The 56791-nt window shown below is 68.1% G+C and carries 53 protein-coding genes and 1 riboswitch (1 of these 54 cut by a window edge); of the genes, 23 read left to right on the top strand and 30 right to left on the bottom strand.

Features of this window, described 5'->3' with window-relative positions; translation table 11 throughout:
• The 4 genes from ON38_RS30820 to ON38_RS30810 form a co-directional block, all read right to left on the bottom strand.
• Positions 1–66: the start of an AraC family transcriptional regulator gene (locus tag ON38_RS30820; protein ID WP_039828626.1), read on the bottom strand. Its footprint begins 885 nt before the window's first position; only the first 66 of its 951 coding nucleotides appear in the window; it begins with the start codon at positions 64–66; the stop codon falls past the left edge of the window.
• A 229-nt stretch (positions 67–295) separates the two neighbouring features.
• A complete protein-coding gene (locus ON38_RS36520) occupies positions 296–475 on the bottom strand; it encodes a hypothetical protein (protein WP_157182015.1) in 180 nt (59 codons plus the stop codon).
• 154 nt (positions 476–629) lie between these two features.
• The gene (locus ON38_RS30815; protein ID WP_039828689.1) at positions 630–1052 is read right to left on the bottom strand and encodes an Hsp20/alpha crystallin family protein; all 423 of its coding nucleotides are present in this window, start codon (positions 1050–1052) and stop codon (positions 630–632) included.
• Positions 1053–1468: 416 nt separating this feature from the next.
• Positions 1469–2191 (bottom strand): GNAT family N-acetyltransferase, encoded by a 723-nt coding sequence (locus ON38_RS30810; RefSeq protein ID WP_218000870.1) that lies wholly within the window; start codon positions 2189–2191, stop codon positions 1469–1471.
• Between the two features lie 147 nt (positions 2192–2338).
• Between ON38_RS30810 and ON38_RS30805 the strand changes: the two genes are divergently transcribed.
• The 5 genes from ON38_RS30805 to ON38_RS30785 all read left to right on the top strand — a co-directional run bounded on the left by ON38_RS30805 (position 2339) and on the right by ON38_RS30785 (position 8569).
• Positions 2339–3655 (top strand): ferredoxin reductase family protein, encoded by a 1317-nt coding sequence (locus ON38_RS30805; RefSeq protein WP_039828687.1) that lies wholly within the window; start codon positions 2339–2341, stop codon positions 3653–3655.
• A 210-nt stretch (positions 3656–3865) separates the two neighbouring features.
• Complete coding sequence (locus tag ON38_RS30800) at positions 3866–5401, top strand: ABC transporter substrate-binding protein (RefSeq protein ID WP_039828625.1); 1536 nt, start codon at positions 3866–3868, stop codon at positions 5399–5401.
• Positions 5398–6327, top strand: coding sequence for an ABC transporter permease (locus ON38_RS30795; RefSeq protein WP_039828624.1), 930 nt, complete (start codon positions 5398–5400; stop codon positions 6325–6327). Before ON38_RS30800 ends, ON38_RS30795 begins: the two co-directional genes overlap by 4 nt.
• Positions 6324–7127: an ABC transporter permease gene (locus ON38_RS30790; protein WP_039828686.1), complete on the top strand. Its 804-nt coding sequence runs from the start codon at positions 6324–6326 to the stop codon at positions 7125–7127. Before ON38_RS30795 ends, ON38_RS30790 begins: the two co-directional genes overlap by 4 nt.
• Complete coding sequence (locus ON38_RS30785) at positions 7124–8569, top strand: ABC transporter ATP-binding protein (RefSeq protein WP_051165505.1); 1446 nt, start codon at positions 7124–7126, stop codon at positions 8567–8569. Before ON38_RS30790 ends, ON38_RS30785 begins: the two co-directional genes overlap by 4 nt.
• Before the next feature lie 165 nt (positions 8570–8734).
• Here the strand turns inward: ON38_RS30785 and ON38_RS30780 are convergent, their stop codons facing one another.
• From ON38_RS30780 to ON38_RS30770, 3 genes are all read right to left on the bottom strand, one after another.
• Entirely contained in the window at positions 8735–10198 is a 1464-nt protein-coding gene (locus ON38_RS30780) for an aldehyde dehydrogenase family protein (RefSeq protein WP_039828623.1), read from the bottom strand.
• Between the two features lie 138 nt (positions 10199–10336).
• Positions 10337–11518, bottom strand: a complete 1182-nt coding sequence (locus tag ON38_RS30775; RefSeq protein WP_039828622.1) for a 4-hydroxybenzoate 3-monooxygenase — start codon at positions 11516–11518, stop codon at positions 10337–10339.
• A complete protein-coding gene (locus ON38_RS30770; RefSeq protein ID WP_083873235.1) occupies positions 11515–12756 on the bottom strand; it encodes an MFS transporter in 1242 nt (413 codons plus the stop codon). Before ON38_RS30770 ends, ON38_RS30775 begins: the two co-directional genes overlap by 4 nt.
• Before the next feature lie 124 nt (positions 12757–12880).
• On the opposite strand from ON38_RS30770, the gene ON38_RS30765 reads away from it, so the two are divergent.
• On the top strand, positions 12881–13789 hold the full coding sequence (locus ON38_RS30765; RefSeq protein ID WP_039828621.1) for a LysR family transcriptional regulator: 909 nt from the start codon (positions 12881–12883) through the stop codon (positions 13787–13789).
• 25 nt (positions 13790–13814) lie between these two features.
• Here ON38_RS30765 and ON38_RS30760 read toward each other — a convergent pair whose 3' ends face one another.
• Together ON38_RS30760 and ON38_RS30755 are read right to left on the bottom strand one after the other, a co-directional pair.
• Entirely contained in the window at positions 13815–14471 is a 657-nt protein-coding gene (locus tag ON38_RS30760) for a CoA transferase subunit B (RefSeq protein WP_039828620.1), read from the bottom strand.
• A complete protein-coding gene (locus tag ON38_RS30755) occupies positions 14468–15214 on the bottom strand; it encodes a CoA transferase subunit A (RefSeq protein WP_039828680.1) in 747 nt (248 codons plus the stop codon). Before ON38_RS30755 ends, ON38_RS30760 begins: the two co-directional genes overlap by 4 nt.
• A gap of 148 nt (positions 15215–15362) precedes the next feature.
• On the opposite strand from ON38_RS30755, the gene pcaH reads away from it, so the two are divergent.
• From pcaH to ligD, 7 genes are all read left to right on the top strand, one after another.
• Positions 15363–16085 (top strand): protocatechuate 3,4-dioxygenase subunit beta, encoded by a 723-nt coding sequence (pcaH, locus tag ON38_RS30750; protein WP_039828619.1) that lies wholly within the window; start codon positions 15363–15365, stop codon positions 16083–16085.
• A complete protein-coding gene (gene pcaG, locus ON38_RS30745) occupies positions 16078–16704 on the top strand; it encodes a protocatechuate 3,4-dioxygenase subunit alpha (protein WP_039828618.1) in 627 nt (208 codons plus the stop codon). The genes pcaH and pcaG overlap by 8 nt, the downstream gene beginning before the upstream one ends.
• Before the next feature lie 9 nt (positions 16705–16713).
• Complete coding sequence (locus ON38_RS30740) at positions 16714–18066, top strand: lyase family protein (RefSeq protein WP_039828617.1); 1353 nt, start codon at positions 16714–16716, stop codon at positions 18064–18066.
• A 42-nt stretch (positions 18067–18108) separates the two neighbouring features.
• Complete coding sequence (gene pcaDC / locus ON38_RS30735; RefSeq protein ID WP_039828616.1) at positions 18109–19341, top strand: bifunctional 3-oxoadipate enol-lactonase/4-carboxymuconolactone decarboxylase PcaDC; 1233 nt, start codon at positions 18109–18111, stop codon at positions 19339–19341.
• The gene (locus ON38_RS30730) at positions 19338–20117 is read left to right on the top strand and encodes an IclR family transcriptional regulator (protein WP_039828615.1); all 780 of its coding nucleotides are present in this window, start codon (positions 19338–19340) and stop codon (positions 20115–20117) included. Before pcaDC ends, ON38_RS30730 begins: the two co-directional genes overlap by 4 nt.
• 19 nt (positions 20118–20136) lie before the next feature.
• Positions 20137–21348: an acetyl-CoA C-acetyltransferase gene (locus ON38_RS30725; RefSeq protein ID WP_039828614.1), complete on the top strand. Its 1212-nt coding sequence runs from the start codon at positions 20137–20139 to the stop codon at positions 21346–21348.
• Positions 21349–21601: 253 nt separating this feature from the next.
• Positions 21602–22546: a non-homologous end-joining DNA ligase gene (gene ligD, locus ON38_RS30720; protein ID WP_039828679.1), complete on the top strand. Its 945-nt coding sequence runs from the start codon at positions 21602–21604 to the stop codon at positions 22544–22546.
• Between the two features lie 152 nt (positions 22547–22698).
• Here ligD and ON38_RS30715 read toward each other — a convergent pair whose 3' ends face one another.
• Complete coding sequence (locus tag ON38_RS30715; RefSeq protein WP_039828613.1) at positions 22699–23988, bottom strand: erythromycin esterase family protein; 1290 nt, start codon at positions 23986–23988, stop codon at positions 22699–22701.
• A 329-nt stretch (positions 23989–24317) separates the two neighbouring features.
• Here ON38_RS30715 and ON38_RS30710 point away from each other — a divergent pair, with 329 nt between their 5' ends.
• Both ON38_RS30710 and ON38_RS30705 read left to right on the top strand, forming a co-directional pair.
• The gene (locus ON38_RS30710) at positions 24318–25064 is read left to right on the top strand and encodes a histidine phosphatase family protein (protein WP_051165504.1); all 747 of its coding nucleotides are present in this window, start codon (positions 24318–24320) and stop codon (positions 25062–25064) included.
• 67 nt (positions 25065–25131) lie between these two features.
• A riboswitch (FMN riboswitch) is annotated at positions 25132–25297 on the top strand.
• 77 nt (positions 25298–25374) lie between these two features.
• The gene (locus ON38_RS30705) at positions 25375–25821 is read left to right on the top strand and encodes a 6,7-dimethyl-8-ribityllumazine synthase (RefSeq protein ID WP_039828612.1); all 447 of its coding nucleotides are present in this window, start codon (positions 25375–25377) and stop codon (positions 25819–25821) included.
• Positions 25822–25890: 69 nt separating this feature from the next.
• Here the strand turns inward: ON38_RS30705 and ON38_RS38120 are convergent, their stop codons facing one another.
• Both ON38_RS38120 and ON38_RS30695 read right to left on the bottom strand, forming a co-directional pair.
• Positions 25891–26304: an SDR family oxidoreductase gene (locus ON38_RS38120; RefSeq protein WP_039828611.1), complete on the bottom strand. Its 414-nt coding sequence runs from the start codon at positions 26302–26304 to the stop codon at positions 25891–25893.
• Positions 26305–26353: 49 nt separating this feature from the next.
• Positions 26354–27457, bottom strand: coding sequence for a spore photoproduct lyase family protein (locus tag ON38_RS30695; protein ID WP_051165503.1), 1104 nt, complete (start codon positions 27455–27457; stop codon positions 26354–26356).
• A gap of 161 nt (positions 27458–27618) precedes the next feature.
• On the opposite strand from ON38_RS30695, the gene ON38_RS30690 reads away from it, so the two are divergent.
• Positions 27619–28077 (top strand): SRPBCC family protein, encoded by a 459-nt coding sequence (locus tag ON38_RS30690; protein WP_039828610.1) that lies wholly within the window; start codon positions 27619–27621, stop codon positions 28075–28077.
• An 82-nt stretch (positions 28078–28159) separates the two neighbouring features.
• Here the strand turns inward: ON38_RS30690 and ON38_RS30685 are convergent, their stop codons facing one another.
• The 12 genes from ON38_RS30685 to ON38_RS30630 all read right to left on the bottom strand — a co-directional run bounded on the left by ON38_RS30685 (position 28160) and on the right by ON38_RS30630 (position 40969).
• Positions 28160–29002, bottom strand: coding sequence for a 3-hydroxyacyl-CoA dehydrogenase family protein (locus ON38_RS30685; protein ID WP_039828609.1), 843 nt, complete (start codon positions 29000–29002; stop codon positions 28160–28162).
• A complete protein-coding gene (locus tag ON38_RS30680) occupies positions 28999–30198 on the bottom strand; it encodes a thiolase family protein (protein WP_039828608.1) in 1200 nt (399 codons plus the stop codon). The genes ON38_RS30685 and ON38_RS30680 overlap by 4 nt, the downstream gene beginning before the upstream one ends.
• A 359-nt stretch (positions 30199–30557) precedes the next feature.
• Positions 30558–31688, bottom strand: coding sequence for a CaiB/BaiF CoA transferase family protein (locus ON38_RS30675; protein ID WP_039828606.1), 1131 nt, complete (start codon positions 31686–31688; stop codon positions 30558–30560).
• The gene (locus ON38_RS30670; RefSeq protein WP_039828603.1) at positions 31685–33352 is read right to left on the bottom strand and encodes an AMP-binding protein; all 1668 of its coding nucleotides are present in this window, start codon (positions 33350–33352) and stop codon (positions 31685–31687) included. The genes ON38_RS30675 and ON38_RS30670 overlap by 4 nt, the downstream gene beginning before the upstream one ends.
• The gene (locus tag ON38_RS30665; protein ID WP_039828601.1) at positions 33349–34416 is read right to left on the bottom strand and encodes an acyl-CoA dehydrogenase family protein; all 1068 of its coding nucleotides are present in this window, start codon (positions 34414–34416) and stop codon (positions 33349–33351) included. The genes ON38_RS30670 and ON38_RS30665 overlap by 4 nt, the downstream gene beginning before the upstream one ends.
• The gene (locus tag ON38_RS30660) at positions 34413–35189 is read right to left on the bottom strand and encodes an enoyl-CoA hydratase-related protein (RefSeq protein ID WP_039828600.1); all 777 of its coding nucleotides are present in this window, start codon (positions 35187–35189) and stop codon (positions 34413–34415) included. The genes ON38_RS30665 and ON38_RS30660 overlap by 4 nt, the downstream gene beginning before the upstream one ends.
• A 1-nt stretch (position 35190) precedes the next feature.
• Positions 35191–36078 (bottom strand): 3-hydroxyacyl-CoA dehydrogenase family protein, encoded by an 888-nt coding sequence (locus ON38_RS30655; RefSeq protein ID WP_039828598.1) that lies wholly within the window; start codon positions 36076–36078, stop codon positions 35191–35193.
• A 9-nt stretch (positions 36079–36087) separates the two neighbouring features.
• Positions 36088–36966 (bottom strand): 3-hydroxyacyl-CoA dehydrogenase family protein, encoded by an 879-nt coding sequence (locus ON38_RS30650; RefSeq protein ID WP_039828596.1) that lies wholly within the window; start codon positions 36964–36966, stop codon positions 36088–36090.
• Between the two features lie 16 nt (positions 36967–36982).
• Positions 36983–37735 carry an SDR family NAD(P)-dependent oxidoreductase gene (locus ON38_RS30645; protein ID WP_039828594.1) on the bottom strand — a complete coding sequence of 251 codons (753 nt, stop codon included), beginning with the start codon at positions 37733–37735 and terminating at the stop codon, positions 36983–36985.
• Positions 37732–38955 carry an acyl-CoA dehydrogenase family protein gene (locus ON38_RS30640; RefSeq protein ID WP_039828592.1) on the bottom strand — a complete coding sequence of 408 codons (1224 nt, stop codon included), beginning with the start codon at positions 38953–38955 and terminating at the stop codon, positions 37732–37734. Before ON38_RS30640 ends, ON38_RS30645 begins: the two co-directional genes overlap by 4 nt.
• Positions 38952–39743 carry an enoyl-CoA hydratase/isomerase family protein gene (locus ON38_RS30635; RefSeq protein WP_039828590.1) on the bottom strand — a complete coding sequence of 264 codons (792 nt, stop codon included), beginning with the start codon at positions 39741–39743 and terminating at the stop codon, positions 38952–38954. The genes ON38_RS30640 and ON38_RS30635 overlap by 4 nt, the downstream gene beginning before the upstream one ends.
• On the bottom strand, positions 39740–40969 hold the full coding sequence (locus ON38_RS30630) for a CaiB/BaiF CoA transferase family protein (RefSeq protein WP_039828589.1): 1230 nt from the start codon (positions 40967–40969) through the stop codon (positions 39740–39742). Before ON38_RS30630 ends, ON38_RS30635 begins: the two co-directional genes overlap by 4 nt.
• 700 nt (positions 40970–41669) lie before the next feature.
• On the opposite strand from ON38_RS30630, the gene ON38_RS30625 reads away from it, so the two are divergent.
• Entirely contained in the window at positions 41670–42479 is an 810-nt protein-coding gene (locus ON38_RS30625) for a FadR/GntR family transcriptional regulator (RefSeq protein ID WP_083873239.1), read from the top strand.
• Positions 42480–43067: 588 nt separating this feature from the next.
• Here the strand turns inward: ON38_RS30625 and ON38_RS30615 are convergent.
• Entirely contained in the window at positions 43068–45656 is a 2589-nt protein-coding gene (locus tag ON38_RS30615; protein ID WP_083873233.1) for an ATP-binding protein, read from the bottom strand.
• 111 nt (positions 45657–45767) lie between these two features.
• On the opposite strand from ON38_RS30615, the gene ON38_RS30610 reads away from it, so the two are divergent.
• Together ON38_RS30610 and ON38_RS34510 are read left to right on the top strand one after the other, a co-directional pair.
• Complete coding sequence (locus ON38_RS30610) at positions 45768–46580, top strand: methyltransferase domain-containing protein (protein ID WP_051165502.1); 813 nt, start codon at positions 45768–45770, stop codon at positions 46578–46580.
• A 755-nt stretch (positions 46581–47335) separates the two neighbouring features.
• Complete coding sequence (locus ON38_RS34510; RefSeq protein ID WP_157182014.1) at positions 47336–47881, top strand: hypothetical protein; 546 nt, start codon at positions 47336–47338, stop codon at positions 47879–47881.
• A 75-nt stretch (positions 47882–47956) separates the two neighbouring features.
• On the opposite strand, the gene ON38_RS30600 is transcribed toward ON38_RS34510, so the two are convergent.
• Entirely contained in the window at positions 47957–48643 is a 687-nt protein-coding gene (locus ON38_RS30600; protein ID WP_039828583.1) for an isochorismatase family protein, read from the bottom strand.
• 366 nt (positions 48644–49009) lie between these two features.
• Here ON38_RS30600 and ON38_RS30595 point away from each other — a divergent pair, with 366 nt between their 5' ends.
• Positions 49010–49810, top strand: a complete 801-nt coding sequence (locus tag ON38_RS30595; protein WP_051165500.1) for an SDR family NAD(P)-dependent oxidoreductase — start codon at positions 49010–49012, stop codon at positions 49808–49810.
• 33 nt (positions 49811–49843) lie between these two features.
• On the opposite strand, the gene ON38_RS30590 is transcribed toward ON38_RS30595, so the two are convergent.
• Positions 49844–51010 carry an MmgE/PrpD family protein gene (locus ON38_RS30590; protein WP_245564434.1) on the bottom strand — a complete coding sequence of 389 codons (1167 nt, stop codon included), beginning with the start codon at positions 51008–51010 and terminating at the stop codon, positions 49844–49846.
• Between the two features lie 122 nt (positions 51011–51132).
• Positions 51133–52032 (bottom strand): NAD(P)-dependent oxidoreductase, encoded by a 900-nt coding sequence (locus tag ON38_RS30585; RefSeq protein ID WP_039828581.1) that lies wholly within the window; start codon positions 52030–52032, stop codon positions 51133–51135.
• A 653-nt stretch (positions 52033–52685) separates the two neighbouring features.
• Between ON38_RS30585 and ON38_RS30580 the strand changes: the two genes are divergently transcribed.
• Positions 52686–54032: an MFS transporter gene (locus ON38_RS30580; RefSeq protein ID WP_083873232.1), complete on the top strand. Its 1347-nt coding sequence runs from the start codon at positions 52686–52688 to the stop codon at positions 54030–54032.
• 362 nt (positions 54033–54394) lie between these two features.
• Complete coding sequence (locus tag ON38_RS30575) at positions 54395–54715, top strand: hypothetical protein (protein ID WP_157182013.1); 321 nt, start codon at positions 54395–54397, stop codon at positions 54713–54715.
• A gap of 294 nt (positions 54716–55009) precedes the next feature.
• Here the strand turns inward: ON38_RS30575 and ON38_RS30570 are convergent, their stop codons facing one another.
• Together ON38_RS30570 and ON38_RS30565 are read right to left on the bottom strand one after the other, a co-directional pair.
• On the bottom strand, positions 55010–55921 hold the full coding sequence (locus tag ON38_RS30570; protein WP_039828662.1) for a D-alanyl-D-alanine carboxypeptidase family protein: 912 nt from the start codon (positions 55919–55921) through the stop codon (positions 55010–55012).
• A 108-nt stretch (positions 55922–56029) separates the two neighbouring features.
• Positions 56030–56395: a hypothetical protein gene (locus ON38_RS30565; RefSeq protein WP_157182012.1), complete on the bottom strand. Its 366-nt coding sequence runs from the start codon at positions 56393–56395 to the stop codon at positions 56030–56032.
• Positions 56396–56570: 175 nt separating this feature from the next.
• Between ON38_RS30565 and ON38_RS37235 the strand changes: the two genes are divergently transcribed.
• Positions 56571–56791: hypothetical protein (locus ON38_RS37235; protein WP_039828576.1), on the top strand; the 221-nt coding region annotated here is incomplete at its 3' end.

The raw sequence follows: 56791 nt of genomic DNA, 5'->3' as shown, positions 1-56791 counted from the left end.
GTACGCGGTGCGCAGATATGCCTCGATCTCACCGAGGTCTTCGCTGTGGAACACCGGATAGCGCACCGCCTCGGATTTCTTTCGGGGCCCTCGCCCGCCGGTGAGCGGACACCGATCGGCGCACCAGCGATACCGGGGAAGGGCGGGGAAAACGAACTCGGGTAATCAGGGGGATCGATCCGGCACAGGTCGTCCGGTCCCCCGCGGAGATCCGTTCGCGCGGGGGACCGGACGACCTGGGGGGCGTCCGCAGCGCGGACTTGCGGCGGCAGGTCCCACCTCCGGCCGGCAGCGGTCAGGCCGCCCGGCGGGATCGGGGCATCGGGACGCCGTCCATGATCTCGGTCCACCAGCTCTGGAGCGGGCTGGGGTCGGGCCATTGCACGTCGACGGTGTGCGGGGCGAGCCGGGCCGGCGCCGACTCGCCGGTGGTGGCCGTCCCGGTGGTCACGGAAGCGGCAGCAGTAGCGGTCATAGCAATGTTCCTGGCTGGTATGCGGGTGCCTTCTCGGTAGCAGGGGATGGAGCCCGGCGCGGTCACCGGCCGGGCCCCACCGTCGCAAGGAGTAGATGCGTTGCGGCGGCCGCGCCCTTTCGCACGCACCGGCACGACCGCCGCGGCCGGGCCGTCAGGCGGTGATGGCCTGACGTTCCCCGTCGTGGCGCGCGACCTCGATCTTGCGTGGTTTGGCCTTCTCCGAGACCGGGATCACCAACCGCAGTACGCCGTCGCGGTAGTCGGCCCGGATGGCCTCGGTATCGAGGTTCTCGCCGAGGAACAGCTGCCGGCTGAAGACGCCGCGGGTACGTTCGGCCGCGATCATCGACCGGTTCGAGTTCAGCTCCGGTCGTGACGCGCGCACCGTCACCACATTGCGTTCGACATCCAGGTCCAGAGAATCCGGGTCGATGCCCGGCAGGTCGAGTTCCACGAAGAACTCGTCACCTTCCCGCCAGGCGTCCATCGGCATCACTGCCGGCCGGGCAGGCGTACCGAACACCTGCTGGGTCAAGCGGTCCAGGTCGCGGAAGGGGTCGGTGCGCATCAGCATGGTCGCCACCTCCAGTTCACTCCAATCATTACCGAAGGAAACTGAGATTATCTGTGTCATCTGACAGAGATAATTTTTAGCACTCTCCACAGGAGAGTGCAAGTGGTGTCGGTAGAAAATATGACGCATAGAACAGTCGAAGCCTGCCGCCGTCCCGCCGGTGCGCGGACGATCGCCGCGCGCGCTCGACGCCTCGGGAGACGACACTGTCGACCACGGCACCGGTGCACTGCGCGGGGACCGGATCGTGCCGTCGCGCGTCGGCTGCACCACCTACGCCCTGGCCATCGGCGGCTCGGTGTTTCCGCTTGACGCGTGCGGGGCGCACAACGCGAAAGCGAGCTCGCCGATTCAGCGAGGAGCTCCCCGATCCGGCGACCACGCGCGAGCGGTCCCGAGCGTCGGGGCGAACGAAGCTAGGGGATGCGATACCCGCGGAATGTCACGGATACGCGGGTCCGGAAACCGAGGCGTTCGTAGAGGTCGATCGCGCCCGTATTCCCCTCGGCCACATGCAGGAAAGGCCGTTCCCCGCGGGCCTCGATACGGGCGGCGAGGGCACGCACCAGGTGGGCCGCATGGCCCTGCCCGCGCGCCTCGGGAGCGGTACAGACGGCGCTGATCTCGGTCCACCCCGGTGGCCGGAGCCGTTCACCGGCCATGGCCACCAGCCGGCCGTGGTGGCGGATACCGAGGTAGGTGCCGAGTTCCCGGGTGCGCGGCCGGAACGGGCCGGGCCGGGTGCGCGCGACGAGGTCGAGCATTTCGGGCACATTGTCCGCACCCAGTTCGACTGCCCCGCCATCGGACGTCGGCGCCGCCGGGTCGGCGCCGGAAAAGATCATCTGCCGGCCCGCGAGGGTGAAGACCTCTTCCCACTCCGCGGGCGGCGGGGCCGCGCAACTGAACATATCGGCGAGTTCACCCGGCCCGAGCAGCCGGGCGAGATCGCTCCAATCCCGTGGATCCGGGTCGCTACCGACCGCGGCGAAGGTCGCGACTTCGGGGAGATAGGTGACGGCTCGGCCGACCCGCCGGGCCAGATGCGCATGGTGCCCGCGCAGCGATTCACCCACCGGATCGTCCAGCACGGCGGTGTCCGGGGCCACCGCGGTACCGCATATCTCGTCGTTCGCCACCTGCCGAGTATGCCGGGGCGCTCATCACGACCGCCGGGTGCCCGGACACGCAGAGAGCCACGAGACCCGGATCGGTGCCCGGATGGGGCTAGCGTGGGTTCGCGTGCCGGCCCGGCACAGCGGAACGCCCTTCGGCAGGAGGTAGCGGTGTCTGTGGTGGTTCGGGGGATCGGATGGATTGCGCTGTACGTGGCGGTGGCGGTGGTGCCGCTGGTATTCGCGGTGATCGGTCCCATCGAGGGCGGCCGGGGATTCTGGGTGGAGTTCTCGGTGGCGCTGGGCTTCGTGGGAATGTCGATGCTCGGCGCACAGTTCGCCTTGGTCGCCCGATTCCGGGCCGTCGCGGCGCCCTTCGGCGAGGACGCGCTGGTGCAATTCCACCGCCAGATCTCCTATGTGGCACTGGCATTCGTTCTCGCCCACCCGATCCTGCTCCAGCTCGGCGGTGTCGACATCGTGGCGCTGCTGAACCTCGTCGAGGCGCCGTGGCGAGCCCGGTGCGCGGTGGCTTCCACCGTGCTGCTGCTGATCGTGGTGGCGACCTCGGTGTGGCGGCGGCGCCTGCGGATCCGCTACGAGGTGTGGCAACTGGCACACGGCGTGCTGTCGGTGGCGGTGGTGGCCCTGGCGCTCGCTCATATGCTGCTGGTGGGCTACTACCTCGACGCCGCCTGGAAGGCGTGGCTGTGGACGGTGATGACCCTGGCGCTGGTCGGGCTGCTGATGTGGGTGCGCGTCGTCGCACCGATCCGGCGACTGCGGCGACCGTGGCGCGTCGAGCAGAACACCGCCGAACGGGGCGATGCGCGGACTCTGACGCTGGCCCCCGTCGACCACGACGGCCTGCGGTTCCGGCCGGGGCAGTTCGGATGGCTGACCGTCGGCCGCTCCCCCTTCGCCGTCTCCGCGCACCCCTTCTCGTTCTCCTCCAGCGCAGCAGATCACAGCCGCGTCCGGATCACCATCAAGGCGCTCGGCGACTTCACCTCCACCATCGGCGACATCGCCGTCGGCACCCGCGCCTTCCTCGACGGGCCGCACGGCGTGTTCACACCGGATCGCCACGAAGGCCCGGGTTTCGTGCTGATCGCGGGCGGCGTCGGCATCACCCCGATGATCTCGATTCTGCGTACCATGACCGACCGCGGCGACCGTCGGCCGTTCCTCCTCGTCTACGCCGTCCGGACCATGGACGAGCAGACCTTCGACGACGAGATCCGCGCCTGCGCCCGGCGCCTGGATCTCACCGTGGTGCCGGTCCCCGAGAACCCGCCACCGGAGTGGCACGGCGAGAGCGGGTTCGTCGACCGCGGCCTGCTCCAGCGTCACCTTCCCGATCGGTACCGGCACCGGCAGTACTTCATTTGCGGACCCGCACCCATGGTCACCGCCACCGAGGACGCTCTGGCCGCCCTGGATGTACCGGCCGATCGCATCCACACCGAACGTTTCACCTTCGTCTGATCCGGAGACCGACTGTGCGACATACCTACACGACCCGTGCCGTATGGGCGATCACCGTCGTCCTGCTCGCCGCCTGCGTCTGGTTCGCGCTCGCGCTCGCCTGAGACCGCTCCGGCCGGCCGAAGCTGTTGTCCAGTCGGGGATGGCGCGATAACCTCAATCGAGTTAGCGGAGGCTAACCTTCGATAGGGCGAGCGGACGAGGTCGGGTATGGATATCAACAGGCGCCGACTGTTCCGGGCGGGTCTCGGTCTGAGTGCGATGGTGGCGATCGCCGCGTGCGGGAATGGTTCTCCGGGTTCGAGTGAAGGCGCCGATGGCCCGCCCAGACGGGGTGGGACTCTGCGTGTCGGCGCGCTCGGCACATCCTCCAAGATCGAGCGCGACCCGCACGCCACCTTGAGCAACGACAGCGATTTCTTGATCATGTCATTGCTCTACGATCCGTTGACCGTGCCCGGCGCCGACCCCAATGTGGCGCCGCGCCTCGCGACGCGATGGGAGTCCGACGCCGCCCAGCGGAACTGGACCTTCACTCTCGCCGAAGGCGCGACTTTCCACGACGGACGGCCGGTCACCTCGGCGGACGCGGTGTGGTCGCTGCGCCGGCTGCGTGAGATCGCCGGGGAGACGAAGGTGCCGGTGTCCGCGGCGTCCGATATCCGGCCCGCAGGTCCGAATTCCGTGGTGCTGACCTGCGCCGCGCCGAACAGTCAACTGCCGCTGCTGCTGCGGATGATGACCTTCGTGGTGCCCGAGGGCACCACCGATTTCACCAGGGGGGTGGGCAGCGGGCCGTTCCGGCTCGACTCCTTCGATCACGGCAATGCGCGGCTGGTGCGTAACGAGACATGGCACGGCGGCCCGCCGCTGCTCGACGCCATCGAGGTCACCCTGTTCGAGAGTCCGGAGTCGATGTCGAACGCGATCATGGCCGGTCAGATCGATCTGGCCTCCAGCGTCGGCGCGGTGGCCGGGCGCACGGCGGAACGCCGAGGTGATCTGAAGGTGGTCCGGCGGCCCGACGATGTGGCGGTGGCGATCGCGATGCGTACTTCCGATGGGCCGTTCGCCGATCCGCGGGTACGCGAAGCGCTGCGTCTCATCGTCGATCGCGACGCGATGGTGGCCCAGGTCCTGTCGGGTTACGGCACGGTCGCCAACGATGTTCTCGGTACCGCGGATCCGAGCTTCGATACCACCCTTCCGCAGCGGACCCGCGATCTCGACCGGGCGAAGACGCTGTTGACGGAGGCGAAGTTCGACACCTCGAAGACCTACGAACTGGTGACCAAACAGGAGGCCGCCGGCGAAGTCGAGTCCGCCCGGGTCTTCGCCGCCCAGGCCGGAGACGCCGGCCTGAAGATCGAGGTCGTGGTGCAGGAGGCCAACGACTTCTACGACCGGACCTGGCTGCGGGCGCCGCTCTACACGGTCAACTGGGGCACCAATGATTCGGTAATGTTCTTCGCCAGCAAGGTCATGACGTCACAAACTGCTTGGAACGAAACCCATTTCGAGGACCCCGCCTTCGACAAGGCCTACGCCCGGGCCCTGGCCGCCCCCGGCGGTACCGAGTTCCGCGAAGCGAGCCGGGAGATCCAGCAGATCCAGTACGACCGCGGCGGATACATCGTGTGGGGTATGGCCGACGGTATCGATATCGCCGCCGACTCGGTGCAGGGACTGCCCGACCTCGGCGGATACGGCCGGGTGCAGCTCGAACGCGCGTGGTTGTCGAGTTGAGGAAGGTCGCCGGCCCGGTGGCGCGCCGGGTCGCTCTGCTGGTCGTCCTGCTGGCCCTGGTCTTCGTGGTGGTCGATCTGCTGCCCGGCAATGCCGCGCGCGCCGTTCTCGGACGGGACGCGGATGCGGACCGAATCGCCGCCAAAGAACACGAGCTGGGGCTCGACCGTCCGCTGCCGGAGCGGTTCTGGTCCTGGTTCACCGGTGCGGTGACGGGCGATTTCGGTACCACCGCTCACGGACAGTCGGTGAACGAGCTACTCGCCGAGAACTTTCCGCAGACGCTGCTCCTGGCCTCGATCGCCATGCTGGTCACCGTGATGGTCGCGCTGCTGTGCGGAATGTGGTGGGCGGCGCGACCTTCCGGTCTCGCGGCCCGCGTCCTGTCACCGGGAACGGCCTTCGTCACCGCGATCCCGGAATTCGTCGTGGCGACCGTTCTGGTGCTGGTGTTCTCACTGTGGCTCGGTGTCCTGCCCTCGGTGACCTTCACCGATCGGTCGGGATATCCGGCGAGCGCGGAAATGCTGGTGCTGCCGGTCGCCGCGCTGGCGATACCGCAGGCGGCCTGGAACGCGCGCGTCGTGCGGGGCGCGGTCCTCGACGCCGCGACGGCACCCCATGTCGAAAACGCACTGTTGAACGGATTGCCGGAGCGGACGGTCCTGCTCCGGCATGTGCTTCCGTTCGCGCTCCCGGCCATCGCGGCGTCCTTCGCCACCTCTGTGGGCACCCTGTTCGGCGGCGCCCTCGTCGTGGAGACGATATTCAACTACCCGGGTGTGGGGGCGCTGATCGCCGGTTCTGTCGCCGACCGCGATACCGCCCTGGTCGCCGCGATCGTGGCGCTGACCGGCGCCACGATCATGGGCGTCCTGCTCGCGGCCGACGGCGTCCGCCTGTGGGCGAACCGGGGCCGGCGATGACGCCCGTACTCACTCGCCGCCGCGTCCTGATCGCTGTATCCCCCGCGGTCCTGATCGCCGTGGTCGCGGTGGCCGGTCCCTTCCTCGCTCCGCATCCGGTCGACCATCCCGTGGGCATCGCGTTCGAAAAGCCCGGCGGCGGTGCCTGGCTGGGCGGCGACCGCCTCGGCCGGGATGTCACCAGCCAGCTGCTGCACGGCGGCTGGGGGTTGCTGGTGCTCGCCGCGATCATCGCCGGGCTGGTCACCACCTGCGCGGCCGTCCTGGGCTCGACGGCCGCGCTCCACCCGCGGGCCGGCGCGTGGATCGAACGCGCCGCGGACCTGTGCATGCTGCTGCCGCCGGTGCTGGCGATTCTGCTGTTCATGCTGTCCTGGCCCGAATCCGGTACCGCGGGCCTCATCACCGTCGCGGTGGTGGCGGGAACCCCGTATTCGGCGCGCGTGTTCGCCGCGGCCGCGAGTGGTGTCGCCCGTGCCGGTTTCGTCGAGGCCGCCCGGGCACGCGGAGAACGACTGGGCTACCTGGTGTTGCGCGAACTGCTACCGAATCTGCGTCACACACTGCTCACTCAGCTCGGTTTACGGTTCGTGGAGGCCATCTACATCGTGAGCACGGTGTCGTTTCTGCAGCTGCCCACCTCGCTGGGCGCCGCCAACTGGGCGGTGATGGTCCGGGAGAATGCGCCGGGGATCCTGCTCAATCCGGCAGCGGTGCTGGCTCCGAGTCTGGCCATCGGCCTGCTGGCGGTGAGCGTCAACACCGCCGTGGCCGCCTTCGCCGAGGAGCGGCCGTCATGAACGGCGGCGTAGTCGTCGACGAACTGGCGATCCACGCACTGTCCGGCGCCGAACTACTGGCACCGGTAACGCTGCGGGTACCGCCGGGCACGGTGGCCGCGCTGACCGGCCCCTCCGGTACCGGCAAGACCACGCTCATGCGGGCTCTGCTCGGGCATCTGGCCCACGGCGCCACCCGCACGGGGGGTACCGTGCACGTCGCGGGTCAGGATGTCTTCGCCCTGGGTCCCGCCGAGCGGCAGTACTTCCGGCGCCGCAATATCGCGTTCGTCGATCAGGACCCCGGCGCCGCGCTCAATCCCGCCATGCGCGTGCGCACCCTGCTCGAAGAAGCCGCGGCCCGGCCGAGCGACAGCACAATCCGGGCCGCCCTCGCCCGGGTGGACCTGCCCGAATCATTCCTGCACCGGCGACCGGGCGAACTGTCGGGCGGCGAACAGCGGCGCGTGGCACTCGCGATCGCACTCGTACGCGAGGTGGGTGTCCTGGTCGCCGACGAACCCCTCGCCGGGCTCCACGGAGACCTGCGCAATGCGATCGCCGAGCTGCTGCGCTCGCTGGCCACCGACGACAAGATCGCGCTGGTGGTGTCCGGGCACAACACCGAGATCCTGCACCGGCTCGCCGACGAGGTCGTCGAACTGGGCGAACCACGCACCACCCTGGCCCGGATCGCCACCCGCGCCGCGGACCCGCCGGCCATCGGGCCGCCCGCGCTGGAAGCCACCGCGATCTGCGCGACCGCCGGGCGCACCCACCTGCTCCGTGCCGTGGATCTCACGATCCCGGCCGGCGGATCGGTGGCGCTGACCGGCCCGTCCGGGGCCGGGAAGACCACCCTGGCGCGGGTGCTGACCGGAATACATACCGAGGCCGCCGGCACCCTCGTGGTCGACGGCCGGGCTCTGTCCGTCGGCCGGGCCCGCCGACACCGCCGCGACCGGCGCCGCGTTCAGTTGATCCCGCAGAACCCACTGTCCACGCTGAACCCGAAACACACCGTGTTGCAGGCGCTGTCGCGACCACTACGCCTGAACGGGATCACCGGCCGGGCCGAGATCGCCGAGCGCGCGGCCGGTCTGCTGCGCAGCGTCGACCTCGAACCCGATCTGCTGCACCGCTACCCCGGCGCGCTGTCCGGCGGTCAGCGCCAGCGCGTCGCCATCGCGCGCGCACTCGGCGCCGAACCCGACATCCTCATCTGCGACGAGATCACCTCCGCACTCGACGACGGGACCGCCCGCTCGATCATGGAGCTGATCGAGCGCACCCGGCACGCCCGCGGTATCGGCACCCTCGTCATCAGCCACGATATGGCCGTGGTCGCCGCCTACTGCCCGCAGATCGTGGTACTCGGCAATGGCGCCGTCGTCGAGCAGGGCCGCACCGCCGACGTGCTGTCCGCCCCGCGCGCACCGGAGACCATGGCCCTGCTCGCCTGAAACCACCCGGCGCCGGGTACGGCCGCGAGCCTTCGGCCCCGGAGCGCGAGACCGTGGCGGCTGCGCGTCGCCCGGGGATCCGAACCCGGTCGGCGCCGGGTACGGACGATCCGAACCCGATGGACGCCGCCTCCGAACGGAGCCGTAGCCGGCCCGTACAGTCGGTCAGAACGGGTACCGCTGGATCTCGGATTGCACAGTGATCCACTGGGTTTCGGTGAAGGTATCGAGGTTGGCGGTCGGCCCGCCGAACCGGCCGCCGACTCCGGAGGCCTTCAGGCCACCGAACGGGATCGGCGCCTCGTCGTCCACGGTCTGATCGTTGATGTGTACGGCGCCCGAGACGATCCGGTCGGCGAGTTCATAGGCCCTGAAGGCGTCGCCGGTGAGGATGCCCACGGACAGGCCGTATTCGGAGGCGTTGATGATATCCACGGCTTCCTCGACCGTGTCGTAGACCAGCACCGGCGCCACCGGGCCGAAGATCTCCTCGGTCCAGGCGGGGTTGCCGGGGGTGAGGCCGGTGAGCACGGTCGGCCGGTAGAACAGATCCGTGAACTGCCCGCCCGCGGCCACCGTGGCCCCGGCCTCGACCGCGGCGGTGACCAGTCCGTGGACCCGGTCGCGCTGGCCGGCATCGATGATCGGGCCCAGCGCATTGCCCGGGTCGGTGGGATCGCCCACCGGAATGTGCTGCGCTTTGTCCGCCAGGGCGGCCACGTACTCCTCGGCGATGGACCGGTGTACGAGGTGCCGGCCGGTGGTCATGCAGATCTGCCCTTGGTGCAGGAACGATCCCCAGGCACCCGCCGACGCGGCCGCCTGCACATCCGCATCGGGCAGCACCAGCAGCGCATTGTTGCCGCCCAGCTCGAGGTGGAGTTTCTTGAGCAGCGGCCCGGCCGCCGCGGCGATCCGGCGCCCGGCCACCGTGGATCCGGTGAACGACAGGCAGGGGATCCGCGGGTGCTCGACCATGGCCGCACCCAGTTCACCACCACCGGGCAGCACGTGCAGCACCCCGGCGGGCAACCCCGCGTCCCGCAGCAGTTCGGCCAGGGCCAGCCCACCCGATATCGAGGTACGCGGATCCGGTTTGAGGATCACCGCGTTGCCCAGGGCCAGCGCCGGTGCGACCGACCGCATCGACAGGATGGCGGGGAAGTTGAACGGCGAGATCACGCCGACGATCCCCACCGGAATGCGGCGGGCCACCGACAGGCGCGGTTTACCGGAACGCAGCATCTCCCCGTACGGGTGCGCGGCCAGGGCCGCGGACTCCTGCAGTTCGCTTTTCACCAGGCCGACCTCGAAGGCCGCCTTGCCCTGCCCCGAACCGGCCTCGGCGACCAGCCAGGAACCGAGCCGGTCCGGGTTCTCGCCGAGCAATTGCGCCGCGCGCAGCAGCACCGCCACCCGCTCGTCGTAGGTGCGGGCGGCCCAGGCCTGTTGCGCCGCCGTCGCCGAGCGCACCGCCGTCTCCAGTTCGGCGGCCCCCGCCGCACCCACCGTGTCGAGCACCGCGCCGGTGGCGGGCGAGATCACGGTGATGGTGCGGGAGACGGAGCGGAAGGTGCCGTCGAACAGTGCGTCGTGCCAGGCGGTGGTGGCCGGATCGGTGGTGGTCATGGGTAGCTCCTGGAGTGCGGTGTGGTGCGTAGGAGATGGTGGCCGCGCGGACGAGTATCCCGCCGCCCACACCGGCTGTGGGCGTTTACGCCGACTTCGCGCGGCCGCGGTGGCCGACCGGCGGCCCTGCTGTGGCGGTCAGGCCGCCTGCTGCCATCCGGTATAGGCCTCCGCCAGGTATGCGGCGCCGTGCCGAGAACCGGTGACCGATGCCAATTCGCCGCGTTGCCGGGCGATATCGAACGGTGACGCTCCCTCGACCGAGTGCAGCATGGTGGTCATCCAGTAGGAGAAGTGCTGGGCCTTCCACACCCGGTCGAGAGCCCGGTCGGTGTAGCGGTCGAGGGCCTCCTCCCCCGCACCGGCGAGGAAATCGGTGATCGCCTCGTGCAGTACGCGGACATCGGCGAGGGCCAGATTGAGCCCTTTGGCGCCGGTCGGCGGTACGGTATGCGCGGCGTCGCCGGCGAGCAGCAACCGGCCGTAGCGCATCGGCGCGGTGACGAAGGAGCGGAACGGCAGCACCATCTTCGCGCTGATCGGCCCCTCCTGGATCGCGAAACCGTTCCCGTTGACCCGGCGACGCATCTCCGCCCAGATCCGGTCGTCGTCCCAGTCCTCGGGCCGTTCGCCGGGCGCGCACTGGAAATACATCCGCTGCATGGTGGGCGTGCGCTGGCTCACCAGCGCGAAGCCGTGTTCGGACTGGGCATAGATCAGTTCCGGATGCGAGGGCGGCGCCTCGGCGAGGAAGCCGAACCAGGCGAACGGGTATTCGCGGAACCATTCACCGCGGGTCCCGGCCGGGAAGGCTTTGCGGCAGATGGATCGGGAGCCGTCGGAACCGACCACCAGGTCCGCGTCGATCCGACCGGGGCGGCCGTCGGAATCGAGGAAGGTCACCACGGGCCGTACGCCGGAGGTGTCGACCGCGGTCTCGGCGACGCCGTAGCGCACATCGCCCCCGTCGGCCTCGCGCCGGGCCGCCAGGTCGACGAAGACATCGTTCTGCGGATACAGCCAGACCGATTCGCCGACCAGTTCCTGGAAGTCGATGCGGTGGTTCTCACCGCCGAACCGGAACACCACGCCGTCGTGCCGGTCACCCTCGGTGATCACCCGGTCGGACACCCCGGTGTCGACCAGGGTGCGCACCGATCCCGCTTCGAGGATGCCGGCGCGGATGGTGGTGGCAATATCCTGCCGGCTGCGAATATCGAGGACCACCGAGTCGATTCCGGATCGGTGCAGCAGATGGGAGAGCAGCAGTCCGGCCGGGCCCGCCCCGACGATCGCTACCCGGGTCCGAGTGGTGGTCACAGTGCGTACTCCTTCGTATCGCCGGATGCGGTGGTGGGTGCCGGGGCCGGGGTTTCCGTTTGCCGCGCGGCCAGGCGCGGAACCGTCGCCAGCGCGAGCAACCCGATCGCGGCGACCACCGCGAAGAAGTAGAAGCCCCACGGATGGGCGGAACCGGCCACGATGAGCGCGCCGGTGATACTCGGCCCGAAGATGGCGCCGAGGCGGCCCACCGCGGAGGCGAGACCGAGCGCGGTGGCGCGGACCTCGGCCGGATAGGCCTGGGTGACGTAGGCGTAGACGAGCACCTGGGCAGAGAAGACGAAGATACCGGTTACCAGCACCAGGGCATTGAGCAGGACCGTGTTCGGCACCTTGATGCTCAGCAGGGCGAGCAGTACCGCGGCCGCGCCGAACCAGACCAGAATGGTCGGCTTGGTGCCGCGCCGGTCGGCCAGGGTCCCCGCCACGATCAGGCCGATGATGGCGCCGATGTTCAGCACCAGCAGCAGGGTCAGCGAGGTGGACATGTTGTATCCGGCGTCGCGCATCAGTTTCGGCAGCCAGGTGTTGAGTCCGTAGACCAGCAGCAGTCCCATGAACGAGCCGACCCACACGCCGAGAGTGGTGCGTAGGTACTTCGGCTGCAGGACCACGGTGGGGCCGACGCGTTCGGTCTTGCTCTGGACCGCCAGATAGGCATCGGATTCGGGCAGCTTCCACCACATGAGCGGCAGCAGCAGGAAACCGGCGATACCGCCCACATAGAAGAGGATCTCCCAGTTCGGCACGAGCCACAGCGCGAACAGCGAGGCCAGGACCGCGCCGAAGTGGTAGCCGGTCATGGTGAAGGTGCTGGCGAAGGCGCGGCGCGAGGCGGGCATGTGTTCGGCCATGAAGGTGAGCGCGGTCGGCATACAGGCGCCGAGTCCGAGGCCCGCGAGCAACCGGAAGGCAGCGAACACCGCGACCGATCCGGCCCACGGGACCGCCACGGTGAACACCGAGAACAGGGTGATCGACGCGAGCAGGACCGAGCGGCGGCCGTAGCGGTCGGCGAGCGGACCGACTCCGGCGGCGCCGATGGCGACGCCGACCAGGGAGATGGTCGCGGCGAAGGTCGCGCCCGAGGCGGTGAACCCGGCGTGGTTCTCGTCGATCAGTGTCGGAATGACCGCGCCGAGGACGACGAGGTCGTATCCGTCGAGAAGCACGGTGAGCCAGCACAGCGCGGCCGGCCACGACAGCAGTTTGTTCATGATGGGGGTTCTCTTCTGATCTTCGGGTCGGACGACGCGACCCGGTCTGTGACGGCACTCACGCTAAGCTCCGCTTCATCAGAAATCCAATAGATGATTTTCTGAAGTGGAATAGAGGAGATCTATGACATCCGATGTGGACCTCAACCTGGTCCGGACATTCGTCCTGCTCTACGAGACGCGCAGCGTCACGGCCGCGGCCGATCTGCTGGGCGTCACACAGCCGACCGTGAGCTACGGACTGGGCAAATTGCGTAGGCGGCTCGACGACGAGCTGTTCGTCCGCGGGCCCGGCGGCCTCGTGCCGACCTCGGAATCCGAACGGCTGTACCCGCCGCTGCGTGCCGCACTCGCGGAGGTCACCGAAACGCTGGGCGCGACCACGGACTTCGATCCGGGGCGGCCCACCCGCTTCACCCTCGGGCTCTCGGATCTGGGTGAGGTGACGGTGCTCCCACTGGTCCTGGCCGAACTGGCGGCCCAGGCGCCACGGGCGGGCCTGCGGATCCAGGCGTTCGACCTGGACACCGCGACCGATCGGCTCGCCCGTGGCGAGATGGACGCCATCGTGGCCAGCCCGGTCCTCGATTCGCCCCGGCTGCGGCGTACGCCGCTGTTCACCGAGGGATACGCGGGCATGGTCGCCGCCGACCATCCGCGGCTGCGCACCGGCACACCGGCCCACGAAGAACTCGAGCGCGAACGGCATGTGGTGGTGGACGGCGGCAGCGGTCATCTGGGGCCGCGCCGGGCGCTGGTCGAACAGAGGCTGGAAAGCCGCATCGCGGTCCGGGTCACCCGGTTCGCGACACTTCCGTACGTGGTGCAGGACAGCGAGCTCGTCGCCATCGTCCCGGAACGAGTCGCGCGCGCACTGGCCCGGACCCATGCCGTGCGGATCTTCGCGCTGCCCTGGTCCATCGAACCGGTCGAGGTGGCCGCCTACACCCGGCACGCGCCCGGGCGGAGCGCCGCGCAGCGTTTCTTCCTGGAGGTGATCCGGACGGCCATGGACAAACTGCCGGCCCTGTGAACAGGCCGAAAGCACGACATCGCCTTCAGCCGACCCGCTCGGCCAGTGCGTCGTCGATCTCGACGGCCGCGCCCGTGGCCGCCCGGACCTCGGCGACGGTCACACCGGGAGCGGTTTCCACCAGCACCAACCCGTGCTCGGTCACATCGAGCACGGCCATATCGGTGATGATCCGGTCCACACAGCCCAGACCGGTCAGCGGCAGGGTGCACTCGTCCAGGATCTTGGGCTCCCCGGACCGGGAGACATGGTCCATCATCACGATCACCCGCCGGGCGCCGTGCACCAGATCCATGGCGCCGCCCATTCCCTTGACCATCTTGCCCGGAATCATCCAGTTGGCCAGATCGCCGCGAGCACTGACCTGCATGGCGCCCAGTACCGCCACGTCGACCTGACCGCCCCGGATCATGCCGAAGGACTGCGCGGAATCGAAGAACGAGGCGCCGGGCCGCACGGTGATGGTTTCCTTGCCGGCATTGATCAGCTCGGGATCCAGTTCGTCCTCGGTGGGATAGGGGCCCACTCCGAGAACACCGTTCTCCGAATGCAGCACGACGGTGATGTCATCGGGCAGATAGTTGGGCACCAGCGTCGGCATGCCGATGCCGAGATTGACGTACTGGCCGTCTTCTAGTTCGGCGGCGACCCGGGCCGCCATCTGTTCGCGGGTCAGCGTCATGCGCGCACCGTCCTGTTCTCGATACCTACTTCGACCTTGCCCACGGCTACGACCCGCTGGACCTGGATCCCCGGGGTGTGCACCCGGTCGGGGTCCAGTTCGCCGGGTTCCACCAGGTGCTCCACCTGGGCGATGGTGATACGGCCCGCGGCAGCCGCGGGCGGGTTGAAATTGCGAGCGCTGGCGCGATAGACGAGGTTGCCGTGCCGGTCGCCCTTCCAGGCGTGGACCAGCGCGTAGTCGGTGACAATCCCGCGCTCGAGGACATAGGTGACCCCGTCGAATACCCGGGTCTCCTTCGGCGGTGAGGCCACCGCGATCCCACCCGCGCCGTCGTAGCGCAGCGGCAGCCCGCCCTCGGCGACCTGGGTTCCGACACCGGCCGGGGTGAAGAAAGCCGGAATACCGGCACCTCCGGCCCGCATCCGCTCGGCGAGGGTGCCCTGCGGGGTGAGCTCGACCTCGAGTTCGCCGGCCAGGTACTGGCGGGCGAATTCCTCGTTGGCGCCGACATAGGAGCTGATGGTGCGGCGGATCCGGTGGGCCGCGAGCAGTACACCGAGACCGAAGCCGTTGGTGCCGCAGTTGTTGCTGACGACCTCCAGATCGGTGGCGCCCTGGTCGAGCAGCGCGTTGATCAGTATTTCCGGGATCCCGACCAGCCCGAATCCGCCGACGGCCAGGGAAGAGCCGTCGGGGATATCGGCGACCGCTTCGGCGGCTGTGGCAATGACTTTGTCCATCACGCGTTCCACAGTAACCAGAATTGTGCGGAATGTGAACTCATGTGCGTATAGTGAACTCTGCGCACGGTCATTGATCCGGTCCGAGCCGGGTCCTATGCTGTTCGCATCCCGTAGCAATGTCCACATCCCGAACGCGAGGTCGCGCATGCGCCAACTGCCCCCGCGGTACCGCGGTATCGACAAGGACGAGGAAGCCCCGCTCGACTTCGCCGATTACCGCACCACCGCCCTCCGCCACCCGAAGCAGCCGCTGATCCTGCTCCCCCAGCGACTCGGCGAACTCACCGGCCCGGCGCTCGGCGAGGGCCGTGTCACCGAGGCGGACGCCGACTTGACCCTGGCCCGCGGCGGCGAGGCGGTCGGGCAGCGCATCGTGGTCCACGGACGGGTACTCGACAGCGATCGCAAGCCGGTACCGAACACACTGGTCGAGGTCTGGCAGGCCAATGCCGCCGGGCGCTACCGGCACCAGGGCGACCAGTGGCCGGCCCCGCTGGACCCGCATTTCGACGGCGTCGGCCGGGTACTCACAGACAGCGACGGACACTACTCGTTCACCACCATCAAGCCGGGCGCCTACCCGTGGCGCAACCACCACAATGCGTGGCGCCCCGCCCATATCCATTTCTCGCTGTTCGGGCGCGCCTTCACCCAGCGCCTGGTGACCCAGATGTATTTTCCGGACGACCCGATGTTCTTCCAGGACCCGATCTACAACTCGGTTCCCGACGGCGCCCGCCAGCGCATGGTGAGCGTATTCGACTACGAGGCCACCACCGACAACTGGGCGCTGGGCTTCCGGTTCGACATCGTGCTGCGCGGCCGCGACGCGACCCCGTTCGAGGAGGACGACGACCACGATGACTGACACCGACTTCGCCCCCTGCTATCGGCAGACCCCCGGTGATTTCACCACGGCGGATTTCGGCCCCACGCCGTCGCAGACCGTCGGGCCGTTCCTCCATATCGGCCTACCCTGGCCGGACGGCCCCGATGTGGTCACTCCCGGCACGGACGGCGCCATCACCGTCACAGTGACGGTTAGTGATGGTGCCCGGACACCGATCACGGACGCGCTCGTAGAGATCTGGCAGGCCAACCGCGAGGGCGTATTCGAGCATCCGGACGACCCGCGCCCGCAAACCGACCCCGCCTTCCGCGGTTTCGGCCGGTGCCCCGCGGACGCGACCGGCACCGCCCGGTTCACCACGGTCAAGCCCGGCGCGCTCACCCTCGGCGACGAGGCCACCGAAGCACCGCACCTCAATGTGTCGATCTTCGCGCGCGGCATGCTCAACCGGCTCGTCACCCGGCTCTACTTCCCCGATGAGCAGTCCGCCAATGCCGCCGACCCGGTCCTGAGCGCGCTGCCGGAGGCCCGGCGGCACCGGTTGATCGCCACCGCCACGGCCGAGGGCTACCACCTCGACATCGTGGTCCAGGACGCCGATCCGGACGGCGCCGAAATGCCGTTCTTCCACTTCTAGGAGACCAGAGTGCCGCGTGGAGAGCTGTTCGATCCGCTTTTCGGGGCGGCCGAGCTCGGCGCCGCTCTGTCCGATCGTGCCTGGATCACCGCATTGATCCAGGTGGAGTGCGCGCTGGCCCGCGCCCAGGCGGCCACCGGGATGCTCGACGAGAGATACGCGGACGCCATCGACGCGGCCGGTCCGGAGCTGGCCGCGCGACTGGATCCCGAGCAGCTCGGCCACGCCGCGGTGTCAGGCGGGAACCCGGTCATCCCGCTCGTGGGTGAACTGCGGCGGGCCTGCGCCGCGGCCGATGTTCCTCCGGCGGCCGTGCACAAGGGCGCCACCAGCCAGGACATTCTCGACAACGCCCTGGCGCTGCTGGCCCAGCGGGCCGGCACGCTGGTCGTCGACGAGCTGCGCGCCGCGGCGGGCTCCGCCGCGCGCCTGGCCCGCGTTCACCGCGACACCCCGATGGCCGCCCGCACTCTCGGCCAGCAAGCCTTACCCACCACCTTCGGCGCGCTGGCGGCCGGCTGGTGCGTCGCCCTCGACCGGGCGGCGGGTTCGGTGACCGCCGCACTCGCCGATTTCCCGGTCCAGTTCGGTGGTGCCGCGGGGACCCTCGCGGCGCTGTACCCGCACGGCCCGGCGGTCGCCGACGCGCTGGCGGCGGAGCTGGGGCTCGCGCCGCAGCGCGTACCGTGGCACACCGACCGCACACCCGTCGCCGAACTCGCCACGGCTCTGGGTGTGGCCGCCGGTGCGGTGAGCAAGATCGCCACCGATATCGTGGCGCTGTCGGCGACCGAACTCGGCGAGGTCGGCGAGGATTCCCCCGGCGGCTCGTCGGCGATGCCCCATAAACGGAATTCGGTGGCCGCGATCACCGCGCGCGCCGCGGCCCGGCGAGTTCCCGGCCTGGTCGCGACCGCGCTCGGCGCGATGGACCACGAAATGCAGCGCGCCGCCGGAGCCTGGCACGCCGAATGGGAGACGGTCACCGAGTTGCTCCGCCTCGGCGGTGGCGCCGCCCACCGGCTGGCCCAGAGCCTGGCCGGCCTGCGGGTCGATCCGGCGGCGATGTCGCGCAATCTCGCGGTCACCGGCGGCTTGCTGCTGGCCGAACGGGTGACCGCGGCCCTGTCCGAGCACACCGAGCGGGCGCGCGAGATCGTGACCGCCGCGGCCACCGCCGACCCCCCGGCGTTGGACAGCGACCCGGAAATCATCGAATACCTGGGCGCGGACCGGGTCCGGGAACTGCTGGACCCGGCCGGATACCTGGGTCACGCAGCCGATTTCGTCACGCGGGTACTCACCGAACGCGGTGACGAAGCCGCCGATCCGGCGACCCGCGAAGCCGCCGGGCCACGGTGACCCGGAGATATGACGAAGAACCAATCGAACGGAACAGGTGATATGGCGTCGACCGCAACGGATCCGACCACGAGCGTCGAACTCTCCTACCGGGCTTTCGGCCCCGCCGGTGACGCACCGACCGTCGTACTTCTCGGCTCGCTCGGTTCGGACCGGTCGATGTGGGACCCGCAGGTCGCGGCGCTCACCGCCGACCACGAAGTACTCGCCGTCGAACTGCGCGGGCACGGCGAATCCCCGGTTCCGGCAGGCGATTACACCGTGGCCGAGCTCGCCGGCGACGTACTCGCGCTGCTGGACCGGCTGGGCCGCGACGCGGTGCACCTGGTCGGGCTTTCGCTCGGCGGTGCCGTCGCCCAGCGAATCGCCGCCCACCATCACACCCGGGTCCGCACCCTGACCCTGCTCTGCACCGCCGCGAAATTCGGCACCCCGCAGGCCTGGCTCGACCGGGCCGCCGCGGTCCGCGCCGAGGGCACCGGATCGCTCGCCGACGCGGTGGTGAGCCGCTGGTTCACCGACGGCCTCGCCGCCCGTGACCCCGAACTCATCGCCCGCAGCCGGGCCATGGTCACCGCCACGCCGGACGAGGGCTATGCCGCCTGCTGCGTCGCCCTCGCGCACTGGGACGGGCGCCCCGACCTGGCCCGGATCACCGCCCCCACGCTGGTGATCGCCGGCGCCCAGGATCCGGCCACCACACCCGACGATATGCGCCGTCTCGCCGACGGGATCGCGAATTCCGTACTGCACGTGCTCGAACCCGCCGCCCACCTGGCCAATGTCGAACAGGCCGGCCGGATCTCGGCGCTGATCACCGCGCATATCGCCGGTGGGCGCGAACGCACGGCGGCATTCGAGCAGGGCATGCGGGTGCGGCGCGCGGTACTCGGGGACGTCCATGTCGACCGCGCCGTGGCCGGCACCACCGAATTCACCGAGCCGTTCCAGGATTTCATCACCCGTACCGCCTGGGGCGATGTGTGGAGCCGGCCCGGCCTGGACCAGCACACCCGGCGCCTGCTCACTCTCGCCGTACTCACCGCCGTGGGCAATACCCACGAGCTCGATATGCACATCCGCGCGGCACTGCGAGCCGGTGTCGAGCCTTCCGAACTCGCCGAGGTGTTCCTGCACACCGCGGTCTACGCGGGTGTGCCGAACAGTAACCTCGCCTTCGGACTCGGCAAGGCGGCGCTGGCCGACGGCGTCGGGTCCCGCCCGGCCGACGACACCGCGGCCGGACCCGCCGACGAGGAAACACATCGACCATGACCGAACCCTCCCCGGACTACGTGCAATCGCTGGGCCGCGGCCTCGCCGTGATCCGTTCCTTCGACGCCGGCCATCCCCGGCGCACCCTCAGCGAAGTCGCCAAGGCCACCGAGCTGACCCGGGCGACCGCGCGCCGCTTCCTGCTCACCCTGGTGGAACTGGGGTACGTGCGCACCGACGGCTCGCTGTTCTGGCTCACCCCGCGGGTGCTGGAACTCGGCTACAGCTATCTGTCGAGCCTGAGCCTGCCCGAGGTCGCCGGGCCCCATCTGGAGCACCTGGCCAACCAGGTACACGAATCGACCTCGGTGTCCATCCTCGACGGCGAGGACATCGTCTACGTGGCCCGGGTACCGGTCAGCCGCATCATGACCGTCTCGATCACCATCGGGACCCGGTTCCCCGCCTACAGCACCTCGATGGGCCGGGTACTGCTGGCCGGCCTCACCGAGGCGGCGTTCGAGGAATACCTCGCGAAAGTCACCCTCACCCCACTCACCGACCGCACCGTCCTCACCGGCGACGAACTGCGCGAACAGGTACGCCGCACCCGGGAAGCCGGCTACTGCCTGGTCGATCAGGAACTCGAGCAGGGATTGCGCTCGATGGCCGCTCCCATTCGCGACCACACCGGCACGGTATGCGCCGCGGTGAACATCTCCACCCATGCCGCCCGATACACCGCCGAGAGCGTGCGGGCCGACCTGTTGCCTCCGCTGCTGGCCACGGCTGCGGCCATCAGCAGCGATCTCGCGCAGGTACAGAACCGCGCCTGAACAACGACGAAGGAATGCCATGATCGACGCCGTCATCTGCGAACCCCTGCGCACCCCGGTGGGCCGGTTCGGCGGGGTGTTCAAAGATGTCGCCCCGGAAACCCTGGCCGCCGGCCTGATCACCGAACTCCTCGACCGCACCGGCCTGTCCGCGGACCAGATCGACGACGTCGTCCTCGGCCAGGCCTCCCCCAACGGCGAAGCACCGGCCATCGGCCGGGTCGCGGCGCTGGACGCCGGACTCGGAGTCGAGGTGCCCGGCCTCCAGGTGGACCGGCGCTGCGGCTCGGGACTGCAGGCCGTATTGCAGGCGTGTATGCAGGTCGCCACCGGCGGTAGCGATCTGGTGCTGGCCGGCGGCACGGAGTCGATGAGCCGGGCGGAGTTCTACGCCACCGATATGCGCTGGGGTGTCAGGGGCGACGGTATCGCCTTGAACGACCGGCTGGCCCGGGCCCGGGTCAGCGCGGGGGGCAGCAACTTCCCGGTGCCGGGCGGCATGATCGAAACCGCGGAGAACCTGCGCGCCGAATACTCCATCGGGCGGGCGGAGCAGGACGCGCTGGCGGTGCAGTCACATCAGCGGGCCGTCGCCGCCCAGCGGGCGGGCCGGTTCGCCGACGAGATCGTCGGGGTCGCGGTGCCGCAGCGGAAAACGGACCCGATCCTGGTCGATACCGACGAACACCCCCGGGCCGACACCACCGTAGAAGCCCTGGCAAGACTGCGCCCGATCCGCGGCGGTGTCGATCCGGAGGCCACGGTGACCGCCGGAAACGCCAGCGGTCAGAACGACGGCGCCGCGCTCTGTATCGTCACCACCGCCGCCCGCGCCCGCGCCCTGGGCCTGCGGCCACTGGCCCGCCTCGCCTCCTGGGCCGTCGCCGGGGTACCGCCGCGCACCATGGGTATCGGCCCGGTCCCCGCGACCGAAAAGGCTTTGGCGCGACTGGGTCTCACGCTCGACGATATGTCGGTCATCGAGCTGAACGAAGCCTTCGCCGCGCAGACCCTCGCGGTACTGCGCAACTGGAAGATCGAGCCCGAGGACGAACGACTCAATCCCAACGGTTCGGGCATCTCCCTGGGGCACCCGGTGGGCGCCACCGGGGCCCGCATCCTCGCCACCCTGCTGCGCGAACTGGACCGCCGGGAGGGCCGCTACGGTCTGGAGACCATGTGTATCGGCGGTGGGCAGGGACTGGCGGCGGTCTTCGAACGCATCACCTAGGAATCGCCCGGGCGGACTCCCGGGAACGCCCTCCCGCGTGTCTGCCCGACCACCGCGTGAACACGCCGTATTCTGCGCCCGACCAGGCTTTATCCAGCTGCGGCGAGCAGGAGGTAGGCATGGCGGGCGGAACCGGATGTGACCGGGACGCGGCCACGGTATTCCGGTGGCGCCGCAGCGCGCCTCCGGCCGTGGTCGCCTACCGGATCACCGGCCGCTGAGCCCCGCAGGCCGGGCGGCGGTCCCGGCGCCGATGCTCGCCACCTCGGGCAGCCCGCCCGACCACCCGGACTGGGCGGTGGAGATGAAATGGGACGGGGTCCGCGCCATCGTGATCAACTCGGGCGCGCAGTGCCGTCTCTACAGCCGCAACCGCCGTGAGATCACCGGCTCCTATCCCGACCTGGTCACCGCGCTGACCGGCTACCTCGGCGGCCGCGACCTGGTGCTCGACGGTGAGATCATCGCCCAGACCCCGGACGGGGCGCCGTCGTTCCGCCTGCTGCAGCGCCGCATGCACGTCGCGCGGCCGAGCCGGGCGCTGATCGGTGCGGTACCGGTGCAGCTGTTCCTGTTCGACATCCTCACCGACACCGGCGCGGACGTGACCGGGCTGACCTACCTCGACCGCCGCGACCGCCTGCAGGCGCTGGCACTGAACACCGCTCCGCTGCAGACGCCGCCGTACTGGGTGGGTGCCCCCGCCGACCGGTTGCTCGGCGTAGCACGGGACAACGGGCTGGAGGGCATCGTCTCCAAACGCCTGGACTCGACCTACCAGCCCGGTCGCCGATCCCGGGCCTGGATCAAGACTCCGATCCGCGAGACCACCGAGGCCGTCGTGGCGGGCTGGACCGCCGGCAGCGGCTCGGCGGGTGCGACATTCGGCTCGCTGATCCTGGCCGCCCACGACGCCGACGGTCGGCTGGTGCACATCGGCAATGTGGGCACCGGGTTCACAACCGCCGCCCGCCGGGCCCTGCGAGCCCGGCTCGACGAGATCGCCCGCCCGGATGCGCTGTTCCCACTGACCCGGGGACGCTTCGGGCGCCCCGGGACGCCGCACTGGGTGGATCCGGTGCTGGTCGCCGATATCGAATACCGCGAGTACACCGGCGAAGGCCTGCGGCACCCGTCTTGGCGGGGTCTGCGCAATGACAAGACCCCGGACGAGGTGGACCTCCCGGGCTCGCATTGAGCCGGCTGCCGCGCCGGCCCTTCCCGTCGCACCACCCCGGGACAGTGGGTCCGCGACCGCTGGGCCCCCGCTGCCCGGGGCGCTCGTGAACAGGCGGGCTCCTCATCTCGAATCGGTGCGGCGGCGGGATGGCCCGATGTGCTCATGCGGTGTCACACCGGGCATTTTCGGCTTTCGACGTTGGTTACGGTCGAGCTCGCAGTACCGAGGACCGCGTCGAAGGCCTCGGCGACGGGGGTGTGCACGTACGCGCTCTGGATCCGGATGCGGTCGGGGCAGCCGGTCGCCTGTGCCCGGGCCCGGCGCAGATCGGCGAGACCGAGCCCGAGGCCGGCCTCGGCGAACGCGGCCTCGATACTGCCCGATTCGGGTGGCTGCAGCGGGTTGTCCTCGATGGCGAAGCCGAACGGCGCCTCCTCGTCGGGACGCATGTCGGCGGTGTTTCCGGCGATACTGGTCAGCGCGAGGGCGAAGTAGTCATCGCCCAGGCGGTCGTGCAGATACTGCCCCATGGGTAACCCCGTGAGCTCGCCGTCGAAGCAGACCGGCGTCCGCTGGATATGCGCGTTGTGGGCCGCCAGCACGATGCGGCCGCCCGGTCCGGAACGTTCCAGATGCCATTGCACCGATTCGGCCATATAGAAGTCCCGCGCCGAAGTGTCGGCGGTCGGTCCGCTGCCGGAGTACAGGCCGGCCATCGCGCGAAACCCGAAGTCGGCGTGACAGGCGGCCTCGAGCCGACGCAGGGCGATATCGTAACTGTGTTGATCACCTCGGGCTGTGTACAGCGGTGCGACAGCACGGAACCTGATGAGCAGACGCGCCAGGATCGCGCTGAGAGCGTCCTGCTCGGCGGTGGCCAGCCGGGTCCAGGCCGGCGCGGCCGCTGCGGCGGAGGCACCGGCGAACGACTCGGCGATCCGGATGGCCTGCCGAATCGCCGGTAGTGCCTCGGCATCGACGTGGCTCAGATAGTCGGCGACCGGGACCAGGGCGGGCAGTAAGGACCCACCGGCCGCCGGGATATCGATCCCGGCGAACCGCACCCGCACGTCGGCGGTGGTGTTGTACCGGCGTATCCAGCGCAGCGGTTCCGCGACCCCCACCGGAATCGCCGCGGCCAGATGTGCCGCCAGGTCCTCGTCCGTGCCGTCCCCCTGAGCCCAGGCGTCCAGGGCGAAGCCTTCGCTGAAGCCGTATTCGAAGGCCAGGACGGTGAATCCGCAGCGCTCGACCAGGAACCGCAGGATGCGCCGGCGCAGGAGCGAGAACTCGGTGATGAAGTGGGAATTCTCGCCGAGGGCGACGACACGTGCGTCGCCGATGATCTCGCGCAGGGGCTCCAGGTCGTCCATCGGAGCCGCGGGGTCGAGATGGGCGAGCTCGACGGCATGGTCGCCGAGCCAGTCTGCGAAGGAGTCGGGGTGGGGCGCGGCGGGCATGTGGACGGCTCGATTCTGTTGTCGAAATGGTTGCCGGTGGGCGCGGTGGGCCGTCGCACGAGGCGTACGCGCGGCCCTCCGAATACGACCGTGTCCTTTCCCGGGAACGCGCCGCGGCGGCGAGTCGGCCGGGCAGAGTTGCCCATACTAGTGCGACTACTGTCGCATTAAGATAGCGGCACCGCATGCCTCGGGCAACCGGATTCACCGCGACGACTCTTCGAGCACCCGGACCCGACCACTCATCCGCCGCCGATCCCGCGGCGACGCAGCGTCCGGCTGTCCGGAAGTTCCGGACAGCCGGGCGTCGACCGGTACATCCTCTGGGTATGAGTACGCAGCCGCCCGCCGACCCCGCAGTTCCCGGCGCGCCCGAATATCCCCGCGGGCATCGCGACACCGCGAACCCGCGCCTGCTCTACGCCGTCCGGCACGGCCAGAGCACCGTCAATGCCGGATTCCGCCCCGCGACCCCCGCCGAAGCCGACGATATGGTCATCGAACTGACCGATCTGGGCGCACGCCAGTCCGTCGCCCTCGGCCGATGGATCGCCGCGCTGCCGCCGGAGCAGCTCCCGGAGATCGTCCTGTGCTCACCGTATCGCCGGGCGGTACAGACCTGGCAACTCGCCGAAGCCGAACTCCGGACGGCCGGCGTGACGCCGCCCTGCCGGGTGACCGACCCGCGGCTGTACGACCGCTTCCGCGGCACTCTGGCACACATTCCCCTCTCCGAAGTCCGGGAGCGGTATCCCGAACAGTACGCGGCCGAACAGGCCGACCCGCTCGGCTACCGGCCGCCCGGCGGCGAATCCTTCCTCGATGTCGCCGCCCGCTTATCAGGGGTGCTCGACCGCATCGCCGCCGATACCCGGCACCAACGGGTACTGATCGTCGCGCACGACGCGGTGATCCTGATGCTGCGCCGCCTGCTCGAGCACCTCGACGACACCGCGACACTCGCCGTCGCCGCCCGGGGACTGGCCGGGAACGCGTCGGTGACCGCGTGGACGTGCGAGGCCGGCGACTACCGCCTGCTGTACTACGACCGCCGCGAGCACCTTCCGCGAACATGACGGTCCGGGCCGGGCGGACAACCGCCGGCTTGTCCCGAGGTCGCGGCATTGTTACTGTCCGATCTGTACACGTTCTCAGGGCGGGGTGGAATTCCCCACCGGCGGTCATGGCATCCGGTCGGATCCGGTGCACGAGCCCGCGAGCGCCACAGTGTCCTCGGACGCCGTGGGTCGAGCAGATTCCGGTGTGATCCCGGAGCCGACGGTCACAGTCCGGATGGAAGAGAACGCGGCACCGGAGCGCCCGCGTGCGGGTGGCTCCTGTTCGCGTCGTCATGCCCTGGGTGACACAGCGAGCAGGAGGAACAGAATGTCACCCACCCCGAACCGCATCGCACTCGTCGCCGCCCGATGGCACGCCGATATCGTCGACCGGGCCGTCGCGGCCTGCCGGGCCGGGCTCTGCGAGCGCGGCATCGTCGATATCGATGTGATCGAAGTTCCCGGCGCCTTCGAAATCCCGCTGCGCATCAAACAACTGGCCGCCACCGGCCGCTACGCCGGCCTGGCGGGCTGCGCCCTGGTGGTGGACGGCGGTATCTACCGGCACGACTTCGTGGCGGCGACCGTGGTGGACGCGTTGATGCGCGTACAACTCGACACCGGTGTACCGGTCTTCTCGGCGGTCCTGACCCCGCATCACTTCCACGAACACACCGAGCATCTGGAGTACTTCACCCGGCACTTCGAGATCAAGGGCGCGGAACTGGCCGCGGCGATCGCGGCCACGGTGACCGCGGAGCCGATCCCAGTCTGATCGCTGATACCGGAAGCCGCCGGGCGGGCAGACCCCCGGCGGCATTCCGGTCGTCCGGATCGGCACACCTCAGAGCTGCGAGCCCCCGCCGTCCACGACGAGTTCGGCTCCGGTCGTGTAGGTGGCGTCGAACGCCGGGAACAACACTGCCCGGGCGACCTCGGCCGGGGTTCCCATACGCAGCATCGGATTGTCCGCGGCCATCTGCGCCTTGGCCTGCTCCGCCGCGTTTCGCCCGGGCGGCCGCGGAAGCCCGCGCCGCTGGGCCTCCTGCTCGTCGACACTTTCGAGGGCAAGCTGGAAGTGGCCGCCGACGGGCGGCCCCTCGCCATCGTGCCCGTCGACGACCGGCGCAGTACGCTCCGCTACGATCTCGCGGTGATCCCCATCGACGGCATCGAACCGTGCCAGGTGGCCGTGTTCACCCGCGCCGGCGAACACGATCCGCTCGTCGCGAGCTTCCTGGAATCCGCGAAAGAGCATCTCCGCCGGGGTAACACCCGCGGTCGCCGACCGTTGCGGTCCCGGCGGCTCAGAACGCGTAGCGCACCGTCAACCAGGGTGCCCGCTCGGCGATGAGACCGGTGAGGGTATCGACACCGGCGACTTTGATGTTGTTGCGGTAGCGCACGTTCCACATCCCCGAACCCGAGCGCTTGGCCTGCTGGACGGCCGGCTGCCACAGCAGGTCCTCGGCTTTCGGATGCCAGCCGAGGTTGACCTCGTGCAACTGTTCGTTGTGGGTGAGCATGATGATCTCGGCGGCCGCCTGCGCCTTGAAGGCGGCCCCGGTGCCGTCGCCGAGCTGTTCCAGCAGTTCGGCCCAGTCCCGTTCCCAGCCGGGGCGGACGACGACCGGGGAGAAGTTGACGTGGACCTCGTAGCCCGCCGCCACGAAGTCGTCGATGGCGGCGATCCGCTGCCGGATCGGTGTGGTCCGCAGGTCGAGCAGCCGCGAGTCGGCCTCGGGCATGAGCGAGAACCGGATCCGCGTCCGGCCCCGCGGGTCCAGATCGAGCAGGTCGCGGTTGACGTATTTGGTCGCGAACGAGGCCTTCGCGGTGGGCCAGGCGCGGAACGCGGTGATCAGGTCGGCGACATTGTCACTGACCAGTGCGTCGACCGAGCAGTCGCTGTTCTCCCCCAGGTCGTAGACCCACGCCTGCGGATCGCACTGGTTGGGCAGCGTCTTGGGCCCCTGTCTGCGCACATGCCGGCCGAGGTAGCCGACGATCTTGTCGATATTGGTGAACACCGTGATCGGGTTGGCATACCCCTTGCGACGGGGAACGTAGCAGTAGGCGCACGCCATCGCGCAGCCGTTGGACGTCGACGGGGCGATCCAATCGGCCGACCGCCCGTTCTCCCGGGCCGTCAGCGACTTCTTGACCCCGAGCACCAGGTCCTCGGTCTTGACCCGGATCCACCGGTCGATATTGCCCGCGTTGCCGTGCAACCGGTCGATATTCCAGTGGGACGCGACCGGGATGATCTCGGCGTCGGGGAAGCGCGCGCGCACCTGCTGACCGCGCGGGCTCGCCAGCGCCTCCGGTTCGGCCCACAGGCGACGGATATCCAGCAGTCGGGGGCCCGGTGTGGACCGTGCCGGGCTCTGAGCCGCGGGGGAGGCAGTCATGGTCCCTGCCTACTCCACACCTCCGACATTCCGGCGCGCACCGGGCCCCGGGTGTCCGGCGACACGACCGGGTACCACCTGCCACGATCGCTCCGTAACCTGGAAGGACACGCGTAGTTCCTGGTCGACGAGATGAAGCCACCGCGTATACGGGAGCACCCATGTCCACTCTCCACTTCACGGAAACGACCGACGCGACACCCGAACAGTTCGTCGCCGCGCTCACCGATTTCGGGCCCGGCCGTGAGCAGCTGTTCGGCAACAGTGCCGACAAATACCTCGAGGTACACCATCGCGGTCCCACCGAGGCCGACGTCACGGAGGGGTCGCGCGGAATCTGGGAACGGCTGCACTACGACTGGTCGGACCCGCACCGGGTGGTCATGACCACCACCGACTCCAACCTGTGGGGCGGCCACTCCGGCCACACCTACCGCTTCACCCCCCGCCCCGACGGAAAGACCGAGGTGGACGTCGTCGTGGTTCGCGAGGGTAAGAACGCGACTGGTCGAGCGCTCGGCGCCGTGGTCGGGTCGGTCGGCCGGGGCGTGCTCAGGAACGCGTTCCGGAAGACGGTGGAAGCCGTGGAAGCCCGCAACAGCGGGACGAACCAGGGGTGAAGCCGGGACAACCGGCTGCCGGCCGGGCGAAGCATCGCACGTTCTGTCGTCCGCCGCGGACCGGCCGCCCGTCGTGGCGTGTTCACCAGGTGTAGAAGCCCCGGCCCGTCTTCCGGCCGAGATGCCCGGCGGCGATCTTCGCCCGAAGGATCGCCGGTGGCTCGAACCGGGGGCCGACTTCACGCGCGAGGTGTTCGGCGATGGCGAGCCGAACGTCCAGGCCGACCACATCAGTGGTACGCAGCGGCCCCATCGGATGTTTATAGCCCAGCGCCATCGCCGCGTCGATGTCCTCGGCCGAGGCGACGCCGTCCTCGAGCATGCGCATGGCCTCGAGAGCGATCGCGACACCCAGCCGTGATGAGGCGAACCCGGGCGAGTCGGTGACCGTGATCGCGGTCTTATCGAGCGCCGCCACCCAGCGTTGCGCCTCGGCGACCACCGCGGCGTCGGTACGGCCGCCGACCACGATCTCGACCAGGCCGCTCGCCGGAACCGGGTTGAAGAAGTGCAGGCCGAGGAAGGTGCCCGGGCGCGTCAGCTGCGCCGCCAGCCCGTCGATCGACAGCGAGCTGGTGTTGGTGGCCACGACGGCGTCGGGCGCTTCCTTCTCGATCCGGTCGAGCACGGTCGCCTTCAGCTCGGCGATCTCGGGGACCGCTTCCACCACGAGACCGGCCGCGGCCAAGGCGGAGGTGTCGGTGGTGACGGTGAGCCGGGCGGTCACCGATTCGGGTGCCTCGGCGAGGGTGCCGCGCGCCGCGGCCGTGGCCAGACTCGACTCCACCCGGCCGCGGGCCGCGGCCACTGCGTCCGGATCGGCTTCGACGACGGTCACCCCCGCGCCCGCCAGCAGGAAGGCATGCGCGATACCCGCCCCCATGCGGCCGCCCCCGTAGACCCCCACTCTGGTTGGCAGATTCATCGTTTCTCCGATTCCGATGCGGTGTTCTCCAGTACGACGGCCAGCGCCTGGCCGACGCCGATACAGAGGGCGGCGACTCCCCACCGCTGTCCCCCGGCGATCAGCCGCCCGGCCAGCGTGCCGAGGATCCGGGTGCCGGAGGCGCCTAGCGGATGGCCGAGCGCAATGGCGCCGCCCCAGGTGTTGACGATCTCCGGGTCGATCTTCCAGGCATCGACGCAGGCCAGCGCCTGGATGGCGAAAGCCTCGTTGAGTTCCACCGCGGCCACGTCCGGCCAGCCGATCCCGGCCCGGTCCAGTGCGGCCTCGGCGGCCGCCACGGGCGCGATCCCGAAATCCTGCGGGTCGAGGGCAGAGCTTCCCCGCCCCGCGATCCGGGCCAGCGGGGTGCTCCCGATCCGGGCGGCCGCCGCCGCGGAACCGAGCAGCAGCGCCGACGCTCCGTCGCTCAACGGACTGGCATTACCCGCGGTGATCGTTCCGTCCGGCCGGAAGGACGGTTTCAGTCCGGCCAGGCGTTCCATATCGGAATCCGGCCGGATCCCTTCGTCGCGCGCGAGGTCGGTCCCGGGGACGGGGATCACCAGATCGTCGTACCGTCCCGCTTCCCATGCGGCGTGAGCCAGCGTGTGCGAACGCACCGCGAATTCGTCCTGCCGTGCCCGCGAGATGTGGAACCGGCCGGCGAGTTGTTCATTGCATTCCCCCAGCGACACCGTCCACTCGGCAGGCATCCGAGTGTTGACCAGGCGCCAGCCGAGTGTGGTTGATACCGCGGTCACGTCACCGGCCGGATGGGCGCGATCCGGTTTGGGCAGCACCCACGGCGCCCGGGTCATCGACTCGACACCACCGGCCAATGCGATGTCGACGTCACCGGTTTCGATACTCCGCGAGGCGATCATCGCCGCGTCCAGGGACGAACCGCAGAGCCGGTTCACGGTCGTCGCCGGTACCGAGGTCGGCAGCCCGGCCAGCAGGACCGCCATCCGGCCGACATTGCGGTTGTCCTCGCCCGCCCCGTTCGCGTTGCCCCACACCACATCCCCGATCTCGGCGGAATCGAGCGCGGGCGCCTTTCCCAGTACGCCGGTCACGGCGGTCGCGGCGAGATCGTCCGGGCGGACGCCGGCCAGTGCGCCGCCGAAACGCCCGAACGGAGTGCGGGCCGCCGCATAGACATACGCCTCAGTCATTGTTCCTCCGTGCCACGAGAAGCGTTTTGGTATCGCGCTGGACGATCGTTCCGTCCCGGTCGAGAACGGTGCCGCCGAATTCCACGACCCCGCGGTCCGGGCGGTCCGCCGACTCCCGCCGGGTGCGGACCGCATACTTCGCGTGAATCGAGCCCCGGATTCGATTGGCGTGAGGAAGTTCCGCGCGCCGATCCCGAGGAAGGCGACGATTGACTCATCGAGCTCAACGGGGCCGGGCACGAGGTCGGGAACCTCCTCGACCACCAGGGCGAGGGCGGCCCGAATTCCCTGACCAGTACAGCACGCATGACGGATTCCTGTTCGAAGTAGAGAGGAGTGGCCGGCGATCGGGCGCCGGATCAGGACCAGGGCGAGGTATCGGGCAGGGATGCCAGCGCCGGATACGGACGGGTGCCGCCCACCTGCCGCAGGGACGGGTCCACCGGACTCGCCAGCGTGGCGAAGGATTCGCCCGGCTCGCCGGGCCGCGACACCCGCTCTGGCGCGTCGGTATCGACCAGCCCGATTCGGACCGCCTCGTCCCAGGTGGCGACCACCACAGTGCACACGTCCTCACCCTCGAGCAGCTGCCGCCAGTAGGTGGCCGGCTGCCGGGCGAAGATATCGCCGAGAGCCGCGATCACCGCCTGCTCCTGCCCCGCGTCGTCGTGGAACTTCTCGTCCAGGCCGACGAGTTCGACCAGCCGGTCCCAGAATTTCTGTTCCAGTGCGGCACAGGCCACATGGCGGCCGTCGGACGTGGGATAGATGTGGTACCGCGGACTACCGCCGGTCAGCTGTTCCGCGCCCGGCCGGGGCCAGGCGCCACCCGCCTGGTGCGTGGCGATATAGCCGTATGCCAGGACCTGCAGATTGTGGGCCATCGAGACCTGGAGGTGGCATCCGGCACCGGTGCGTTCGGCCTGCCGTAACGCCAACAGGATATTGACCACGGCCGGGTAGGTGCCGGCCGAGATATCGGCGAGCACCGAGACCGGCAGGGACGGCCGACCGGCGGTGTCGGTGACCACGCCCAGCAAACCCGATTCCGCCAGATAGTTCAGGTCGTGACCGGCCCGGGCCGCGAGCGGTCCCGACGGGCCGTAGCCGGTGATCGAGCAGTAGACCACGCGCGGATTGATCGCCGCGATCGCGTCGTAGCCCAGACCGAGCCGGTCGGCCACACGCGGACGGAACTGCTCCACGACCACATCGGCTTCGGCGGCGAGAGCGAGCACCCGGTCGCGCTGCTCCGGATCCTTGAAGTCCACTCCGTAGGCGCGTTTGCCCCGGTTGAGGACGGCGTAGTTGGCACTGGCCTCGCCGAATTTCGGTTCGTAGGTGCGCATTTCGTCACCACGGCCGGGCCGTTCGAGTTTGACGACATCGGCGCCCGCGTCTGCCAGCATCAGCGTGGCCAGCGGACCCGGTAGCAACGTCGACAGATCGAGTACCTTCACACCCGTGAGCGGGAGTCCGGTGGCGGTCATGCGAGCATCTCCCGTAGCTTGAACTTCTGGACCTTTCCGCTCGGCGTCATCGGCAGTTCGGGAAGCCGCACGATGCGCTCCGGCAGGTAATGCTTGGAAAGGCCCTGCGCGAGAAGGTATTGCGCGAGGGTCTCCACCGTGAGCTCGGGCGCGCCTTCCTCGACGACCACTACTGCGCAGACCCGCTCACCGAGTCGTTCGTCGGGGACACCGATCACCGCGATGTTCAGGATGTCGGGATGGTCGAAGATCGCCGACTCCACATCGGTGACCGGAATGTTCTCGCCGCCGCGAATGATGATGTCCTTGGTGCGCCCGTGCAGCGACAGCCAGCCGTGCTCGTCCACACTCGCCCGATCACCGGTCCGGAACCACAGGCCCGGCAGGTAGGCGTCCTCGGTCGCGTCCGGTCGGTCGAAATAGCCGAACACCACACCGGGACCGCGCATCAGCAGATCGCCGACCGTACCCGGCGGCATCTCGTTACCGTCGATATCGACGACCTTGACCGCCGAGCCCGCGAAGATCGACCCGTCGGTCCGCTGGATGGCGTCGGGCTCGAGCGGCGTGCACGAACTCATGATGCTGCACTCGGTCAGGCCCCAGGCCGGGGCGATGTAGGCACCGAGCGCGGCACCCGCCTGGGCGGGCAGGTTCCGCGGTACCGACGATCCCGCGACGATCAGGCAGCGCAGCGGGCAGTCCGGGTCGCCCGCGAGGTCCGTACGCATCATGTCCTGCAGGAAGGTGGGCGCCCCGAAGAAGGAGGTGATCCCCTCATCTCTGACCACCTCGGCGCCCCAGGCGGGGTCCCAGCGGTCCACATGTACCGCGGTGCCGCACAGCAGCACGGTCATGACGATGCCCCACTCGAAGCCGGTGTGGTGACCGGCGGGTGAGGCGACCAACTGGACCATCGGATCGCCCCACAGGGAGATACCCACGTGTTCGGCCTGCCGGCGGGCCGCGTAGATCAGGGTGTCGTGGCTGTGCATGGCCCCTTTCGGCTCACCCGTGGTGCCCGAGGTGAACCCGAGGTAGCACAACCGGTCCGGCTCGGGGTCGGCGAACGTCCGGTCAGGCGCCTCGGCATGAGCCGACCACAGCGATTCACCGTCGCGCAGGCCGGTGCCGTCGTCGTCGAGGACGAGCACATGCTCGAGGGTGGGGATCTCGGCGCGCAGCCTGCGGGACAGCTCGAGGTGTTCGTTGCTGCGCCAGCGCCGCGGGATGACGAGCACTTTCGCCTTGCTGCGGCGCAGGATGGCGGCGGCCTGGTTCTCGCCGTAGGCGACCGGGATACCGGCGTAGATCGCGCCGATCTCGTTGATCCCGAACACCATTTCGGCGTACTCGACCCAATTCGGCAGCATGAGCACGACGGCATCGCCGACACCCACGCCGAGCGAGGCGAACACCGCGGCGGCACGGTGGGCGTTGCGGTCGAACTCGCGGTAGGTCCGGGTCTCGCGGCGGCCGTCGCTGCGACGTCCGACCAGCGCCGTCCGGTCCGGGTGCCGCTCGGCCGCCTCGGTGAGCAGCGAACGGATGGAGCGGTTCTCCCACCAGCCCGCCGCCCGCCACTGTGCGGCCGTGGCGTCGTCGACCGGGGTGTACTGGCCGTCGAGAACCTCGGTCAGCGATCTGTTGGTGGATGCACTCACGACGCGTCCTTCCTGATTGCCGTGGCAATGGGCGGGAGCCCGGCCAGCGCCCGGGCTACGGCGGTGGCCGCCCCACCCGGATCCGTCGCGGCGCGTAGCGATATCGCGTCACGCAATCGCCGTTCGGCGCCGTATTCGGTCAGGTATCCGTATCCACCGTGTGCCTGCAGTGCGCCGGCGGCGGCCTCGATCGCGCCCTCGCAGGCTTCGCGTAGCGCGGCCAGCACCGCGACCTCGTCCTCGGCGCCGAAGGCCGCCGCGGTACTCACCGCCGCCCGCGCGGCCTGGCCCAGCAGGGCCTGTCGCACGGTGGGCAGCGCGGTCAGGGGCGCACCGAACTGCTCACGACCCGAGGCGTATTCCGCCGCGGCGTCGGCCGCCGCACCAGCGATTCCCGCCGCCACGGCGGCCGCGCCCAGACGCAGCCGCCGCCGCGCCGCCGCGGTGTCCACACTGTCGAGGTCGTGGTACTCGCCGGGGCGGGCGTCGACCTCCAGGGAGCGGGTCAGCGCGCCGCCGAAACCGGTGCGCCGCAGCGGCTCCGGGGTGAGCGCGACCGGCGGCAGCAGCACCGCGTGACCCGCGTCGCCGAGCAGCAGCAGATGCGGCCGTTCGGCCGCGGCGTCCACCCGGGCCACGGTCCCACTCAGGGTGCCGCCTTGTCGGGTGAGCCGTACCTGTGCCGCCGTCGCGTCGACGACCGCGACAGCGGCCGTACCGGCATGCAGGCCGGTGACCAGGTCGGCGAATCGCTGGTCGGCGCCGAGTACGTCAATGGCGGTATGGGCCTGTGCCGCGGCCCAGCCCAGCGCCGGCCAGGCACGGCCGAGTCGTTCGAAGACGAGCGCCGTGGTCGCCCTGTCGGCGCCCCCACCGCCGGTCTCCTCGGCGGTGCCCAGTGTCCAGACGCCGAGCGCGGCGAGTTCGGTGACCAGTCCGGCGACCTGTTCCGGTTCGTCGGCTAGCACCGGGTTGTGCGCGGCCGCGAAAGCGTCGAGCATATCCCGCAGATCGCGCTGATCCCTGTCGAGCGCGGGTCCCCGCCAGGTGTCCGACGGGGTCACGACCAGAAACTCTCGGTGTCGGGGCGGCGCCGCTCACCGAAGGAAGCATTCACCTCATGGGCCTCTTTCGTCTGTAGGTAGAGCGAGAGCTGCTGATCGTGCGCCATCCGGGCCTGTCCCGAGACACCGTTGTGGCGGGCCGAGAACGCCCCTTTCATACCCGCCAGGGCCAGCGGGCTGCGGGTGGTGATCTCCGCGGCCACCTCCGCGGCGCGGGCGGCCAGCTCGGCGGGCGGGACCACCTCGTTGACCAGTCCCATGTCCAGCGCCTGGGCGGCGGTGTACTTGCGGTTGAGGTACCACATCTCCTTGGCGCGTTTGCGGCCGATGGTGTCCTCCAGGTACCAGCTGCCGTACCCGGCGTCGAAGCTGCCGACCATCGGGCCGACCTGCCGGAACACCGCGGTCTCGGCGGCGATGCTCAGATCGCAGACGGTGTGCAGCACATTGCCGCCGCCGACCGCGAAACCGTTGACCGCGGCCACGATCGGCTTCGGGATGGTGTCGATCGCCTGGTACACATCGATGATCGGCAGCACCTGGGACTGGTCCAGCGAGGTGACCGGATCGTGTTCACCGCCGATGCAGAAGAACTTGTCGCCGGCGCCGGTCAGTACGGCCGCGCGCAACTGCGGGTCCAGCCGGAACTTCTGGAGCGCGTCGAAGAGCTCGAGGCAGGTTTGGTGCCGGAACTTGTTCCCGGCGTCGGGGCGATCGATGGTGATGGTCAGAACCGGCCCGTCGATGCTGGTGCGAATATCGTCGTAGCTCATCTCAGCTGTTCTCCTCACGGGACGGGGCGGTACGGAATCCGTGGCCGGTCTTGGTGCCCAGCCGTCCGGCGGCCACCATCCGGCGCAGCAGCGGCGGCGGTGCGTAACGAGGGTCGCCGGTGGCCGCGTGGGCGGCCTCGGTGGCGTGCAGGTGCACGTCGAGACCGATCATGTCGAGCAGTTTCAGGGGTCCGGTCTGGTAGCCCAGACCCAGTTCCAGCGCGGTGTCGATGTCCTCGGCAGTGGCCAGGCCCTCGTCGTACTCGGCCACGACATCATTGAGATAGGGCAGCAGCAGCGCGTTGATCAGGAAACCCGGTCGGTCGTCGACCACCACCGCGACTTTGTCGTCGAGGGTGTCGACGAGTGCCACCAGCCGATCGATCAGCTCCTCCGCGCTCTGCAGCGCCCGCACGATCTCCACCGTGCGCATGATCGGCGCCGGATTGAAGAAGTGCAGGCCCGCCACGCGGCCCGGTGCGGGTAGCCCGGCCGCGAGATCGGTGACCGACAGCGCGGAGGTGTTGGTGAGCAGCGGGATCCGCTCCCCCACCACCGCCGCGACCTCGGTGAGCAGTGTTGTTTTCACTTCGGCGTTCTCGGTCACGGATTCGAGCACAGCATCGACTCCGCGCAGGTCCGCGACCGAGGTGGTGCCGGTGATCCGGCCCAGCACCGCGCGCTTGTCCGACTCGGTGACCTTGCCTCGGGCGATCCCGCCGTCGAGGAAGGCAGCCACTGTCGCCAGCCCCGCGTCGAGACGGGCGGTATCGGTGTCGACGGCGACGACCGTGCGGCCCGAGGCGGCGAATACCTGGGCGATGCCCGCGCCCATGGTGCCGAGGCCGAGGACACCGATCGTCGCGAAGCCGGGAGTGGACTCACTCATGTTCTCTCCTCAGGACCCGAACAGCCGGGTGTCGTCGTAGGTGTAGAAACCGCGGCCGGTTTTGCGTCCCAGATCCCCGGCGGCGACCATGCGCTCGACCATCGGTGGGGGGAAGAACTTCGGGTCGCGCAGTTGCTCGTAGAGACGGGTCGCGACCTGCTGATGGATATCCATCCCGACTATGTCGAGCAGCCGGAACGGTCCCATCGGGTGCCCGAGCGAACCGAGTACGGCGGCATCGATCACTTCTTTGGTGGCGACGCCCGCTTCCAGGGCACGGATGCAGGAGTTCTCCCACGGGATCAGGAACCGGTTGACGATGAATCCCGGACGGTCCTTGGTGACCACACCGGTCTTACCCAGCGACCCCAGGAATTCGACGGTCGCCTTGTGGGCCCAGTCGGCGGTATGGCGGCCGTCGGCCACCTCGACGAGCTTCATCAGCGGCGCCGGATTGCAATAGTGGGTGCCGACCACCCGCTCCGGACGCCGCGAACCCGACGCGATCCCGGTGACCGACAGGGTCGACGTATTCGTGTGGAAGAGCGTCGAATCGGCGACGATCTCGTCGAGCCGGCCGAAGAGATCCTTCTTCACCGCCAGGTCCTCGAACACGGCCTCGACCACCACATCGCAGGGCGCGAGGTCGGTGAGATCGGTGGTCCCGGTGAGCGCGTCCTTGGCGGCCCGGCCCGCGTCCGGGTCCAGCTTGCCCAGCTGCACGCTCTTGTCGAAGAAGCCGTGCACGGTATCGATCCCCCGCCGTAGGTTCGCTTCCTCGATGTCGAACAGTACGGTCCGATATCCCGCCCGGGCCATCACGATCGCGATTCCCGAACCCATCGTGCCGGCGCCGAGCACGGCGACAGTTCTGCTCTCGTTGCTCACTTGGTTCTCCTGAATCTCAGCGGATGCTCTGGCCGCCGTCGAGGACGATGACCTCACCGGTCATGAAGTTCGAGTCGCTGCCGGCGAGCAGCAGCAGCCAGGGCCGGATCTCGTCGGGTTCACCCATCCGGCGCGCCGGAATGGCCCGTACGACACGGGCCATGGCCTCGGCGTCGTCGCGGAGTTCGGCGTTCAACGGAGTGGCGAAGTAGCCCGGGGCGATGGCGTTGACCTGGATACCGTGCCGGGCCCACTCGATGGCCATCGAACGGGTGAAAGCGATAACGCCCGCCTTGGACGCCGAATACGCCGCATGGTTCGCGACACCCTGCAGGGCGAAGTTGGACGCGATATTGATGACCTTGCCCCCGCCTTGGGCGATGAGGTGCGGACCGACCGCGCGCGTGGCCAGGTAGGTGCCGCGCAGATTCGTCGCGATCACCCGGTCCCATTCGTCGGCGGGCTGGTCCACCAGCGGGGTGGAGGCGACGATCCCGGAGTTGTTCACCAGAATGTCCACCCGGCCGAAGGTGTCGAGGGTGGCCTGCACCATCCGCCGGACCGACTGCTCGTCGGTGATATCGGTCGGGCAGGCCAGCGCCCGGCCCTCGGCGCCACGGACCCCGGCGACGAAAGTGTCCAGCTCGGCGGCCGTCCGGGAGGCGACCGCGACGGCGGCACCCGCCTCCGCGAGGGCGTAGGCCATGGACCGGCCGAGACCGCGGCCGGCGCCGGTGACGATCGCGACCTTTCCGTCCAGCGAAATCATCGAAACTCCTTCATCGCGCGGGTGGTCTCGCGGCCGATGAGCAGCCGCTGGATTTCATTGGTGCCGTCGTAGATCTGGGTGACCTTCGCGTCGCGCAGGCAGCGCTCGACACCGAGGTCGGCGAGATCGCCGTAGGGGCCGAGGATCCGGGCCGCCTCCACCGATGCCTGGAAGCCGAGGTCGGTGCAGACCTGCTTCATGACCCCGATCTGCCCGGGTGTCACCTGCGGGTTCGTATCGACCTGGCGCGCCACGGCGTGCAACAGCAGGCGCCCCTGCAGGATCCGGCCGCGCAGATCGGCGAGCGCGAAGGTGTGCTCGTCGGCGATCCGGTGGCCGTACAACGCGGTCAGCGCGGCCAGAGTCCGGGCGTACGCGGCGCGGGCCAGGCCCACCCCCTGGGCGGCGGCGCTGATCCGGGATTTCACCACCGAATTCATCACCACCGACCAGCCCCGCCCCTCGTCGCCGAGCAGATTCGCGCGCGGCACCGCGACCCGGTCGAAGAAGAGTTCGGCGGTACTCGAACCGTGCATGCCCATCTTGTGGAAGGGCTGCCCGCGACCCACGCCGTCCCAGCCGCCTTCGACCACGAAGGCGGTGATCCCGTCGCGGCCGCGGGTCCGGTCGACGGTGGCGAAGCAGATGATCACGTCGGCGCGATCACCGGTGGTGATGAAGGTCTTCTGCCCGGTCACCGTCCAGCCGTCGGCGGTGGGGACGGCGGTGGTGGTCAGACCCGAGACATCCGAGCCCGCGCCCGGCTCGGTGATACCGAGCGAGCCGTACCGGGAACCATCCAGCAGGCCAGGTATGTAGCGCTGCTGGAGCTCGTCGCCGCCTGCGATCAGAATCGGGTACGCCGCGTGCGTCTGGGTCATGAACACCAGGCTGGTCGCGGCGCAACCGGCCGTGATCTCCTCCATCGCCGCGGCATAGGCGACATTGCTGTCGCCGCTACCGCCGAGGCGTTCGGGAAAGACCAGCCCGCAGAGCCCGGCCCGGGCCAGCGCCTGCACACTCTCGTGGGCGAAGGTGTGAGTCGCGTCCAGTTCGGCCGCCCGCGGCGCGACCTCGTGCGCCACCACCTCGCGGGCCGTCGCGCGGACCTCGCGTTCCCGCTCGGTCAGCGCGGCGTCGGCGGCCGGTTCATCGAGCAGCTCGTGCAGTGCCAGGTACGCCTCGGGATCGGTGTCCATCTCGAGGAGCCCGGTGCTCATGAGCCGGCCTCCAGGTCAGCGAACCGGGCCGGCCGGCGCTCGAGAAAAGCACCGATGCCCTCGGTCGATTCATTTCCCGCCACGGCCAGGGCCGCCAGTCCCGTTTCGACCGCGAGGCCGGTCTCGAGCGGGGCGTCGCGGCCGACGTCCAGGGCGTGCAGGATCGCACGCACAGCGACGGGGCCCTGCGCCGCGATCTTCTCGGCGATTCCCACGGCCGTCGGCAGCAATTCCTCCGGCGGCACCGGCGCAACCGGGGTCAGCCCGAGTTCGTAGGCGCGGCCGGCATCGAGCCGGGTCCCGGTGAGCATCAGATGCGCGGCGGCGCGCGCCCCGATGGCACGGGGAAGACGCTGTGTCCCCCCGTACCCGGGAATGAGCCCGAGCCCGGACTCCGGCAGCCCGAGTGCCGCCCGGGTGGACAGCACCGGGAAGGTCGAGACGAGCACCAGTTCGAACCCGCCGCCCAGCGCCAGACCGTCGACCGCGGCGATCACCGGGATCGGCAGCTGTTCCAGCGTCCGGAACGCCCGCTGGCCCGCGGTCATCATCTCCCGCGCCCGATCGGGTCCCATATCCGCGAGCTCTTTCAGATCCGCACCGGCACTGAACGCCTTCTCGCCCGAACCGGTGAGCACGACCGCACGTATACCCGGGTCCGCGGCCACCTCGGTCGCCGCCGCGACCAGCGCGTCGATCACCGCGGCGTCGAGCGCGTTGAACGCCTCGGGCCGGTTGATGGTCAGTGTCGTGACGTGACCGGATGTTTCGCGCAGCAGCACCGTCACGACACGGCCTCCGCCCGTTCGGCACGGGGCGCTCCGACCGCGCCGGTCTCCAGCAGCACGGCCACGGCGTCGCGGGCATAACCGAGGTCGAGCAGGATCTCGCGGGTGTGCTCCCCCAAATCCGGGAACCGCTCGTTGCGGGGTGCCAGGGAGGCGAGCCGGAACGGGCTGTGCACACTCACCAGCTCGCCGCCCGACCCGGGGACCGGCATCAGCGCACCGCGCGCCCGGACCTGCGGGTCGCGCACCACCTCCGACAGCGACTGCACGGGGGCGGCGGGCACCTCGATCTCGCCGAAGATCCGCAGCCACTCCGCGGCGGTCCGGGTGGCGATCCGCTCGGCGACGACACGGGTGATCCGTGGCCGGTGGGCACGACGTCCGGCATTGTCGGCGAGATCCGGGTCCGCGGCGAGGTCGGGCAGGTCCACCGCCGCGCAGAAGCGCTGCCACATCGCGTCGTTGCCGATCGCCACCACCAGACTCCGGTCGGAGGCCGCGAAGGACTGGTATACCGCGAGTACCGAATCGGTCCCGCCGCTGGGCGCGGGCTCCGGCTCGCCGGCGTGGTACGCCGCGATCCGGGGCGCCATGAGCGCGAGATCGGTATCGAGCAGCGAGACATCGATCAGCTCGCCTTCGCCCGTGCGCGCCTGCCGCACCAGAGCCGCGTTGATCGCGACCGCGGCGCACATGCCGGTTACCACGTCCGACAGCGCCGTCGAGACGCGTTGCGGGCTGCGCCCGGCCTCACCGGTGACCGACATCAGTCCCGAACGCGCCTGGGCCACCAAGTCGTAGCCGGGCAGACCGCTGTCCGGGCCGTCCAATCCGAATCCCGACATGGCGCAGTAGATCAGCCGGGAGTTGCGCGAGCGAAGTGAGTCACCGTCGATTCCTATACCGACCAGTTTGGCAGGATTCATGTTCTGCATGAACACGTCGGCGGTATCCAGCAGGCGCAGCAGCACCTCCCGCCCCGTTTCCGTGCGCAGGTCCAGGACGATCGACTTCTTGTTCCTGTTGGCCGAGGCGAACCAGGCCGACGCCCCGTCGACGAAGGGCGGGCCCCAGTCCCGTGCGTCGTCGCCGTGCCCGGGACGCTCGACCTTGACCACCGTGGCGCCGAGGTCGGCGAGGTACATGGCCGCGGTGGGCCCGGCGTACGACGTGGTCATATCGACCACCCGTAGGCCCGCCAGCGGTCCGCTGTTCTCGTCGGTCATTCCTTCACATCCTTCGGGTATCGGCTGGTCGGCATCGGGCCCGGAGGGGGCCTCCCGATCAGCGGACCGGCGAGCCGACGATGCGACATCACATGTCCGATGACGGCATCAGACTAAAGCAAAATAGACAGTGTGCGCAAGGTCCAACATTTACTGGCCATACCTTTGCGTTCGCTGCAACCACCGCGCCGAGAAGGCATGCGAGCAGCGCATACGCGGATGTCACATCATTCGCCACCACCGATCGACCCCCCGCTCACATGGTGACGCATAGCCGGATGCAAACCTCCGACATTTACATCGGCCGACGAAGGGCGCGTCAACGGCCGACGGCTCGAGCAGAAGACAATGGGACAATCCCGGCCATCCGACAGCGGGCGCTCGCCTCCTTCGCCCCGTGCAACGCCACCGAACCCGAGAACTACCTCGATACCGCCCCGGAGTCGGTCGCGAGAAGGTGCGCCACACACACGCCCAACCCCCGTGCGATCAAACCCCGGCCGCACCGACGTGAGCGAAGAGGCTCCGATCGAGCACCCGACCCGCCCCGGAGAATAGGCCCATACGCGGCGAAAGCACTGCCGACCACACGCGGGGCTCGATCGATCGGGCGTATGCCGGGTTCATCTTCGACCACCCTGATCAATGTTCGACAATAACCGGGTATCGTGAACGTATGGTGCCAATGAACGGGAGTCGTGTGTCAGATCCGCAGACTTCGCGGCCGATGCGGACAATAGGTCAGAAGGTACTCCGCCCCCGCGAGCAGGTCGAAGACCGCATCCGCCAGATGGTCCTGTCGGGCGAGCTGAACAGTGGCGAGATGCTGCCGCCCGAAACTGCGCTTGCCAAGCAATTCAATGTCAGCAGGACGACCCTGCGAGAAGCTCTCAGGTCTCTGACGACGCAGGGATTGATCCACAAGATTCCAGGTGCACGCGGCGGCAACTTCGTGAGCTCGGTCGACCATCACTCTCTGGGAACTGTGGTCATCGATTCGCTGCACAACCTGCTCGAATTGGGCAGTATCGACTTCTCCGAGGTCGCTGAGATCCGACAGTATCTGGAGGTACCAGCAGCACGACTGGCGGCTGCCAACCGCACAGCGAAAGAGCTCGAACAAATGTACGAAGTGGTCGAACGGCAGAAGTCCGCTTCTGTCGAGGATCCCGACATTCCCAAGCTCGACGAGAAGTTCCACTCACTGATCGCTCAAGCTTCACGTAATCGTGTACTCGCCTCATTCGTCGCCGCTCTCCATCACGAGACCGAACCCGTTCACTATCTGGACCTTTCACCGGAGGTCGGGCGAGCGACGGTTCGGCACCACAAGGCAATTGTCGACGCCATCAGCGCGAAAGACCCGGATGCCGCCGAAGCGGCGATTGTGGAGCATCTGAGCTACCTTCGCGTACATCTCACGGGCCTCCACGATCCCGACCGGCCGGCTTCGCCCGATACGAGGCACGGACAGCCCGAACCGGCGACATCCGGCACCGAAAGCCGATAGCGCGCCGGCCCTCGATGGCGAAGATGCGGCCCTCTGGTGCGAGGCGATCCGCCGGGAAGACCATGACCCCACCGGGCGCCGTTGCCCGACCTCGACACACCCCGTTGTGCGCCGCAGGGGTCGTGATCATCCTGTCGTCGGTTTCCGCTCGCCGTCGACCACTCCTTTCGAAATTGGCCCTGCACCTGTTCTCGCCGGCACTTCGAATTCTCATCGACTAGGTACAGGCCTCACATCAGCGATGACAGGTGCGATTCCGCGATATCACCTACCTAGTCGAGATGTCGGCGCCGCGGGGCCGTGAGTGAGCCGAGAGGCGGTTCTTCCGGCGGCTCGAGGGCCATTACCATCTCGGCGCCGCGAACCCGTCCGATCTCGCACAGCGGATCGAATCGAGCACCCTCCGCATCATCGCCCGCCGACCCGGCCGACGACGCAGTGGGCATCACCAACGTCACGGCCTCTTCCATCCAGCGATCACGAACCTCGCACGCCTCGCGGTGGCATGCCGCGGGGTCCCGGTCGGGCGCATCGGAGGACAGCCGCATGGTCGACGGTGATCGCCATGAGGTGCGGACCGAGTGGCCCCTACCTGGTCTGGCGTGGCCTCCTCCCACTCTCCCGCCGAACCTGATCGAGCTTGTCCGCGGGCACCAGATCGACGATGTCTTGTCGTGAGGTGATCATCAATTTCCGGAAGATCGCGGCCATGTGCGCGTCGACCGTCCTGGAGGAATTGCCACGGCGAGCCGCGATCGCCGAGTTCGTCCATCCGGCCGCCGCAAGAATCGCGACCCGCTCTTCGGCTGCAGACAACTCGCCCCAATGGGAGGGTGCGCTCTTCCTTGCGGGATGATCCAGGGGCATGCTGTCGATGGAGACAGTACCCATAGCGAGTCGCTGCGCCTCGTGCAAGCGTGGTCGCAACAGGCGCCCTTGCCGCTCGGCGGCCACAAATGCCTCCTGCCCCAGGACGCGGCGGGCGATATCGGTCGCTTTCCCGGTTTCGTCACCGAAAGGAGCGAGGCCGATAGCGATTTTGAGCTCGCCCCTCAAGGTCGTGGCGCCGCCGGCGAGTTGAGCGATCTCGGTGGCCAGTGCCGTGAGTTCGGCTCTGCCCGTGCTTCCGGCCGCGATCACAGCGGCAAGGTTCCGTGCGAGTGCCCACATCACGATATGCACCGACATCGCGGCGCCCCATTGGTCGCGAAGAGGCAGCTGTTGCGCCAGGACTGCGCGCGCGAGCGCCAGCGCCTCGGCGTGGTCGCCGTGTCTGGTCAACGCGATCGCCCGAGCCGTCTCGGCCCATGTTCTCGCCCACCGCGCACCCGTCGCGCTGAGGCGATCGAGGTGACGTTGCGTGATCTCCAAGGCGACCGAAGCTGACCCGAGAAAACTTGCGGCCATCGCTTCGTCCAGTTCGCTCCTCGCCTCACCGGCTCGGTCACCGAGACTACGGTACTTCTCCCGGGCACGCGCCAACACGGTGATAGCTATCGGGTCTCGGTAACGGGTCATCAACTCGACTCCCCACACCGATTCCAGGGGTGCGGGAAGCCCCGTATCGATTTCCGGAGACGCGCGCCAGTCCCGCCGGCTCTCCGAATCTTCCAGACAGGCAGCAGCACATTCTTCGAGAAACTGCTCGGCGCACTCGTGAATACCTTGACACAGGGCGACCCATGCGATCAGCGCCATTGCCTCTATCCGGAGTTCGATCGCATCCCGACCCTCCGCGGGCGTGGACCGTAATGCGCGTTCACACCATGTCCGCAATTCACGGAGTGAGCCTTTGAAAATAGGTGCTCGAACGGATATCAAACCGGTACATATCCTCAAACCCACCGCAGGTTCGTCCGACACGCGACTTGTCTCTATTGCGAGGAGGATGTTGTCCCGCGCCGCATACCCCCAGTCCGGCAGTTCCTGATCCATGGGGCTGAACCAATTGCGCTGCGCTGCAACAACTTTATCTCGATAATATCGGCGGTGCCGGCCGATGAATTTTGCCGGTTCGTCGACGGCGTCGGTGGAGCGTCGTGCCAGCTGCTCCTCCGCGAACAACCGAATACTCTCGAGCAGGGAGTACCGCACCGTCTCGGGTGTAATGTGCAGGGTTACCAGACACTGGTCGATGAGCCGCTCTAGAAGCTTTTCGATCTCCTCGGCCACCAGAAATGGTATCGATTCTTCGCGCGCCGGTTCCCCTTCTGGAGACAAATCATCGGAGCAGACGATCCGAATGGCTTCCAAGTCGGTTCCGACATCATAGGAAGAACAAGTCCCATCTTCGGGATTGGTATCGTAACCGGCGGCGAAAACCGACATCCGATCCAGAAGTAACCGTTCTTTTTCCGAGCACAGGTCGTACGACCAGGCGATGACGTCGCGGACCCCCCGATGCCGCGGTTCCGCGCCCAATCGTGGCCCGTGGGACCAACGCATTCGCTTATCGGTTGCGCCACCGCTCAACTCATGCAGGATCATCGCCAATGGTTGCCGTAGCAGCCGTGCCGCAGCCAATCGTATATACAGGGGATGGTTGTGGACATGACGGCAGACCAGGCGCGCCATCGCGAGCTGTTCTCCGTCGTCGACAGAATGGCCGGTGAATTCGGCGCGCTGACGGAACAGCGCCAGAGCTTGTTGCCGGGTCAGCGGAGGAACTTCCACGACGTGCTCGTCGACCCAACCGATCGCCTCGCGACTAGTCGCCACGATTGTCAACTCGGCGACCGCCTCCAGCAAGTCCACAATAAAGCGGCCGACATCTTCCAGCACATGCTCACAGTTGTCCAATACCAGTATCGTCGGCATGGGATTTCCTGCCGGGCCGGGCTTGGTCAACGTATCGACTATTGCGTCCCAAGCCGATCGATCCGAGAAGTCGGTACCGGCAACGGCAGCGGCGGCCTCTTCCTCGACTGCCGCAGTGCCACACCCACGGGACAAACGTGCCAGCCGCACCCAATGCACCGTGATTTGTTTTGCTTTTCGGAATCGATTGACAGCCTCGGTCGCAAGTCGTGTCTTTCCGATCCCGCCCGAACCGACCAGGGTGACCAATCGGGCGGAACCCAGCAGGAGTGTGCTTATCCTGTCCAGCTCCGGACCACGACCAACAAAACCTTCGGTCGTGAACATCGGACGCGGAGAGTCTCGGCGTGTCGCCGACATGGCCGGTAGTATAGCCGAGCAGCATCGACCGCTACTCGATGGCAGTGCGCGATTACAGTCGGGGTTGTGCCGAGCGACCACCAAAGGTTCGATCCGGCCCTCTCATTCCATATGGATGCGAGGCCGATCAAACCTGCCGGTTCCGGGGCAGACCTGGACGGACCGGCGTCCTCGCTCATCGATATCCTCGACCTTCAAGCGGCAATACCAGGTGTCCGGCGGTTACGTCGGTGGGGGCACGAGATCTTGGCGGTCGGTTCCGGCGACCGGGTCTTGGATATAGGCGCCGGGACGGGCACCGAAGTGCTGGAACTCGCGGGCCGAGTGGGCCCGGACGGCGATGCGGTGGGTATCGATCCCAATCCCGCCATGGTGAACGTCGCGAAATCGCGCGCCGCTGCCGCCGGATCTCGCGCCCGTTTCGTCCCCGCCGACGCCTATCATCTGCCCTTTCCCGATGATTTCTTCGACGCGATCCGCTGCGAGCGCGTTTATCAGCATCTCGACCACCCCGGGACCGCCACAGCCGAGATCAGACGAGTTCTGCGGCCGGGAGGCGTCGCGCTGCTCATGGATAGCGACTGGGCCACCGCGATCGCGCATCCCGGCGATGCCGGCACCATCGCGCGCCTGATGACCGTCCTGTACACCTTCATTCCCCACCCCGAGTCGGGCCGATGCCTACGGGGCCTGCTCACTGCGGCCGGGTTCTCGATCGCGAGCACCGGCTCAGAGGCGCTGATCTGCGACCCGAGAACCGCACAAACATTGTTCGTGCCGGTGATCGAGCGAGCTCTCGCCGAGGGAGTGCTGACCCGAGACGAGTGGGTGGCTTTACTCGCGGAACTGAAGACCGGCATCGCCAGAGGCGATTACCATTTTTCCGTGACCATGTTCGCTGTGCTCGGCCACCGGCTGCCGTGAGAAGACCTTCTCGCCTGGATTATTTCCCCTCGAATACCCCGGCGATTGCCGGCGGCGTCGCCTCGGACCGCAGCGTCTTCGGCGCTGTACGAACTATCGTGTGATCGTCGTGCGCCCGGCCGATATCGACGACCTCCCGATCACTTCCGATGGCCACCCCCGGTAATCGCCCACGGTGTCCGTCCACGACCGCATCGGCTACGGATGCCGGTAGGTCTACCTACAGGTAGATGCTGTTCCCTGTCCGATCCCCGCAGCAGCAACCCAAGTGCGGTCCGCATCCGGCACCACCCAGGACGAACAGGATCAGCGCCCCGTCATCGCGAACAGCAAATCCGATAACGGCGGGGCCGACCGATCCGGACCGAACGCACATCACGAAGTCGCCGACCGAGCAGGTTCAGCGGCTGCTCGGGGTCGGCGATCAGGCACGGGAACTGCGCCAGGAGGTATCCGATGACCATCAACGCAGACGCCGCCCAGGCATGGGATACCCGGCGTTCGCCTCACGACCGGGCCGCGGTCGTTCGCCGGGACGCTGCTCGGTGCCCACGGCCGGTCGACACGTTACCGGCGAGAGGGTGTGTACGGTGACCGGAACCCACCGACCGATGGTGCGAATACGGGCCGTCGGCGCCGCAGGCAACCGCGAATCCTCTCACGCTGCAAGACTTGCAGGTCGTCAGCGAGGCTTTCGGTTTCGGAAGCGTGGCAGCTCTGGTCGCCAGTCTCCTCGACGCCCAGAACGATCGGCGGTGATGAAGGTGTGTACACATTTCGTTCCGCTTCATGTGCCGGCCACCACGCGGCCGCAGACACAACTGCTGTCCGCCGGGCAATTGCTCGACGCGGTCCAGGGCCACCCCGGCAACGACTCCGCCATCGCGAGATGGGCTTGTGCGCTAGGAGCCCTGTATAAGAAGTGGATCATCGATCCCCATAACGGTCACTGCATTCACGGGCAGATCGGTGAGGTGGTGGGCGCGATTGATGCGTGGATCAGCGGGCAGCTACCACGCCCGGTTCCCGGCTCTCCGCGAGGCACGGAGTCGATCGGAGGTGCGATCGCTCGCTTCGCCGAGGCATGGGCTTGCGCTGACTGGACTCTGTACAGCAACGACGATCCGGTGCAGCGCCATCGCGCATGGGATCACCTCGCCGAGATCAGCGAGGGCTATGACGACCTGGTGCGCCAAATCGCGCGTGGCTCAATCATCCTACCGAAATCATGGCCCGGCATCGGATGGCCAGGACTCGCATCGGCCGGTGAACAACACACGGACATACGGCATCACGGATGAACGCGGGCAGACTCCGCGGGTCCGCAATCGGCCGAACCGGCAGTAGGGACCTCATGCCCTACGAGACCCGGGTTCTCACAGGCCTCGTATGTACTCGATCGTGTCGTCGACTCCCACCACATCGGCGTATTTCATGTGCATATCGAAAAGATTCACCTGGTGAGATATCTGGCTCCGATCGGCAGCGCACTCATGGGGCACGATCACGTGGAAGTTGTACTGGAACGCGTCCAGCACCGTGGCGCGAACACATCCACTGGTCGTCATTCCGGTAACGATGGCGGTATCGCAACCCGCGTGCACGAGCTGAGAGGCGAGCGGTGTTCCGAAGAACCCACTGGGCTTACCTCCTTTGTTGATGACGATCTCGCCCGGCTGCGGTGCGAGTTCGTCCACGATGACGTCTCCCGGCGGCGTTCCCGCGGGCAGGGGTTCAGGAGTTGCGTTCAACTTCCACCGACCGCGTTCCGCGGGAAGTGGGCGGTGATCCGGATCGGCGTATGCCTTGGTGAAGAAAATCGGCAACCCCGCTCCACGGGCCACGGCGAGCAGCCTCGCGTTGGCATGGACCGCGGGAACTCCGGTCGCGCTCCAGCCTGTCGAGTACGTCGAGTCGACAAAAGCACGGGTCATGTCGACGACGAGGATCGCCGGCCGTGTTCCCGCCCGCAGTGGTCGGTCCTCCTGGGCGAATTCCCGACCGAAACTGGCCAGATCCGCCTCGGGAACAACGCCGGTCCAAGGTTTGGTCGCCGCGCTCATCTGTGCTCCTCGTGCTCATGCATCGGACTAACGGTGAATCGGAGAGACGACCGGACTCGGCGGCCGGGCAGGCGCTGCCGAGTCGCTACTCATGGTACGCATTCTCCAATATGTCGAACAATATACTTATGGATGTGTTCTGGTCAATAGGCTGGGCCGACAGCTTCACGCCGTGGAAACCTACTGCTATCCGCCTCCGAGAGGACCTGCCACAACTGCAACTGAAGCCGACACGGGCACCCGACTAGAATCCGAATACTGTCAGTGACAAGAGATTTTTGATCAGTTATGGTAATGTCCAACTTTCATCATCAACGGCTGGTCGTGACTGGCGGCCATGCATAGTGACGGCAGGAGTGTGCAGTGATGGACCCAGGGCTGGGCGGCAAGGTCTTCTTGGTTACCGGAGGTACCCGGGGTATAGGCCTGGCAACAACCCGCGTACTCCTGCAGGAAGGCGCCTATGTCCTCGTCGCGGCGCGGACCACGCATTCGATCGACCGGGCGCGCGCCGAACTCGCCGAATACCCGCGAGTCGATTTTGTCGAGGCCGACCTACGAAACGCGGACGGTGGCCGACACGCGGTCGCGGCCGCGGCCGAACGATTCGGACCGTTGGACGGCGTGGTCAACAATGCGTCGGGCTTCTCGATAGACCATGGGCACCCGGACCGGGAGGCGTGGCTGGAACTGTTCGAATTGAAGGTGCTCGGCTATGAAGCCGTAATTCAGGCGGCACTCGACCACCTGCGTGACGGTGGCAGCATCGTGAATATTTCCGGGATTGCCTCGATGCGGTACTGGCCACTGTCGCCGCATGTCAGCGCCATCAACTCGGCGGTGGAAGCACTGACCCGTCACTATGCGGCCGCGCTGGTCGACCGCCGGATCAGGGTCAATACGGTCGTTCCGGGAACTACCGCCACCGACCGCTACGAGGGACGGGTCGAGCGTGCCCGCGTGCAGGCCGGGGTGGATGCCGAGACCGCCAGGAAGCGGATCGACAGCACAGTGCCGCTGGGACGCCCGGTCGATCCGGCCGAGATCGCGGCCACGGTCGTCTTCCTTTCCTCACGATTGTCGGCGAGTACGACCGGAGCGACTGCCGTCGTCGACGGGGGCGCCGTTGTCGTTCCCGACTCGGCGCTGCCGTCCGCCGGTTCCTGATGAGGGGATGCCGCCGCGGCGTGGGCCCGGGCTTCACCGGGTAGCTCGCCACCGCTCGAGCAACCGTTCGACCTCGGTCTGCTCGAGAAGCGCCGCGGCGGCATCGCACAGGAAGGTTCCTTCCGCACCGAGGAGAGCGTGGCAGTGATCGGCAAAATCGCCGATCTGCCAGCCGCTGGTGTCTCCGTCGCCGGCCAGCGAGAACCTCCGCCCATCGGTCAGGGTCAGATCGATGCAGGCGGCCAGATCCGGCAAGGCCGGATTCCCCGTTACGCGGATGGGAACACGGCGAGCTCCGGATCCGACATACAGTTCGGGAAGGAACTGCTCGATGGCCGCGAGAGTGATGCCCTCGACGCTGGCTATCGATGTCGTCGAACCGCTTTGCTGGTTGCCGTATTCCGCGGCGAACGGCGCCACATCGACAACGATGCTCTCCGCGCTGCCAACGATCGAGGGCAGCGACCGGACCGCATCGAAGATCGATTGGCCGAACATCGCGACCGGGTACCGCTTGAATGTCACCCGGTGGATCGCGGGCGGTCGAGGCCGATATCGTTCTCGGGCTTCCAACAAGCCACCGAACAGCGCGTAGAACCCGTGTTCGGTTGTCAAAGCGTCGGCAGCCGAGCGCAGACCGGCGGTGGCGGCCAGCGCGGCGGTCACACCGGTCTGGACAGCCAGTGCGGGTTGTAGCCGCCAACCGTCTCCCTCGGTCGACACCACGCCGAGCGGACCGCCGGTACCGGCCGATGCCAGGCCCAGAGCCGAGCAGGCGACCTCGTCGGACAGTCTCAGCACCAGCGCCGCTGTGGCGGCGGCAGCCAGCGGTGCGATCACTGCGGTCACCCGCCATCCTCGTCGGGAGACCTCCGGCAACAGCCATTCCGCAAGCAAGCAGGCACATTCATAGCCTCCGACCACCGCTCGGAGCAGATGTTCACCATCCACTCTTCCCGATTCGGTGCGCAAGGCGTATTCGGCAGTGGCCAGCGCCACCGGGATCACGGCCGATCCGGGGTGCGCCGCCACCATGAAGGAGTCGTCGGTGAGCCGGGCGTGCATGAGATAAGCGTTGGCGGTAGCAGCGCCCGTGAGATGTGCGCCGTCATCCGAGCCGGTGACGGTGCACGCGCCGGGGGCCGCGGCGAGCACTCGGGCGGTCTCCTGATGTATCGGGTCGCGAGCAGACCCGGTCATATCGGCGATCCCGACCGCCAGACATCCGGCAGCACGCAGCAGCGTCGCCCCATCGGCCGATTCCGCGGTGCGGCAGATCGCGTGCCACAGCTGTTTGCCCGCGTCTGCGCACAGTGCGCGTGTCACCGCTCGTCCTCATCGGCCAATCCGGCCATACTCTCGTACATCGTGACGATACGAGTGCAGTCCTGCGCGCCGTATCCGGACTCGACGGCACGGCGCCAGCAGTCGACCACCGCCTGTCCGAGAGGCGTCTCGACACCCAGTTCCGCGGCGAACGCGGTGAAAAGGGATACGTCTTTGAGCGCTCCGTCCGCGGGAAACCCGAAGTCGAATTCCCCGCTCAGAACATGCCGCGGGAACTTCACCGAGGTGGCGGAGTTGCGGCCGGAGCCGGCATCGAGCGCACTGATCGCGACATCCATCGGAATCCCCGCGCGGCGCGCCAGCGCGGTGACCTCCGCGGTGGCCGCGAGCGCGCCGAGAGAAAGTACGTTGTTCGCTACTTTCATCACCTGCGCCTGCCCCACCTCGGAACCGATTCGTAGGATCTGCCTGCCGATAACCTCGAACACGGGTTCGCAGGCTCGCACCGGTTCGTCGGCTCCGGATACCAGAACAGTCAGCGAGCCTTCGCGCGCACCTACCACTCCTCCACTGACAGGTGCGTCGACAAAGGCCGATCCGGCCGCGGCCAGGCGGTCTGCGGCCTCACGCGATGCGGCCGGTCCAGTGGTGGAGGTGTTTATCACGATTGCCGGAGACCGGGTGTTCACCGAGGCGAGACGTGAGCTGACCTCCGACAGCACGCGAGGAGTCGGCAGGCTGAGCAAAGTGTAAGTCGTCGCGTCCACCAGCTCTGCGGCATCTTCGTGGATCACGGCCCGAGGATGGTCGCGGAACTCTGCGGTTCGCGCCGGAGCAGGGTCGACCAGATGAACTTCCCATCCACGTTCGATGAATCGCCACACCATCGGAGTCGCCATGGCGCCCACTCCGATGAATCCGAGGCTGCGCGTCATCGGCCCGCGCCTCGAGTCGAGGCATCCGGAAGTTCGGAAAGGTCGTCGGTCTGCATCATTTTCGACTCCATCGGAGGGGGTTCTTCTCATAGTGCTCTGCACTCCTCGGTCGCAACCGACAGACTTTTCGGCGCCCTCGAACAGCATCGAGTTGTAGTCGGTGTAGAGAGCGAGCTGCGCGACGGTGCTGCCCGGGCGCACCGGTCGGCATTCTCGGGTCCGATCGGCGCTTACCACCGCCGGAATTCACGCAGCCCGCGGGTGACAGTGAATAGACTCTAGGCTATTTGTCGGACGTTCGCCAGAGTGGGGATTTCCCGGCCCTGGTCCGATGCAGCACCGAGCGCTCGGCAACTTTTCGGCAGAGCGCGCCGGGCCACGCGGGCGTCACCGCCTCGAGCAGACACCACACCCTCGGCGATCCTGCACGAGACCGCTACGGGTGCGGCGACGGACAGGACCCACCCGAACACGCGCCACTCGTCGGCAAACCCGCGGAACCGCAACCACTCTCACAGGGCTACACGTCGACGCGCGGCGCACACCCAGCCGACAGGTCTAAAAGTTGGACCTTGTACATGTGTGTCTAATAACCTACTGTTGTGCAGTGCCACATAGTTGTGGCGCTAGTGACAGGGCAAGGAGAGCGCCGAATGGCCACTCAAGATTCACTTCCGAGCGTGTCGGTTCCGAAGGTCGCCTTCGCGAGTTTCATCGGAACGCTGATCGAGTTCTTCGACATGTTCATCTTCGGGACGGCCTCCGCGCTGGTCTTCAACAAGCTGTTCTTTCCGGATCTGGACCCCCTCTCGGGCACGCTCGCCTCATTCGCGGCCTTCGGCGTCGCATTCGTCGTGCGACCACTGGGCGGCGCGGTATTCGGGCATTTCGGTGACCGGATCGGCCGAAAAGCCATGCTGGTGGTCAGCCTGGTACTGATGGGTGGTGGAACAGCGGCAGTAGGGCTACTACCGACCTACGCCCAGATCGGAATCTGGGCGCCGATTCTCCTGGTCGTCACCCGCATGTTTCAAGGTCTGGCGATCGGCGGCGAATGGAGCGGTGCGGTCCTGATGGCGGTGGAACACTCCCCGCCGGGCAAACGGGCCTTCTACGGTAGCTGGCCGCTGTGCGGAGTGCCGGCGGGCCTTGTTCTCGCGACCTCCGCGTTCTACTTCGTGCAACTACTTCCCGACGAGAAAATGCTGAGCTGGGGATGGCGGCTCCCGTTCCTCTCCAGCGCAGTACTACTGCTCGTGGGCCTGTACATCAGGCTGCGCGTCACCGAGTCCCCCGCGTTCCGCGCGGTGCGCGACAAGCAGCAGGAATCGAGGTTCCCGGCGGTCGAGTTGCTGCGCACCGCCAAGGTTTCGACCTTGACCGCGATCATGGCCATGGCGGTGAACAGCGTCGTTTTCTACATAGCGACTGTCTTCGCCTTGAGCTACGGCGCCGATCAAGACGGTTTGACCAGGGGCTCGATGCTGGTCTCGATCATGATCGCGGCGCTGCTGCAGATCGCGGCATTGCCGGTGGCGGCAATCCTCGCCGATCGCCACGGACGGCGGCCGGTGTTACTCGCCGGATGTTTGATGGCGGCGGCTGCGGCTTTCCCGATCTTCTGGCTGATCGATACCGGGAATACCATCGCGGCAACAATTTCGATGATCATCGCGGTTTCGATCGTCCACTCGACCGCATACGCACCGATGGCGAGTTTCATCTCCGAGCTCTTCGAAACTCGACTCCGATTCAGCGGTTCCGCAATCGGCTATCAGGTCGGCTCGATGATCTGGAGCGGCCCGGTGCCGTTCGTGGCGGCAGCACTGTTCGCATGGTCCGGATCCAGTTGGCCGCTCTCGGTCTACATCATGATCGTCAGTCTGGTCTCTTTTGCCGCGATTTATCTCAGCCGCGAATCGTACCGCGATGACATCGCGAAGTCGGCGGATGCTTCACCAATCGATGTCCATGACACTGTTGCGGTGAGACAGCACTAGAGGTTACCGATGGCATACATGGTTTCCCGATCGACGGCCGAGCCGGAGACACACGGCCGGCCCGAATGGCACCGCATACGACTCGATGATCACGCCCACCCGATCTCGCTCGGCAATCTCGTCGAAAACCACGGCAAGGGGCACGCGCGAACCACAACCGCGACCGAGGCGCCACCTGCATACCACCGCGCGGGGTGCAGGCACGACCACCGAGCGGAGGAACAGTGATGTTCGAAAGCTGCCACAGTCCCCGTGATGTCGCCCATGTATACCGCAGCATGGGGTTCAAGGTGTCGAGCTCTTTCCAGCGGGTGGCTTTGATCGCATCCAGGTCGATCGGGGCGGTAGCAATGCCCGCGAGTATGGGTATCCAGGTGCGGCAGGTCGTCTCGCAAAGTGACGCGATCACCACGCTGCCGATCATCAGTTACCAGCGGGCCCACCGCGAATGGGTCTTTGTGGTGGGCCCACCGCGGGGAAACGAGACCCGCGCAGCAGCCGGCGCGGAACTCGGCGCCGCAGGCATTCGAATTCTGGAGTCCGGGGAGCGAGTGTGGCTGCCCATGACCGATCGGCCGATGGGATGGTACTGGGTCTCACCCCCGGTCAGCGCGAGAATACTGCCTTCGCGCGCCACAGTTATCGCGGCAGCCCAGCAGCTTCTCAGCCTCGAGTTTTCGTGAGGGCGACAGCTCAACTTTTGATCGGTTATAGGTAATTGTTCTGCTGGCCGGGGTAGCACCGACTGCCCCGACCAGCAGATCAGCTGCCGAGTTCCATTGTTCGGTCGGACACGAGCAGCGATCGGCAGCGATGCCGGGTGAACTCTTCGGTCTCCTCGGCACCACTCCCATGTACAAACCTCGCATAAAAGCCTATCGGCGGCATCGGCACACCGCCGCCGCTCGGGCTCCTCGAACCGCCCGGTGTCGAGGTCGCAATCCCCGCGGGAACGCCCCGTTCAGTCGAGCGCCCGGTCAGCCGACCGGTAGCCCGGCGAGGATCGGGACGAAACCCCAGTCCATGACGCGGACGGCGTCGGCCGCGGCGGCGGCGAGATCGTCGGGTGAGCTGTTCAGGACCACACCGATCAGTCGTTGCGCACCCCGGGAGGCTTCGAACAGCAGGCAGGTTCCGGCGGCGTTCGTGGACCCGGTCTTGATCCCGGTGGTGCCCGGGTAATCACGGAGCAGCCCGTTGGTGGTCTCCCAGACATGGTCCCGATTCGCGGGACCGGCGGGCAGGTGGTGCACCCGCGACCCGACGATCTCCCGGAAAACCGGATCGGCCATCGCGTGCCGACCCAGCCGCACCAGCTCCGCCGGGGTCGAGTACGTGGCGAAATCGTCGGGGGCCGGTAGGCCGCTGGGGTCGCTGAAATGCGTATTCGGCATTCCCAGCCGCTGCGCGGCCGCGTTCATCCTGGCGAGGAAAGCGTCCTGGCCCGGGCCGAACGCCTCGGCCAGGGCATAGGCGGCGTCGCACCCCGAGGGCAGCATCATCGCGTACAGCAGTTCGCGCGCGGTGAGCACCTCCCCGGGGGCCAGGCCCGCGGTACTTCCGCCGTAGGCGGCGGCATAGTCGACGGCGGCCCGCGGCACCGTGATCGGGCGCTCGAGATCGCCCGATTCGAGCACGACCACCGCCGTCATCACCTTGGTGATACTGGCGATCGGGACGCGGGTATCCGGCTGCCGCGACCACATGATCACGCCGGTACCGGCTTCCGCCAGCGCCGCCGCCGGAGCCCGTACTCCTTCCGGTTGCAGTGTCAGCGGGAACGGAAGCTGAGCCGAGCCGCCGGAAACCGGGGCGGCCGCGGCGGTGGGCGCGAAGACGACGAGTATTGCGGCGACGGCCGCCGTCAGTACACGGACATAGGTTCGCATCGCCATATTCTGGCGGCCGACCTCGTGGAACAGCGGGATTTGCGACCGGAGTCGCGGTCGCTCATCCCGGCGGCCGGGAGCGGGCGCCGGCCGTGGCAGGCGCGGCCGTCAGGCGTCCTGTCTGATCTCCGCGAAGCTCGCCCACTGGACTTCGGCGATATCGTTCGCCTCGTCGTTGAAGGTCGTATCGATCCACTCGATGATCTGATCCTCCACGTTCCGCAATACGGACTCCGGCACATCGGCCGGGGAGGTCATCTCGAGGGAGAAATAGGTGCGCTCACCCGGGTCCTGGCCGGGATGCTCCTCGGCCCAGTCCAGGTGCATCCGGTGCTCACCTTCGGCCTTCGGCGCCAGTTCTGTTCTCGCCTCGGCGAATTCGGGGAACTTCGCCAGTTCACCGGCCGCGGCCGAGCGCACGGAATCGGCTTGCGCGGGAAGGCAGTACAGCTGGACAACCAGATAGCTACTCACGCTACCGGCCACATCCTCTCGGTTGATCGCATGGCAGTGCCGCTCGTTCCGCGAAACGGGGATTCGCGGCCACGGCAGCATATCTCGGCATCGGCCCGCTGTCGGCGTCGGCTCGAGCGCCGGTCTGCCACCGGTCCCGCCAGCCGGTGAACCGCAACTCTGATCAGCCGGCGAGGTGACGCCCGGCGACCGGGCCCTCGAACTGGTCGGCGCCCTCGAAGGTCCGGCAGTCCCGGCCTCCCGCACGCGGCGATCGGCCCCGAATGGCGGATACAGCCGCGACCGTGCCACCACGGTATCGGCGGTCGATCTGCATCGCCGCGCCGGTGGCGGGCGGTTGCCCGCCCACGACCCCGGACGGCTACGGTCCGGCCCGATCCCCGCACCGGCCGGGCC

It is taken from the genome of Nocardia testacea NBRC 100365, assembly GCF_000308775.1.
GTDB lineage: Bacteria > Actinomycetota > Actinomycetes > Mycobacteriales > Mycobacteriaceae > Nocardia > Nocardia testacea.
Note: the sequence above shows the minus strand (reverse complement) of the source record. Positions and strands in the feature narration are given on the sequence as shown.

Excerpts from the sequence above, each read along its gene's own strand:
- ON38_RS30660 (WP_039828600.1), bottom strand. The coding sequence starts at position 35,189 with ATGAGCTACGACGATATTCGCACCAGCATCGACGGGCCGGTTCTGACC.
- ON38_RS30575 (WP_157182013.1), top strand. The coding sequence starts at position 54,395 with ATGGGTATCCAGGTGCGGCAGGTCGTCTCGCAAAGTGACGCGATCACC.
- ligD (WP_039828679.1), top strand. The coding sequence starts at position 21,602 with ATGCTCGCCACCTCGGGCAGCCCGCCCGACCACCCGGACTGGGCGGTG.
- ON38_RS30640 (WP_039828592.1), bottom strand. The coding sequence starts at position 38,955 with ATGAGCACCGGGCTCCTCGAGATGGACACCGATCCCGAGGCGTACCTG.
- ON38_RS30755 (WP_039828680.1), bottom strand. The coding sequence starts at position 15,214 with ATGGACAAAGTCATTGCCACAGCCGCCGAAGCGGTCGCCGATATCCCC.
- pcaDC (WP_039828616.1), top strand. The coding sequence starts at position 18,109 with ATGGCGTCGACCGCAACGGATCCGACCACGAGCGTCGAACTCTCCTAC.
- ON38_RS30570 (WP_039828662.1), bottom strand. The coding sequence starts at position 55,921 with ATGCGAACCTATGTCCGTGTACTGACGGCGGCCGTCGCCGCAATACTC.
- ON38_RS30715 (WP_039828613.1), bottom strand. The coding sequence starts at position 23,988 with ATGCCCGCCGCGCCCCACCCCGACTCCTTCGCAGACTGGCTCGGCGAC.
- ON38_RS30815 (WP_039828689.1), bottom strand. The coding sequence starts at position 1,052 with ATGCTGATGCGCACCGACCCCTTCCGCGACCTGGACCGCTTGACCCAG.
- ON38_RS30585 (WP_039828581.1), bottom strand. The coding sequence starts at position 52,032 with ATGACGCGCAGCCTCGGATTCATCGGAGTGGGCGCCATGGCGACTCCG.
- ON38_RS30615 (WP_083873233.1), bottom strand. The coding sequence starts at position 45,656 with ATGTCGGCGACACGCCGAGACTCTCCGCGTCCGATGTTCACGACCGAA.
- ON38_RS30790 (WP_039828686.1), top strand. The coding sequence starts at position 6,324 with ATGACGCCCGTACTCACTCGCCGCCGCGTCCTGATCGCTGTATCCCCC.
- ON38_RS30705 (WP_039828612.1), top strand. The coding sequence starts at position 25,375 with ATGTCACCCACCCCGAACCGCATCGCACTCGTCGCCGCCCGATGGCAC.
- ON38_RS30765 (WP_039828621.1), top strand. The coding sequence starts at position 12,881 with ATGACATCCGATGTGGACCTCAACCTGGTCCGGACATTCGTCCTGCTC.
- ON38_RS30785 (WP_051165505.1), top strand. The coding sequence starts at position 7,124 with ATGAACGGCGGCGTAGTCGTCGACGAACTGGCGATCCACGCACTGTCC.
- ON38_RS30580 (WP_083873232.1), top strand. The coding sequence starts at position 52,686 with ATGGCCACTCAAGATTCACTTCCGAGCGTGTCGGTTCCGAAGGTCGCC.
- ON38_RS30770 (WP_083873235.1), bottom strand. The coding sequence starts at position 12,756 with ATGAACAAACTGCTGTCGTGGCCGGCCGCGCTGTGCTGGCTCACCGTG.
- ON38_RS30730 (WP_039828615.1), top strand. The coding sequence starts at position 19,338 with ATGACCGAACCCTCCCCGGACTACGTGCAATCGCTGGGCCGCGGCCTC.
- ON38_RS30725 (WP_039828614.1), top strand. The coding sequence starts at position 20,137 with ATGATCGACGCCGTCATCTGCGAACCCCTGCGCACCCCGGTGGGCCGG.
- ON38_RS30595 (WP_051165500.1), top strand. The coding sequence starts at position 49,010 with ATGGACCCAGGGCTGGGCGGCAAGGTCTTCTTGGTTACCGGAGGTACC.
- ON38_RS30645 (WP_039828594.1), bottom strand. The coding sequence starts at position 37,735 with ATGATTTCGCTGGACGGAAAGGTCGCGATCGTCACCGGCGCCGGCCGC.
- pcaH (WP_039828619.1), top strand. The coding sequence starts at position 15,363 with ATGCGCCAACTGCCCCCGCGGTACCGCGGTATCGACAAGGACGAGGAA.
- ON38_RS30695 (WP_051165503.1), bottom strand. The coding sequence starts at position 27,457 with ATGACTGCCTCCCCCGCGGCTCAGAGCCCGGCACGGTCCACACCGGGC.
- ON38_RS30800 (WP_039828625.1), top strand. The coding sequence starts at position 3,866 with ATGGATATCAACAGGCGCCGACTGTTCCGGGCGGGTCTCGGTCTGAGT.
- pcaG (WP_039828618.1), top strand. The coding sequence starts at position 16,078 with ATGACTGACACCGACTTCGCCCCCTGCTATCGGCAGACCCCCGGTGAT.
- ON38_RS30690 (WP_039828610.1), top strand. The coding sequence starts at position 27,619 with ATGTCCACTCTCCACTTCACGGAAACGACCGACGCGACACCCGAACAG.
- ON38_RS36520 (WP_157182015.1), bottom strand. The coding sequence starts at position 475 with ATGACCGCTACTGCTGCCGCTTCCGTGACCACCGGGACGGCCACCACC.
- ON38_RS30685 (WP_039828609.1), bottom strand. The coding sequence starts at position 29,002 with ATGAATCTGCCAACCAGAGTGGGGGTCTACGGGGGCGGCCGCATGGGG.
- ON38_RS30780 (WP_039828623.1), bottom strand. The coding sequence starts at position 10,198 with ATGACCACCACCGATCCGGCCACCACCGCCTGGCACGACGCACTGTTC.
- ON38_RS30760 (WP_039828620.1), bottom strand. The coding sequence starts at position 14,471 with ATGACGCTGACCCGCGAACAGATGGCGGCCCGGGTCGCCGCCGAACTA.
- ON38_RS30710 (WP_051165504.1), top strand. The coding sequence starts at position 24,318 with ATGAGTACGCAGCCGCCCGCCGACCCCGCAGTTCCCGGCGCGCCCGAA.
- ON38_RS30655 (WP_039828598.1), bottom strand. The coding sequence starts at position 36,078 with ATGAGTGAGTCCACTCCCGGCTTCGCGACGATCGGTGTCCTCGGCCTC.
- ON38_RS30680 (WP_039828608.1), bottom strand. The coding sequence starts at position 30,198 with ATGACTGAGGCGTATGTCTATGCGGCGGCCCGCACTCCGTTCGGGCGT.
- ON38_RS30675 (WP_039828606.1), bottom strand. The coding sequence starts at position 31,688 with ATGACCGCCACCGGACTCCCGCTCACGGGTGTGAAGGTACTCGATCTG.
- ON38_RS30600 (WP_039828583.1), bottom strand. The coding sequence starts at position 48,643 with ATGAGCGCGGCGACCAAACCTTGGACCGGCGTTGTTCCCGAGGCGGAT.
- ON38_RS30630 (WP_039828589.1), bottom strand. The coding sequence starts at position 40,969 with ATGACCGACGAGAACAGCGGACCGCTGGCGGGCCTACGGGTGGTCGAT.
- ON38_RS30610 (WP_051165502.1), top strand. The coding sequence starts at position 45,768 with ATGGATGCGAGGCCGATCAAACCTGCCGGTTCCGGGGCAGACCTGGAC.
- ON38_RS38120 (WP_039828611.1), bottom strand. The coding sequence starts at position 26,304 with ATGCTCTTTCGCGGATTCCAGGAAGCTCGCGACGAGCGGATCGTGTTC.
- ON38_RS30590 (WP_245564434.1), bottom strand. The coding sequence starts at position 51,010 with ATGACCGGGTCTGCTCGCGACCCGATACATCAGGAGACCGCCCGAGTG.